Genomic DNA, 55,961 nt, shown 5'->3' on the forward strand with positions numbered 1-55,961 from the left:
TGGTCGTCTGCTCATCGTCTCTCCTGTTCACGGCGATTATCGCCGCCTTCAGGCAGAAACTCCACTTAGCGACCTGTTCAAATTTGCGAAGCCGGCTCTACGTGAGGTCGTGGGTTGGAAGTGGGGCTGCTATCTCGCGAAACCAACTATTATCCGGCGGCGGCGGCGGCGGCGGCGGCGGCCAGGGCGAGGGCGCTCCGCAGCCCGGAAGGTGGGTGCCGCGCTGCGGAGAACAGCGCGCTGCTACGTTCGTTTCCACCGGCCGGCGGGGGGCGCTCAGCGACTCATGGGGCTGGGCTTCGCCCAGATATCGACGAGAGTCTGCAGAGCGGCCGCGGCGCAATACAGATTGCACTTTTCATCGGCGGTCAGGGTCTCCTTCTCATGGGCCGTGAGCGCTTCCCGAATGTAGACGAGGTACAAATCGCCAATCAGAGAAGCATTCGTGGTGAAGCGGAACTGGAGCTCTTCGGCCGCGTCGTTCTTGTCGAATGTGGAAGGATCGAACTCCGAAATGTTCGCGCGTGCTCGCTCCTCCTGCTCCCAAAGCTGCCGCATCAAGCGCATGATGCGACGCGGGTACGAATGAAGGGGCACTTCGTCGTGAAGGGTATAGGCCGTCACGAATGCATCCCATTCGAGCTTTGGTGAGAGCCGGATTCCCTCGCGGCGAAGACGCTCGATCTTGTCCTGAAAGTTGGTGATATCTCGACCCCGAAGCTCGTGGAGCCGACTGTAGGGGATCCCCCTTGCCTGCCCGAAATAGCCTTCCGTGTCGGCGTACATCGTTCTACCTCCGTGTTCTGCCCGGCGCAGTTTGGCTGGGCTCGCGGACGCGCCAATCGGGGTTCTCGCGCGAAAATCCCAAAGGTGGGTCTTCCGGTGGCATCGACAGCCGGGTACCGACACGTGGGGGCTTCAGAGCCGGCTGACCATGGCGTTCGGCAAATGGAGCTACGTTGTCGCCCCTGATTGTCCACGCTGGTTTGATATATTGTAATTATCAGGGCGTGCTTACTGATAACAATAGTTATCGAGTCGCGGCCATGATTTGGTATTCTTATCGAAGCAATCCTATTGAGTAGGATTATATATCATGTCGTATCCGAGCGAAGAGCTTGTCCGGACCGTTCAGGCGAAACGCACGCAAGAGCGCATAAGCCAGCGTGCGTTGGCGGTCCGATCGGGTTTAACCCAGGCGCACATCTCCCAGATAGAGACCGGCCGCGTCGAACCCGGCCTGTCCAGCTTCATCCAGATGGTCCGGGCACTCGACCTCGAGGTCGTACTCGTGCCCAAGAAGCTGCTTCCCGCGGTGGAGGGCGTCCTCCGCTCAAACTTCAACGAATTCTCCCTCGAGGAAGGCCCCTCAAACCTCTTCGTCAAGGCCGAACGCATCGTTTCCGGACAAAGGAAGCGCCACGGTAGCTCCGCTGCGCTCGACCGCATCGCCGAATACTTGCGCTTTCTGAAGCAGGTCCATCTTTCGAAAACTGACCTGAACCTTGTCCAAGACGTCGTCGATACACTGCGAGGCTATCGCGCCGAACCTATCCCCAACCCCGTGCTGGAAAGTTCCGCAGGCGTATTGCAAAGTCTACGCAACCGGATCGCGCATCCGGTAGAAGCCCCCCGCCCGGCCTACGCTCTCGACGAGGATGACGATGCCTAACGTATCGGTCCTGGACGTACGCCTGCACGACAACCCGATCGCAACCATCACGCTCGTGCAGGGCGACCGGTCGCTGCTCGCCTTCAACCAGAACTACATCGACGGCGCCGCACGCCCAACATTGAGCCTGTCCTTCAAGGACACGTTCGGAAATCTGCTCACCTCGTTCAAACCGTATCAGCAGGTCGTTCCGCCCTTCTTCTCCAATCTTCTGCCGGAGGGCGCGCTGCGTCGCTACCTCGCGGAACGCGCAGGCGTGAAGGAAAAGCGCGAATTCTTTCTTCTCTGGATGCTGGGCCGGGACCTCCCGGGCGCCCTGTCAGTCCATCCGGCCGAAGGAGAAGTGTTGCCTTCCCAAGTCGAGGAGGATCTCACACCGGACGAGCGGCAGAACCTGCTGCGCTTCTCGCTCGCGGGCGTGCAGCTGAAGTTCTCGGCGCTCAAGCACGATCCCAAAAACGCCGGTCTGACCATTCCCGTCCAGGGCGTCGGCGGTTCGTGGATAGTCAAGCTTCCGTCCCATCAGTACCCGGGCGTGCCCGAAAACGAATTCTCCATGATGACCCTGGCGAAGGAGATGGGCATGGAAGTGCCCGAGCTCCAACTGATCGACGTCGAGTCGATCAAGGGGCTTCCGGAAGGACTCGGTGAGCTGAAGGGGCGTGCACTCGCCGTCAAGCGGTTCGACCGCTCCGCCGACGGACCGGTCCACATGGAGGACTTCGCGCAGGTATTCGGCGTGTTTCCGGACGAGAAGTACGACAGGGCCAACTACCGGAGCATCGCGCGCGTTCTCGGCATCGAGACCGGCGAAGCCGGCGTCGCTGAGTTTGTCCGACGCCTCGTGTTCAGCACGCTGATCGGCAACGCCGACATGCATCTGAAGAATTGGTCGTTGATCTACCCCGACCGCCGCACGCCCGTCCTGTCCCCGCCTACGATTTGCTATCTACGATACCCTACATCGCGGACGACAAGATGGCGCTGAACTACTCGCGCACGAAGAAGATGACCGAATTCTCCAAGGACGAGCTCACGCATCTGGCGGCGAAGGCGAAGATCTCGGAAAAGCTGGCCGTCGACACGGCCGCGGAAATCGTCCAGCGCTTCAAGAAATTATGGTCGGAACGCAAGGGCGATCTCCCGCTGGAAAAGAAAGTCGTCGAAGTCGTCGACGCACATGCCGCTTCGATCCCGATCTACAGCGAGCTCTGAGCCGTGGCTTACTTAGCCGGATCGAAGGGCGGCAGCGCTGACATACAACCCCACGCTGGTCATCACTGTCTCTCCCGTTCAATCGGACGGGCCCACGCCACGCCTTCAGGATCGTTTTCGGCAAGCCATGCGCTTGCGGCCTCCTAGGTGGCAAAGACCTTTATCCAATCCACATCGCCCGCGCGCTTATGACCATGCTCGTAAAGCCGTGATCAACTTTGCCCGCGTAGATCAGGTCCTCGCCCTTGCGGCGACCAAGGTAGAGGCCATCCCATTCTTGTGGTTAATCAGATAGCCCTCCCGCTTGAGCAGAGCATGCAGCCGCCGATAACCGAAGCGGCGATGCTCCTGGGCGATCGCCCGCATGCGCTGGCGAAGGCTGGTATCGTCAGCCCGGGTGGTTTGGTATCTCACGGTGATGCGGCAACAGCCGATGGCTTTACACGCCTGCCGTTGGCTCATCCCGAATGCCTCTCGCAAATGGACGACAGGTTCCGCTTCCCCGCGGGCGTTGCGCGCCGTTTACGGAGTCGAGATCAATCCACTAGCTGTCGCTACAATCCACCGGCTGCCCCAACGCACGATCGAATCGATTCGCCCGATGCCGGGAACTGTATCGCCGCGCATTGCCATCCGAACCCCATCGGGCCCTCCGAGAACCGCCGTTCCGCCGCGAACGTCAAGAACGGTCCAACCCTCAATGGTTGCTGGTCTTGTCTCCGGGGCAGGCATGAGAGGCCCGCTGGGCGCTATCGAGCCGGTCGCCGTCATATCTGCTTCGATGCCCTGAGGAACGGTGCTCGAAACGTCCACGGATTGATGAGCCCTGTCGGACCATGTGGCTGTCGGTTCGGCGGAAATGCTCGCTCCATCCGCGGAGAATTGACTTACGCCTGGCGGTGTTCGCAAAGCCAAAGTCGATACCGTCTTTCGCGGGCCTCCGGTCCTGCGGCCTGACTTCGTTTCGGCGCTTCGAGGCGAAGGCGTTTCTGTCTGAGTGGTTGAATTGAGCGACGCGAAAGTTATAGGACCGTACCGACCAAAACCGGCAGCCCATCCCAACGCAAAACCAGCGATCACCGCGCCTGCGACCAGCCAATTGGTGCGCTTTCGATCGCCGTCTGCTTTCAATAATGCAAGAACCTCTTCTCGGCTGGCACTCGAGAAATCCCGCGCGCTCAGCGTCACACGCGCCATTGGGTCTTCGCTGGCTTCAGCGACCCTCGCCTCGATCTCTTCCAAGGTATTCGCCTGGCGCAATCGCATGATCGCATCCCTTGTCACTCCCCAATGATCATGCTGCAAACTGAATCAATCATTAACGGCGAATGAGCCGCCAGATCAATATTGATTAGAACCATTGCGCAGCGGGCGACTAGAGGTGGGATCATGAATCGCACGGCGGCGATAAGTTCAGCTTTCTTAACAGGGGATCCAGCCCGTCCGAACGGCACCGCTTAGCCTCAGCCTGCTTTAGAGGCTGATCAGCCGCGCCCTTTCTTGGTCCTTTCGCGGTGTCGGCTCTTTTGTTTGCGGCCCTGGCGTTCAGGTCATGGGGATCGTGCCAATGACGAGGCGTAAAGTCGCGACGCGGTGGAAGAGCGACTTGCTTTGGTGCGGATGGCGGTAAATCAGCTTGCTCTTCTTCCAGGCTGGAGGTACGCAACATCCGCGCGCTCACCGGCAGCTGGCATATCCAGTTTGATTGTGAATGGCAGGCGATCAGCCTTGTTACCGGCTACTATCGGCATGACCACATCGGCCGCTGGCGGCGGCCCGGATTTCTTCGTGGCTGCAGCAATAGCGCCCAGTCCAACTAGGCAAGCCACTCCAAGCACGACGATTCTAATCACGTGGCGGCTCCCGGTGCAGAGCGGCCCAATGGTCATGATCAGTTGGTCCAGAATGAGGCTGCTCGCTTGGTGTGGTTAACCCACGCAGCGTTAAGCTGAAACATGGGCTCGTGGGTTGGAGCAGTAGCTGAGTAAGCTTCGACGAGAAAATGCAACGGGCCGAGTTCTTCGATGTTTCGTCCGAGCGTTGGCAAGCCAAGGTCAGCGGAGCTGTCACTCTTGGTGAGATCATAAATCTGCTAAGGCCTCCAATCGTTAGAATGCGGCAGCGGCAGGCTAACTTTCAGTTGACTTGCTTCACCGCTGGCACACGATGCTCGCTCACCAAATGGAGGAGATCATGCTCAGTCGCTTGCTCGCTTCGGCTTTCGTCCTGGCAGGTGTGAACACAGCCATTGCCGATGATATGAAAATGCCGATTAACTCTGGTGAGCTTAAATGGGAGGCAGCACCACCCACCTTGCCGAAGGGGGCCGACATCGCGGTACTCTCGGGCGACCCGTCCAAAGAAGGGCTGTTCGTTCTCCGCCTAAGAATGCCAAGCGGTTATAAAATTCCCGCCCATAATCATCCAACAGATGAAGGCGCTACCGTCATATCGGGCAACTTTCACATCGGAATGGGCGACAAACTCGATGAGAAGAAAGCGATCGAGCTAACAGCGGGCGGATACGCCGAAGCGCCTGCCAAAATGAACCACTATGGTTGGACAAGTAGTCCTCCCGTTGTTCAAATTCATGGCCAAGGGCCACTCGGGATAACTTACGTCAATCCCGCAGACGATCCGAGTAAGAAGTAGCGAAGCAAACGAACGTCTCTGTGTCGCAAGGCAAAAGAAAAGCCCGGACGGTGGTCCGGGCACATTTGTTAGTCGTTGTCGTGATGAATGACGGTTTTCTCTCGGCTGCCGTCCTCATTCTCTTTCTTAATGACCGTCGTCCTGTCACTTTCCGTGTGCTCAGGCTCCCTGACGACCGTTGTGCGGTCCCGATCAACGGGGCGGTGCTCGTGAGACTCTCCGACTGTGACGCCTCCGCCGACCGGACCGGCCTGAACGCCGACACCGACTTCATCCGCGATTGCGGGTGTCGCGATTGCACTCACGATCGCCGCAGCAAACAAGTACTTGCGCATCCTATTCTCCTTCACTTCGTGAGTTGGAGAATGTCTGCGTGCGACAGTTTGTTCCAGAACAAGGGGTGTCAAGCTGCTCATTGTTCACGCAAGTTCCCGTTGCGGGTGAGGCCTTGGATTGGGCGGAACGATTGAGGTTTATCAAACCGCAGGTCTCTTCCGAGCATTGGTTGCGCCGTCTCTCGGAGTGGCTGAGTGGCATCGGATCTGAAGTTCTGGATGGGCGGGGCAGCATCGCGATGATGGTCGCCGACGCCGACTTTCGCAACGCATGGACGGATGCCAAACGGAAGCAGGCTCACGGGGCACGCGTTTCGTCGCTAAGCGGATCGCCCAAAGGGCCTCCGGGTCGGGCCGAAGCTGCTGGCCGAGGTCGAGTACCGCGCGAAGTCGGCGGAGAGGAAGGTCCGGCCACCCGATCTTCAAGGCTTGCGGAAAGATTTGTGACGGGGGCCTATGATCGCGGCAGGAAGCAAGCCCGACGTTAGCGCTCGTTGCGCATGTAGGACTACGCTCGCAGATCTCCCGGTGGGCGGGATCATCATATAGATCGAGGCCTGCGGGTGCCCTTGCTTGGCAAACGTATCGAAGCCGGCGCGCTGCTCCCGAATGGCCAGCATGGAGAAGAACACAAACGCCGCCCCAGCGACGGCGATCAACATCCACCAGCTGCGCTTCATGTGCGCCTCCGTCGGAGCTCGCAACACCGATACCGCACTGGCGATCAGCTTGCGATGCTCGTTACGCTCAGGCCTTTCGTCGGATCAGGTTCCTCCCAGAACTGGTTGCGACACCGCAAACGCAGGCCCCTCGGCTGCCCGTGGGCGGCGGTCCTGCGGTTCATGTTTCAATTTTACCTTTTGAAACAAGCGACCAGCGCGGCCGTTTACGGTGCGTAAGAAGAAGGTGGAGGACGGCTTCTTATGCAGCCAGCACCGCTGCCGGTCTGCTGGCCCTCTCCGCGGCGCGTGCCTCGGCCGCCATCGCATGCCAGGGGGCTTTTGCTGGGCGCGTTCATTCCCGCTAATCCTACTCCCCGTCCCGGACCATCGTCATCAATCCTGATTATTGCAGGCCGCCGACAGCAACCATAGTCATTCACGAGCGCTGGCGTCCGGTCGAGCGCTTCACCCGGGAGTACGTCGTTCGAGACTATGGCGGCTTCGACGATCCAGAATGGTAGCCAAGTCGCACATGGAAATGCGATGGCCCCAGCACGCAAACACTGAGGCCGGTTTAATGATGGGCGACGGAACAGCTTCCGCATTCGCGGCCGATCCGAGTTCCCGACTTGTGCCGCTCCCTCGGGCGGGAGCAAAACCTCCCCAACGGTTGGCGAACTCGGCTGCAGCACTGGTTTTCAATTCGGACCCAGATCTCGTTTCAGACCCACAATGAATCCATGGCGCCGCCAGAGTTGAGCCGCATGGCAGCCTAAGTGGCCGCGAAGGGTGGTCCCGGTGAGGGGCGCAACACCGGGAGTTTTCGATGTCCGGTTATTTGCGAGTTTGCTTCGCCGGTTTGGTTCTTGTTGGAGGTCTTGCGGCGACACCTGCGGTCTCCGACCCTTTTGCCGACTTGTTCAATGGCGCTCCGCGCGAGCCCGCGGCAACCTCTTTGGCGCAAGCGCAATGCTTGCCGCGACCCGGCAACACGACCGCGGACGGGGCGCATTGGGTCTATCGGTTCGACGGTCACCGTAAATGCTGGTTCCTGACCGAGGGTATGGCGAAGGTGAAGAAGACAGTTCGTCATCGCGGTGCCGAAGATCGCACCGCCAGTTTGGACGAGAACGGGAGTGCGCGGCCCAGGAAGAGCGCGGTGGTTGATGCGCGCGCGGAGTTGCTACGCTCCGCACCGGCCGAGCCCTCCCAGCCGCCTGCAGCCGAAATCAAGGTGGCTGATGCCGCTTCCGTGCTCGATATGGGCACCACCATGACCTCAGCGGTACCCACCGATCTTCACAGCCGGCCGCCTACGCCTGAGCACTCCGTGCCCGGCCAAGTTAACGTTGAGCAGCTCCTCGCGCCCGCCGGCTCACCTCCAGCTATGCCAATGGGCGCGCGCGTTGCAGAGGCGCACGACGAGGCACGCAGCTGGACGGCAACTTGGTCAGGTGTGCTGCTGATGATGCTTGGTGGCTTCTCAATCCTAAGCTCGAACCGCACGCTTCGGCACGCAGTGAGATTACGCCAGTGAGCTAGCGCAATAGCCTAGGCACGTACGCGCGCCGCTGCGCGATCGATGAATTTCAAGTATAGCCGAATTGCCACACGTACAAAGGTTCCGCCCGCCCACACTTAGTTTGCCCGCCGCCTTAGACGGACATTCGATTACGATGACGGTCCCGTTGGGATCGGATTGCGGAATGCGGTACAAAGCATTCGTGGTGGACAGCAGCCGGCAAGTGATCTGCGTGGCGAAGCTCGACTGCATTGACGAGCAGGCGGCGCGGCGTCGAGCCGAGCAAATGCATGCCGAGCACGACGTTGAGCTTTGGCAAGGCGATCGATTTGTTGCTGTGTTCCGAGGTGCAACGACGAACGACAATGAGCGCGCGATCCTGAATAGACGGCCGGTCTCGCCGCCGAGTTGACATTCGAATATTGTGAGTTGCCGGCCTGGCAGGCTGCCGACATGTCGCAGGGCCAAAGTCGCCGAGCATGCCCATAAACACCCCGCGTCTTCGGAACCGGGGTGCAGCTCAGGAATGGGTTTCGCGCTGAAAAACATTGAAGCGGTTGAACTTCGCGCAGCTGGGTTGGTCGAGAAGTGGCTCCAGACTCAGATATTGAACGATACCAGCATACTTGGTCTGGGCGAGCTTGAAGTCTCGCGCGAGAGCGCCGTCAGCCGCATGGCGGCAAGAGCGACTTCCTGATGTACTCGGAGGAAGCGGACACCTTCTACGAAGAAGAGGTAATGCTGGGAGCGTTGGACGAGAGTCACATTATCCGCACCATCGAATATTGGGGTGTTGAGCGGCAGCGTCGTCCCGGGTCAGAACACAGAGCCGTAATTGTCGCAGAGTGAATCACGAGCCGTTTTTCAACGTGCTACGGGTCCTCAATCGTTCAGTGCCGATGATCGCAGTGCAGCTCGGAGCTTTTAAGCTGGACGAAAGCAACGTGGTTCTTCATGGCGTCACTGTGTTGGATGTTACCGAATAGACGCCTGAAGTACATACTTCGGAGGAGGCTGAACGAACGGATACGGAAGTATTGGGAGAAGAAGCGCGACTTTGCTTCATTGGCCGTCCTGGACAAGATTGCAACCGCCCTGAAGGCGGCTGGGCTCGAGGAACGCCTGTCATACAACAAGCATCACGTAGCACTTGGATCAACGGGTAATAACTTCTGTTGGTTTCACCCTCGCAGACGCGCGTGCCGTCCGCCATGAATATGCGACTACGCGTGTTTTCGAGGAGTAGCAGCCCCATGAAGCAACATACCTTCGAAGCATTTTCCACCACCGCGATCTACTGGACACCGCTTGTGCTTATGGGCACCGCAATGCCGCCAAGAGATCCCGATGAAGACGAGGTGGACGAAGACGACGAAGAGGAAGACGACGAAGAGGAAGATGACGCTGACGAACCGCCGGTCGTGCGCGAGCCGGACGACGACTAGACTAGCGTGTTCGGCAGCCAGGGGTATAATATTTGTCATGGGCTGGCATGCGAATGACATAGCGCTCCTCAATAGGCTCTGGTCCGCAGGACAGAGCGCGGCGCAGATAGCGCGTCGTCTCGGGTGCAGTCGTAACGCGGTCTGCGGCATGCTGACCCGTCTGGGCCTGAAGCGCGGCCACAAGCCGCCCACAGCAACGCCCAAGATAAGGCCGTCCCCGAAGCTGAGGCCGACGTCGTCGGCAGCCTGCGCTCGTCCAGTGGCACGGAAGGTGTCGCGGAACACAGCGGAGAGGCAACAGCCCAAGGAATTCAGCAAGCAGCAGCTCTACTCCATGCTGGCTGAGGCCGTCAGAAACACTGACTAGGAGCTCACCACCAACGTCGTTGCGCTCCTCGCTTCAGCTATCGTACACGAACCGACGCACGCAAGTCCGTCCGACGAACTGCGTCCATAAAGACCATAGCCTTGTTGCAGCTGCACAGATCGGCAGCTAGTTGGCTTCTTGTTTCGCCATTCCGCTCAACGCCAGGTTTCTATTGTTCTGGAAGCTCAGGGTGCCAGTTATTCGGACCTTGTGCTGAAGCAGTGCCTTCGCCGCCGCGATCTGCTCCCGAGAACGGCGGAGCATCTCTCGTGTCATTTGGCTTGCCTCGTTAACATGGCCTGTGCACTTCTACTGCGACTGTACCGAAAGACTGCCTCGATTTAGGAGCCGAGTTTAGTGGGTTGGATCGCGAATTTGCTCCGTCGGCCGGATGTCGGCCTGCGGCCTGGGAACGGCGCACAAGTAGACCTAGAACCGCTATCCGAGCGCGGCGGCCGATGGCTGAAGTACAACCTGTTTCGCTTCCCGGGCGCGGTGTGGTCTGGCAAGCGCGGTTGCGTGGAGCTGGCCGAGGGCGACGTGATCGCACTGCATCTCGTGGTCGAGCGGTTGAAAGAGGCCGGGGTTCGAGTGAGGTTCTACGGGCGGCTTCGGCGCTGGGACGGCACGTCACCGGTCTGGACGTTGCTGGCACGCGGGAAGCAATGATCCGGCGACTGTCGCAGCGACACCGGCACCGCGCACGCTGCGGCCGGCCCCGCTCTTGGGCATTTTCTGCGTAATAAACAAGGCAGGTTTTAACTCGTCCTGCACTGCCCAATGCTGCTACCCTCAAACGTTTCCCAGTGTCACTTCATCTAGCTTGTTGTCGTCTACATGGGGCGCGAGGGCCCAGTCGCCTGCGGCCGCGCGCTACACCATCGGTTTCGGCGGCGAGCTTCATCGCCGGCACTGCCTCGCGCTCACGTCGTACTCGATGTCCATCGCACGCAATTATGGTCTCGGGTCGTAAACGATCACGCGTCGATGCAGAAATATAGAGCCCGGCCACGCACAGGTTTGACGCTGGTCTAAGGGTCGGGAAATCGCTCCTCTCTCATCGAGATAAGGTTACGCACTGAAGTCTTTTGGATATGTCTTGGGCAACTTGAAAACAAAGGTCTTGGCCTTGGGAGGAATATTGGTCGGTGTTGTCGAGGTCCGCAAAAGGGACAATCTCGACCAGGAATTGACAACGATCTCGTGGCGATCGCAGATCAGCGTGATTGTCCTGCCTGTCGCTGGAACGCGTAGATGGGATTCAGACCGCAATATGCGAGGGTGCCGGATGCGGTGGCCATGCATTGATCGTAGGTTGAGAACTGGCAATTGCCAGGATATCCCCAGGTACGTCCCTGCAGGCAATAAACGTCCTGCCGAGCTGGGGGGATGTACGAACGAGCCCGCGGAGCGGCGGTCGAAGGTGATCCAAAGCAGACGAGCATGGGAAGTGCAAGCACAGCAATATAAAGAAGGTTGCGCATGATCTAGCCTCCGTGAAGTCTTGAGAGGATAGAGAGTGTAGAATTGACGCTTTGATCTTAATCAATGGCAAAACGCTTAGTAGACGGTTTGACCGATCGGTTTCAAAGTAAGTCTAAGCGGCAGGCACTCGGGTTTTGGAGCAGCTTTCCTGCAAGTTTTGCGGATGGAAGGCATTTTTCAAGCGCGGTGGGGGTTCGTGCGTTTGGAGAATAGGCAATCCGAGCTTGAGAACTCCGCGCACGGCAATATGCCGATTTGGGACAGCCGCAAACCCGCGCGCTTATCAAGCACAAATCGCCGCACTACTGGACTGCACCCCTGGAATGAGACACGGTAATTGCGGTGACAGGCTCATTTCGAGGATGACCTGTGGCAGCAAGAGGAAAGAACCGTCGGTTTCCGACGGCGTACAAATTGAAGGCGATCAAGCGTGCCGAGGGAGGCGAAGGCGTTCTGCCTGTGGCCCGCAAGCTCGGGATACCTCGCAAGATCCTGCATGACTGGATCAAGGCGTGGAAGGCCCACGGGCCTGAAGGGTTGAACCGCAAGCCCGGGCCGAAGCCTGGCCCCCGCAAGCTCAAGCCGCTGCAGGCGGAGGAGACGAAGCGCTCTGCACTTGCCCAGGCGAACGTGCGCATCGCCGAGCTTGAACGGCTGGTGGGTCGCCAGCAGATGGACATCGATTTTTTTCGAAAAGCCTTGCGCGCCTTGGAGCGGCCGGCAGCGCAAGGCAAAACCGTATCCGCATCATCGAAGTCATCGAAGCCATGACGCTGGAAGCAGCCGGTTCGCATGCCGATGTGCAGCGCCTGTGCAGGCTCGCGGGGCTGCCGCGCGCGACCTATTACCGACACTTGGCCGGACGCGCCGATGAGGCAGGTGAGTGCGAGTTGCGGGACTTGATCCAGCGCATTTGCCTCAAGCACCGCTTCTATGGCTACAGGCGGGTGACCGCGACCCTCCGGCGGCAGGGCATGGTGGTGAATGCCAAGAAGGTTCAGCGGCTTATGCGCGAGGACAATCTGCTGGCCCAGCGCAAGGCGCCGTTCCTGAAGCCACCTGCCGATCGGCCCTCGGCCTTTCTCATCGTGCCCAATCTGGTGCGTGGCCTGGTGCCGTCAGCGCCGGATCAAATCTGGGTCGCCGATATCACCTATGTGCATCTCGCCAGAGCCTTCGTCTATCTTGCCGTCATTCTCGACGCCTTCTCGCGCAAGGCCGTCGGCTGGGCTTTGGAGAACACGCTCGACGCCTCGCTCGCCATCGCCGCGCTGGATACAGCCCTTGGTGCTCGAAAGCCGCAACCCGGCAGCTTGATTCATCACTCCGATCGCGGCGTGCAAGGCGGATTCAAACGGTCGTCGCAACACCCTGAAGTTGGAGGTTGCGATGAAAGTTGTAAGTCGACGTTCGGGGCGGTCAGGACGAGCGCCATTGCCATCGCCAGGCCGGCCTTCTGCTGCAGGACGCGATGAACAGAATAGATTTTGGAAGGCGATTGCCACAGGGCAGAGCAGCGAAGATGCTGCGTTTGAGGCCGGATTATCGCAACCTGTCGGAAGCAGATTGTTCCGAAAGGCAGGCGGCATGCCACCATCGATGTTCAGATCTTCGGCCAAGCCTCTCTCCGGGCGCTACCTTTCATTGGCTGAACGCGAGGAAATCGCCCTTCTAAAGGTGCAGGGCCATTCCATACGGGAGATTGGGCGCCGCTTGGGGCGGGCTGCTTCGACGGTCTCCCGTGAACTGCGGCGGAACGCGGCCACCCGCGGCGGCGGGTTGGATTATCGGGCAACAACTGCCCAATGGCATGCAGACCGATCTGCCCGCCGGCCCAAGCCGACCAAGCTTGCGCCCAACGCAGCCTTGCGGACTTATGTGGAGGAGAGACTCGCCGGCAGGGTCGTAGCCCCGAGCGGAGCTTGTATTGCTGGCCCCACCGTTCGGTGGAACGGTCGCCGGCACGGCCGGCGAAAGGATCGACGATGGGCCAAAGCATGGAGCCCTGAGCAGATTGCCCGACGCTTGCCGATCGACTTCCCGGACGACAAGACGATGCGCATCAGCCACGAAGCCATCTATCAGGCTCTCTTCGTTCAGGGCCGCGGTATACTACGCAGCGAACTGACCGCCTGCTTGCGAACCGGCCGCGTGTTGCGCGTGCCCAGGGGGCGCGTACGCAGGCGGGGCAAGGGCTTTGTCTCGCCGGAGATCATGATCAGTGAGCGCCCCGCTGAAGCGGCCGATCGAGCCGTGCCGGGACATTGGGAGGGAGACCTCATCCTCGGTCTTGGCAGCTCGGCGATCGGCACGTTGGTCGAACGCACGACGCGTTTCACAATGCTATTGCACCTTCCCCGGTTGGCGGGTCATGGCGAAGCTCCGCGCAAGAAGAACGGACCTGCGCTTGCGGGACACGGGGCGGAAGCCGTGCGTGACGCGATCTCGCGCACCATCATCACTTTGCCCGAAGAACTACGTCGCACGCTGACTTGGGATCAAGGAGCCGAAATGGCTCAGCACGACCGCCTCAAGATCGATGCGGGTATCCAGGTCTACTTCTGCGACCCGCAAAGCCCTTGGCCGCGCGGCACTAACGAGAACACCAACGGGTTGCTGCGGCAGTACTTTCCGAAAGGCACAGACCTGAGCATCCACAGCGCCGACGAGATATCCGCTGTAGCAGCGGCCCTCAATGCCCGACCGAGAAAGACACTGGGCTGGAAAACGCCGGCAGAAGCGCTTGACGAATTACTGTCATGAGTGAAAACAATTGGTGTTGCGACGACCGTTTGAATCCGCCCAATACGCCTCCATCGCCTATCGCCAACGACTGGCCGATCGCGACATCACCATCAGCATGAGCAGGCCGGGCAATCCCTTCGACAACGCCAAGGCCGAGAGCTTCATGAAGACGCTGAAGACCGAAGAGATCAACGGCAAGGCCTTCGCCGACATCAGCGACGCCCGCCGCCGCATCGATGGCTTTATTGCAGAGGTCTACAACAAGGACCGGCTGCACTCGGCGCTCGGATACCAATCGCCGCTTGAGTTCGAAACCGCCTTCGCGCAAAACAAGGCACGATAACGCATCATGGCAACCGCGCTGTCACCGCAATTACCGTGTCTCATTCCAGGGGTGCAGTCCACTACTGTCACCTCAATTTGTGCCGCTGAGCGTGCAGGGAAGCTTCGGCGGGCTCAAGCTCGTCTAGGCTCTCGTGATCGGCCTGATCCGGCGCAGCTGGGAATTGGCATATTCCTCGCGCTCACGCGTGAAGTGCTCTTGGTGCGCTTTGAAGCTCTCGACCCGCTTCTTGATCTCTTCGCGTTCGCTGCTGTCATACTCTGACGCGCTGAGGTCACCCCGCTCGACGGCTTCCTTCGGCAGAGACCGGGGCAGCTGGATCTCTAGCTTCAGCGATTTGGTGAATGCCATCGTTTCAGCGACCAGTGCGTCAAGTTCGTTCTTCCAATCGTGCATTAACGCCCCCATGCGGCACTGCTGTGCTGGCCAGCTAATTCATAATAATCTGAGCTGCGGCGATAAGCACCGAAGCCGTCGCATGTAGGCCAGTCCCAAATCGTGTTATTGCTGAAAAAGGCCGCCGACAATATTGCCGGCGGCCTTCCCGGGTTCAAAATGCCTATCGTGAAAAAATGCGGTCCAGCCCCGGTGCGAGCGATCCTACACACAAAACGTCTCTCTTCATAGTTTTGCCGTTCAGAAACCTTAACGCGGGGCGATCCGGGTTTGCTCGAAAGGGGGGAGGCGTCCGGAAGAGATCACTGCCGCCTTGTTTCCAATTATGTGCAATCGGTCCGGACCTGTTTCGGCGTGGCTTGCATCAAAGCGCGTAATGGTGTTGCCTCGACGAGGTCAGCTATATCACGAGGACTGCAAGAGCCATGGTCTGGATGAATGGCGCTGTGAGCCCGGCCGTACATCGTGAACTGGACATTCGGGTTAGCGAGGGTTCTAAATGCCAGATTGTGTGATCGTTCGGGCCCATGGGAGGCAATTGGATGTCTTGCGCGAAGAGGCATCGCGCATTGCACGGGCTGCCAAAATCGACTGGTCGATTGAGCGCGCCGATGAGGGGGCACATTTTTGCTTTGAGAATGCCGAGGCGAAAAAGGCGTTCGTCACCAGCTGCAAGCGCTTTGATATGCCGCACCGAGACGCTTAGAAACCAAGTTCGCGTGCGATGAGTCAAGCCAGTCCAGAACTCTGCGCCCCACGCGTAGAGCTCGGGCCGCATACCGAATCTATCTTGATCGGGACTTCCAGAAAAGCGGCATGAGCCCAGGATCGACCATCGTATGGGCCGGGATGGCAAATCTGCTCATTGACTTTGACATGAGCCAGTTAGGTTCGCCCTTACTTGCTGCTGCAACGTCTCACGAAGCGGATGTGACCGTGTTGTCGCAAAAAACTGTTGGACCCGAGCACCTGATAGATCGGCGCTCGTCGAACGCTGAGGCGGAATTGCAATGCGATGAGCCGATGGGCGCTTGATGATGACGGTGCCTGGACGTGCGTGATACCCTCGCATTCCAGGCAACCATCAGCGATCCAACGAGCTTCCCTTCGTCGACTGAAGTCGTCCCCTGCCTCGGGTTGTCACCGCGCCAATATCCATGGCGGCTTTTAAACGAGCACCGTCCAGCCGTCGCCTGAGCGCTGCAAATCGGCTGGACAGTTTGGTCAATTCCTCAACGCCAAGCTCACCGAACACAAATTGATCGAGTTCCTTCTGTTGTGCAGCGACGTTCGCGAGGCGCTTACAAGCCTTGTCGGTCAGTGACATGTGGACGACCCGACCATCCCTGATACAGGGCTTGCGCCGCAGAAATCCGGCCTTCTCCAGCGCCTTGGAATTTATTGTAATGAAGGACGGGTCAACTTTCAGCAATTTTGCCATCGTGCTGACTGCAACATCCCCCTCGCTCGTTAGGTCTGTCACTGCCATCAAGATTGTCAATTGTGGTCCAGTGATGCCGAGTGCTTTGGCCCGGACTTGAAGAAAATCCTCCAGACAGATGTTGAGGGATCGGACCTCCAACGTTAATCGCCGCACCAGCAGCTGAGTGTCAGCAGAGTCGTTCCCGACTTGCGTTGCTGGCTTGGTCAAATGCGGCGCCACCGGATGTTAGGCCCGATCCTCAGAGCTCGTTCGCACTGACAAGGTTTCAACAGAGGATCTCTGCTCGTTGCCCCGATCCTGTGCAAGCATCACGCGCTCAACTGCGCCCACGATTTAAGAACGATTACGAGTGATTCGGATTATTGGCTTTTCGACGAGAATCTCGGCCAGCGGTTGGCGGCCGCGCCTAGCTGAGTTGCCAATGCTAGTAATCTCACCGAAATGCACGTTCAAAGGAAGATCTCGATCCGTAATCTCGCGCAGCGGCGCGGCGTTTCGCCCGCTTCGATAGCGCCAATTCGAAGGTCTGTTGCCGGATCCCGGGCAACGGCTTCGAAACGGCTTCCATACTGAGCAGCTTTGGGGCGCAACCTCGCACAGGCGCTGCGGTGAAATTCATCGAAATTGATGGCCTGAACGCGGGATTCAAGCGCATTGCGCTGTCGCGTCTCGGTCGCAGTTGCCGTCCACGAGCGCGTGTTACTCGACGGGTTATGCGACTTCACACTTTGCAGCCTGGTCGCCCCTTACATGTTCAGTCGAGATCCAAAAATTCAAACGTGGAGCTCTTGGAGTAGTGTTAGTTGTCCTGGTCTAATTTACTCATTGAGCATATTTGAGCGCTGCTGAAATCGAACCCGGCCTCTGGCCGGGTTTCTCAGGCTCCATATGTACTCAAATTGAGCTTATTTAATATGTGCTGGAGGCTTCATGCCGATCTCTGGACTTTACGGCCCCGACGACTTTGCCAACCGGCCGCAGGGCCAAACCACCGCTGCGCCGCGTTCCGTCCCAGCGGGCTCGAGGCCCGCATTGCCGATGCCGTCGCTGCAATGGACGCCGGAGGTCGAGCGCGCCACCGCGCCGCTTTACGAGCGCGTGAAACATGTGATCCCGCCGATCGAATGGCCGCTGCTGGCGCCGACGATCAAGGCGATCAACGAGCTGAAACGGGCGCGGGGCGCAGTGATCCTCGCCCACAATTACCAGGCGCCGGAGATCTTCCACTGCGTCGCCGACATCGGCGGCGATTCGCTTCAGCTCGCGGTCGAAGCCACCAGGGTGAAGGCCGGCATCATCGTCCAGTGCGGCGTGCACTTCATGGCGGAGACGTCAAAACTGCTCAATCCGGACAAGACGGTGCTGATCCCCGATACCCGCGCCGGCTGCTCGCTCGCGGCCAGCATCACCGGCGCCGACGTTCGCCTGCTTCGCGAAAAATTTCCCGGCGTGCCTGTCGTTGCCTATGTCAACACCTCCGCGGAGGTGAAGGCCGAGGTCGATATCTGCTGCACCTCGTCGAACGCGGTGCAGGTGGTCGAGAGCCTCGGCGTGCCGAGCGTGATCTTCCTGCCCGACCGCTATCTCGCCACTTACGTGGCCTCGAAGACCGACGTGAAGATCATCGCCTGGAAGGGCGCCTGCGAGGTGCACGAGCGCTTCACCGGGGCCGAGCTGCGCAGCTACCGCGAGGCCGACCCCTCCGTGCAGATCATCGCTCATCCCGAATGCCCACCTGACGTGCTGGCCGAGGCCGACTTTACGGGTTCGACCGCGCACATGATCAACTGGGTGCGCGAGCGGCGGCCACGGCGGCTGGTGATGATCACGGAATGCTCGATGGCCGACAATGTGCGGGCCGAGCTGCCTGACGTCGAAATGCTGCGCCCCTGCAACATCTGCCCGCACATGAAGCGCATCACGCTAGCCAACATTCTGGAGAGCCTGTTGACGCTCGGCGAGGAAGTGACGATCGATCCCGCCCTTGCAAACCGCGCGCGGCGATCTGTCGAGCGGATGATCAATCTGGGGAATTGAGAGCAGACCATGCAAGACAACATCCACGATCTCACCGGCGCCGCCGACGATGTGGTCATCGTCGGCGGCGGCCTTGCCGGATTGTTCTGCGCGCTCAAGCTCGCGCCGCGGCCCGTGACATTGATCTCGGCTGCGCCGCTCGGCCAGGGCGCATCGTCCGCATGGGCGCAAGGCGGCATCGCGGCGGCAATGGCCGAAGGCGATACGCCGGAAGCGCACGCCGCGGACACGATCTCCGTTGGCGCCGGCATCGTCGATGAAGCGGTAGCGCTCGGAATCGCGCGCGAGGCCGCGCCACGAATCCACGATCTGCTTGCCTATGGAGTGCCATTCGACCGCGATCTCGAAGGCAGGCTCGCCGTCGGGCGCGAAGCCGCACATTCGGCCCGGCGCATCGTGCATGTGCGCGGCGATGGCGCAGGCGCCGCGATCATCGCGGCCTTGAGCGAGGCGGTGCGTCGCACGCCGTCGATCCGCTTGATCGAAGGGTTTATCGCCGAAGCGCTGTTGACCGAGGACGGCGCCGTCACCGGCCTTCAATTGCGCGCAGCCGGCAATTTTGCCGCAGAGCCGATCCTGCTCCCCGTGCGTACGGTGGTGCTCGCCACTGGCGGTATCGGCCATCTCTATGCCGTCACCACCAATCCGTGCGAGGCGAGCGGATCTGGCCTTGCGATCGCGGCGCGCGCCGGCGCTGACATCGCCGATCCTGAATTCGTGCAGTTCCATCCCACCGCAATCATGGCCGGCCGTGATCCGGCGCCGCTCGCCACGGAAGCGCTGCGCGGCGAAGGCGCGACGCTGATCAACGGCCGTGGCGAGCGTTTCATGACGGCGCGCCATCCGCTCGCCGAGCTCGCGCCGCGCGACATCGTGGCCCGCGGCGTATTCGCCGAGATCGCCGCCGGGCGCGGCGCCTACCTGGATGCGCGGAAGGCGCTGGGTGCACGCTTTGCAGAAACGTTTCCGACCGTGCATGCCAGCTGCATTGCCGCCGGCATCGATCCCGCCACGCAGGCCGTCCCGATCGCGCCGGCCGCGCATTACCACATGGGCGGCATCGCGGTGGATGCGCGCGGCCGCAGCTCGATCGACGGGCTCTGGGCCTGCGGCGAGGTGTCGTGCACCGGTGCACATGGCGCCAACCGCCTCGCCTCGAATTCGCTGTTGGAGGCCGTGGTCTATGCCGCGCGCGTTGCCGAGGACATCGCCGGCCGCGCGATTCCCTCGCCCGCCCGTCTTTCGGACGTGGTGACGCCGGGCGGCGGTCCACCGGATGCGGCGGCCGTGACGCGGCTGCGGACGCTGATGAGCGCGCATGTCGGCGTGATCCGCGATGGTGACGGGCTCGCGGAAGCGGTCCGCAGCTTCGCCGCGCTCGAACGCGAGGCCGCGAGCATCGCGGTCCGCAACATGGCAACGGCCGCCCTGCTCGTGGCGGCGTCGGCCTGGAACCGGCGCGAGAGCCGCGGCGCGCATTTCCGCTCCGACCATTCCGCGGACGTGCCCGCACTCGCGCAACGCACGATGACGACGCTCGCAGCGGTGCGCGAGGTCGCGAACAGCCTGAGCGAATGCCCGACACCGCGCACCGCGGAACCCATGATCGCCTGACGGAGTCTGCCATGATCACGCCGACCTCTCTGCTCTATCCCGACGCCTTCCTCTCCCCGCTCGCGCTCGACGAGGCCGTGCACCGCGCGCTCGATGAGGATCTCGGCCGCGCCGGCGACATCACCTCACATGCGACGATCCCCGAAGCAACAAAGGCGCAAGCAATCCTGGTCGCGCGGCAGTCCGGCGTGATCGCCAGCTTGCCACTGGCGCTCGCCACCTTGCAAAAGCTTTCGCCCGACATCGAGATACGCGCACATGTTCGCGACGCCGCGCGCGTCGCCCGCGGGCAGCAGGTGCTGACGATCTCAGGCCCGGCGCGTGCCATTCTCACGGCGGAGCGGACCGCGCTCAACTTCGTCGGCCCCTGTCGGGCGTCGCGACGCTCACGGCGGACTATGTCGCGCGCACCGAGGGCACCCGGATGAGAATCTGCTGCACGCGAAAGACCACGCCGGGGCTGCGCGCCTTGGAGAAATACGCGGCACGCTGCGGCGGCGGCTTCAATCACCGTTTCGGGCTCGACGACGCGATCCTGATCAAGGACAACCACATCGCGGTCGCCGGCGGCATCCGCCCTGTGCTGGCGCGCGCCCGCGCCCATGCCGGCCATCTCGTCAAGATCGAGATCGAGGTCGACACGCTCACGCAATTGCGCGAGGTGCTCGACACCGGCCTTGCCGACGCCGTGCTGCTCGACAACATGGACATTGCGACGCTGCGCGAAGCCGTGAGGCTCAACGAGGGACGCCTCAAACTGGAGGCATCCGGCGGTGTCACCCTGGACTCGATCGCAGCCATCGCGGCGACCGGCGTGGACTACGCCTCAGCCGGCGCACTGACGCATTCGGCGCCGAATTTCGACTGCGCGCTGGATATCGAGGCGTGAGGAGGTCTTCTCCCTCTCCCCGTTCCTACGGGGCCGCAACGAGATTTGCTCGCGCCGAGAGGACTGGGGTGAGGGGCATCTCTCCACGTATTCGACTGTCGAAAGACCTGCACCCCCTCGCCCGCATCGCAAGAGCGATCTTACGTCTCCCCGCAAGCGGGGAGACGTAAGAAAGGTTACCCGGTTCGCTCACGCCATCTCGGCCGAGCTCTTCGCTTCCTCGGCGAGTTCGGGGGGAGTGCGGCGGTCTGCGCGGGATGCCCCAGTTTGGTTCCTCGCTGCCGTCGCCCCAGGCGCAAGGCCGGTAGAAGGTGTGGACGGCGCTCGTGTCATCTTCTTCATCTCGGCCACCCAGGACGGACGCACCCACTACGCGTGGTAGTGCGTCGACTTGCCGATCTCGGGCGCCGGATCTGGCCACCAGCATCGCCTTCCAGAGTTTCTGGCGCGCTTCCGCCTGCTTCCTGCTTCAGCGGTTCGAGCGGCTGAATCGTCAGCGAGCGCGCAGCGTCGCGGGCCTGGAACCGATTGGGATTGCGAGCGGCGGCGCGCGAACGGCTGAGGCGCCAGCGAAGAGGCGGTGTGCTACTGCCGGTCTCGACCAGTGCCGAAGGACGCGAACCGCGCGCCCTTCGGACGGGTACGCAAACACACAAGTCGCTACGCGCACGCTACGCTTACGCCAGAAAAATCGAACCGCAGTACATCCGTGCGATTCGAGTCTTCTCGTGAGTATCTAATTTAGGTTGCTGGGGCGTTAATCGACGTTGCGCGTGCAGCGCACGCAAGCGAACACAGGTGGTTCCACGCAGCGACCGCGTGCACTGGTAAACGCCGCTCATGGTAACGATAAACATCCGGTCAACGTGAGTGGTGAGAAGCCCTGCACGCCCGTATCATAAGGGACTCGCTGTGTTTCCCACTGTCTCACCATTGTCGTGCGGCCACTCCCTCGACCTCGCATCGGTGTTCGCCAGGAATTTATGAAGGGTACCCGGAAGCCCGATCGTGACCGGCAGGCCCTTCATGATCTCGAAGAAGCACCACGAAGTCGGCATGTGCCGCCGCGGGTCCGAAGCATCTATAGCTTGCCTGCTCAACCGTAAACTCGGTGTCCTGCATGTCGCGCTAGTGCTTCTCGAGCAGCGTGTGGATCCGCGTCAACTCTTTCAATACCTGCGGCAGCGGCGATCCATCGACGCGTTGTGGGATCCCGTTCTCCGTGCTGCCTCACTGATGTTCTGCGGCGCACGAATGCTCGCCCATTACGCTCTTTGCACGGAATTCACGTTGCTTGCGGCTCGCGCTCTACAGGATGCCCCACGCGCGATAGCGTCCCCGGCCCGTGGTCTCGCGAAGGTCGAGTTCGGCGACAAGGTTTTGGGCCGCACGGGGCGTGATCCCAAGCTCCGCCGCGATCATGCCGGCCGAGACGATCGGCCGGGTCAGCACGTAGTCGAGGAGCGCCGGCAGTTTTGAAGTGGCGCGCCGGCCGGCGAGTTTTCGGGCGAGGAGGTTTCTGGTCATCAGCCAGCGGTCGTGGTCCTTTAGGCCGGCCTCGGCGGCGGCCGTCATCGCCTCGAGCTGCACAACCAGCCGCGCTGCGACGTCGCGTGCCCGCCGACGCTCACGCGAGATGCTTTTCAGCCCGCCATGCAGGCATAACAGATAGCAGCGTGTCTTGCCGCGGTCGCGCAACACGCTAGCTGCGAGCAGGCACCCTAGCCAAGGCGTGTGCTCGAGTGGTTCAATCGCGTCCCAAGCATCCGCGGCGATTGCAGCCGCCAGAGTCGGCGGCAAATTGCGGGTCGCATCGACGACGGCGCGCCAGTCATCGATGCGGCCGTCCTCGTCCCAGTCCGGATCGTAGACAAGCGAGTCCCGCTCTGGCCACGACCGAAGCTCGTCGGCAAGTCTGCGCTCCGCCTTGGCGTTGGCGGCGTCGACCGCGGCGAAGGCGGCGGCTAGATGGAGATCGGTGTTCATGACGCCAAGCGGTCCGTCGACACCCACCGCGTCCCGCTCTGCGTCCTCGTTGAGCCCGAGGCGTTCCTCAACCTCTTCTCGCTCACCCCGGCCCCGAAGGTCAGCCAGTCCGGAAACCGACAGCGCCCAATTGGGCTTTGCGTCGGCAATGCGCCGACGGGCGCGCAGCACGGCGTGAGCCCGGGTCAGCTCGTGTGTAGGGGCGCGGATGTCCATGCCGGCGTCGTGAAGCACGAGGTCATCGAGGTGGACAAGTTCGCCATCAAGCCACAGAGTGGCGCAAGCGTCGGCGAAGTGCATTCGGCTGATCGCGCCGTCACGGATTGCGCTTTTGGCCAGTCGCTCGTCGAGGCGGGCGACAGCATCCTCGGCCGCGGCAAGCGGCCCCGCGAGCTGAGCCCAAGGCAGTGGATCGGCGATTTTGTAGCCGGAAGACAAGGCCTTGATAACCTTAAGAGGAAACGGCGAAACGGAACCTAATACACCTTTATGTTCCGTCACAGCGAGGCCTGTTCCCGCTCTCCTCTCGCTATCGATAAGCACGCCTTATCGGTAGGGTGGCGCCGCAGTGCGATCAGCACGCGCAGCGCTGTAAATCACCAGCGCCAAGCGTCAGATCAACCACAAATCGCCCCTCGTGCCAACCCCCTGCCCTATTCCGGACCAGCCGCACCTTCCTGGTGACTGTGCCCTGCCCGGCAAAGCATTTGTTGCGCCGCCCTCCAAAATCGGGCTACGCGGAACGCAAGGTGAAGCGTAGGTAAAAACACGCCCCGGAAATTGGCGCTCGCCGGACCGCCCTTGCCCAAGGCACAAGGGCATCGAGCGAGCCGTGCCGTCTCAGGCTGCACCGGGACTGCGGCAAGAGCATCAGCTAGCTGATCTTCGAGCACCTCCGCGGTGGCGCTGCCCGAAGATTAGTACCGGCGCCACGGCAACCGCTCCCCACGGCCTGCGGCGACGTCAGACGCGTTCCGATTTCCTGCAGGCGAGCCCAAAGCTCGCGTGCCTCGTCTCAGTCGCTGATGAGCGCGATGAAGGGCGATGCGCCGATGAATAGCTCCTCATACAGACCGTCGCGAAATCGTTTGGTGGGCTGTCCGCCGAGGAGTTGCCCCCTTTGGCGCAGATCCGGGCAGAACTGGTCGCCGCGGTCGAGGAAAAACGACGTCGGCTCGATCTCGAGCACATGAGCGCGTGCCGGTGCACTGTTCGGGTGAGCGGACCTTTTTCCACCACCGTCAATTCCCGCGCCATCGCCTCGGTCTGTGAATTCTCGATATGCAAGGCTATGGCATGCTCCTCTAGACGCAACCATCCCTAGGTCCGAAGCGGGTCCGATACAGGGAATACGGGAGCGGGCCCCCGTTAGTAGGACCGCCAAGGCCGCTGGCATTCCAGCGAAGGGGGCGCTCAGGTCGACGTGCGGCTCTTTGTGGTGCTGACTGGAACTTTATGGTTAACGGCTGATAAACGCCTCCCCTATTCCTCCATCCTTTCCGCTCCCCTACCCTGCCCTTTCTGTCTCCGGACACGCGGCGCGCCGGCGCTTTGCTTCTATCGATGCCGTCCTAGCTGACTTCGATCCGTCCCGGGCGACAACAGCCTCGTTGGCCCGCGCCCGCGCCTGCGTGGTTTCAAGACAACCGGTGCGAGACCCGCGCGGGCAAACCCTCGGCGCGGTGCGACCTCGGTGGTGGCGGAAGGCGCCAAGGAACAGCGTAAACTGGAAGCCTCCGCCGACACATCCGCATTCGCCCTCGGCTGCGAGCGGGAATGGGCTGCACCGTCGTTGATCCGCGGTGTGGCCCGTTCCGCGAAAGAGAAGAGATGCCGTTCCTTCCGAACTGGATTGGCCGAGACCGGCTTCGGCGACACTGATCGCCCGACCGGCTCCGGTCTACCTCTTGCCCGTCGCGCCGCGGTGCCCTCCTCCATCCCTGCTGCTGTCTTAGTCCCGCCAGTCGCGTGGGACCAAGCAACCCGGGATGGCACGGCGGATGATCCGCATAGGACACCCGCGAGGGATAACAGGTCCTCAACCCCGTGCCCAAGCTCGAACGCCTGCCGCGCGAGGTGCACTGCTTCCGGGGTGTTGAGCCGCTTGGGAGCCGACTGTCCGCCAAAGCCCTTGATCGTCACGGTATGCGGGCTGACGTCGCGGTCGTGCTGTGCGAGCGCGACATGTTCGCAGCCGATGATCATGCTTCGAGGGTGGAACGGCGGCTGGGAGCGCGCCGGCGGTGAAAGAGGGCACTTTCCCTCGCTGCAGCGCTCGCCGGGTCGGCTCGCCATTCCAAGGCAGCACGCCACGAGTCGGTGCAAACGCAAGCGCCCGCATCTGGTGATGCGCTGGACGACTTGCTCGTAACGGGTCGCGGGACTCTCGACCTGCCATCCTTCCGACCTGCCATCCTTCGCGTCTGCACGGTCTAGCGCCCCGCAGCGGATGTTCGGTTGCGGCTGAGCGGAGCGCGCCAGGGCCCAACGCTGAATTTTGATCCGAATGGGGCGGTGCTAGAGTTCGAGCGCGAGTCGATTGTGGGAACTGCGTCGGGACGACTGGAGTAAGTTGACCGCGGTCAACTTCTGTTTAAGAGGCGGCGCCTTCGGAACGCAGCAGCCGCGCAGGCTACGTGCTGAGAGTTGACCGCGGTCAACTTTAGACCACCCGTGGGCCGAGTCGGACCGTTAAGGATTGGTTTACCCTTTAACTGTTGCGAGACCGGCCAGAATCGGGCCTAATAGCCACGCTTTGCGCATGCCGTGTACCCGAAATTCGTAACTACGCGAGAAAGCCGTGGCCCTGAACGACCAACAAGCGATGGCGTCAATCACGCCTGGCGCGCCGCAGGCGATCCACGACACGATCGCGGCAGACGCGCGGGAACTGTCGGCGAAGCTGCACGCCCACCGAACGAAGCTGTTCCCGCCAAAAGCACGCAAGCATCTGCGCCGCTTTACATCTGGCGAAGTCGCTAAGCTCGTCGGCATTAATGACGGCTACCTCCGCCAATTGTCGCTGGAGGGCAGGGGTCCTCAGCCGGACACCAGCCCATCGGGTCGAAGGTCGTACACATTCGACGATATTCAAAGTCTTCGTGCTTATCTCGATGAATCCGGCAAGGGTGCGCGCCGATACCGACCGTATCGCGTCGCGGGCGAACAGTTGCAAGTCATTGGCGTCGTTAATTTCAAGGGAGGGTCCGGTAAGACCACCACCGCCGCGCATCTCGCCCAACATCTCACGCTACAGGGCTATCGAGTGCTCGCGATCGATCTGGATCCGCAGGCCTCGCTCTCCGCGCTGCACGGCTATCAGCCCGAGTTTGATGTCGAGGAAAACGGAACTCTGTACGGCGCCATCCGCTACGACGATGCGCGTCGCGAACTGAATGAGATCATTCGGCAGACTTACTTTTCGGGGCTCGACATCGTTCCCGGCAACATCGAACTGATGGAATTCGAACATGAAACCCCGAAAGCGCTAGCTGCGCGCCAGTCGGGTGACCCGCTGTTCTTCGCCCGCGTTGCCCGTGCCCTCGCCACGGTTCAGGAGCGCTACGATATTGTCGTGATCGATTGTCCGCCTCAACTCGGATTTCTCACGCTTTCTGCGCTCTGCGCAGCAACGGCAATTCTGATCCCTGTGCATCCGCAAATGCTCGATGTCATGTCGATGTGCCAATTTCTAATCATGACATCCGACCTCCTTGCCGTCGTGGCCAAAGCAGGCGGCAACATGAATTACGATTGGATGCGCTATCTCGTCACGCGTTATGAGCCCGGCGATGGACCGCAGGCCCAAATGGTCGGCTTTATGCGCTCGCTGTTTGGCGACCGCATGGTCACGAACATGATGCTGAAAAGTACGGCGATCTCGGACGCGGGCATCACGAAGCAGACGCTCTATGAGGTCAGCCGCGATCAGTTCACACGGGCTACCTACGACCGCGCGATGGAATCGCTGGACAGCGTCAATGGTGAAATCCAAAGCCTCATCCAGGCTGCGTGGGGGAGGGCCTAATGGGTCGAAAAAACCTGCTTGCGGACCTCATTGATGACAAGTTGACCGCGGTCAACGAACCCTCGTCAGGTGAGCCCAGCGACAATCGCAGACCAACCCAGCCAACACTTGGGTCGCGCGGAGCGGTCGGCGCCATGAGCCGTTCACTCGAGATGCTGTCCGCGGAGCGCGATGCCGCCAAGGCCTTGACCGAGCAACTCACCACCGGTCAAACCGTCGTCGAGATCGCCCCAGATTTGATCGACGCCTCGATCGTTCCCGATCGTATGACGAGCGTGGACGAGAAGCACTCTGCCCTCGTTGAATCGATCCGCGCCAATGGGCAGTTGGTTCCCATCCTCCTTCGCCCGCATCCGTCCAGCCCGGGCCGGTTTCAGATTGCCTATGGCCATCGTCGCGTTCGTGCGCTCGCCGAACTTGGCCGCCCTGCGCGGGCCGTGGTCCGCGACCTTAGCGACGAAGACCTGGTGGTGGCACAAGGCAAGGAGAATGGTGAGCGGGAGGATCTGTCCTTTATTGAGCGGGCAACTTACGCCGCCGCGCTCGAGGATCGTGGATTCAAGCGCGAGATCATCATGGCGGCGCTCAGCGTCGACAAGACGGAGCTCTCCCGCCTCATCACGGTCGCGCGGGCCCTTCCCCGGAGCCTACTCGATGCAATCGGACCAGCGCCAAAAACCGGCCGCCGGCGCTGGATGGAGTTGGCGGAGCGGCTTGTAGGCCGCCACGACCAAAAGGTATTGGCCGACAGCGTTGCCAGCGATCGGTTTGTGCGCGCTACTTCCGATGAACGGTTCGCGATAACTATCGCCGCGCTGGCGCCCCGCAAGCCCAAAGTTGCACGGCCGACAACCTGGGCGGACGACGGAGGCAAAAAGATCGTGAAGATTGAACGTCGCGCAGATCGCATCACGCTAGCTGTAGATGAAAAGGCCGCGCCTGCGTTTGGAGACTTTGTTATTTCGCGGCTGCCGGAACTCTACCGGGCATTTCTCGATGGAGGCACCGATGAGTGACATCGGGCGTCTTGCCGCTTTGAATATGGCGCTGCCTGGACCCCACACGGTCGGGCGGCGCGATGCGTACCCGCGTTTCCGTCCTCTCACCGTAGGAGCATAGCGGAAAAGAAAAAAGGCCCCCGGAACGTCTCCGTCCGAAAGCCTTCTCTCGTCACGTTTGGCGACTGACAGAGAATCACTTTCACGAATCGCAGTCAAGCGTCTTTAGCGACGGCACCGTTTTGGTGAGCGGATTTTCTTTGCCCGCATGAGGCAAAGACATGCAGTCACACTCCCCAACGACGCCCTTTGGGCGGCGATCGCTGACGCTTGCCCATGTGGCAAGCCAGATGGTCGCAACCGAACGTCCGCCCGAAAAGATCGTCCATAAGTGGAAGATCTTCCACGCCATCTGCACGGCACGGCCGCGCCTTGGCGTGTCGGAACGCTCGCTCTCGGTCTTGAACGCGCTCTTAACGTTCCATCCCGAGACCGCACTGACGGGGGCAGGCGATCTGATTGTTTTCCCGTCCAATCATCAACTCAGTCGGCGGGCGCACGGCATGCCAGCGTCAACGCTGCGACGTCACCTCTCCGTGCTGGTCGACGCGGGCCTGATCGTTCGGCGCGACAGTCCCAATGGCAAGCGGTATGCGCGGAAGGACAATGCCGGCGACATCGAGCTCGCCTTCGGCTTCGATCTGTCGCCGCTGGTCGTGCGCTCGGAGGAGTTCGAGAGCCTGGCAGCCGATATCGAAGCCGAGGCCCGCGCACTCAAGCTCGTACGAGAGCGCATCACGCTGTGCCGGCGCGACATTGCGAAGATGATTGCAACTGGCATCGAGGAAGCCGTTCCGACGCGAAGGGGAGGGCAGGGGCCTGCCGATTGGCAGGTTGTGCACGCCGCCTTCCGCGCGATCGTCGACCAGATTCCGCGCACGGCAACGCGCCAGGAGCTCGAGCCGATCGCCGACGAGTTGTCTCAGCTTGCCGACGACGTGCTCAATCTTCTGGAAGAACACATCAAATCCAAGAATCCGAGCGCCAATGAGTCCCACCCTGAGCGCCACATACAGACTTCAAATCCAGATACCCCAATTGATCTTGAACCTGTCTTCCGAGAAGGCAGGGCGGCGGGAGCTGAGCCTAAACCTCAACCGTCGCGAGTCGGGGAGGGGGCCTATCCGTTGGGAATGGTCCTGAGTGCGTGTCCCGACATCGTCGATTATGCGAAGGGTGGGGTTTCGAACTGGCGCGATTTCCTCGCTAACGCGGCCGTTGTGCGATCGATGCTGGGCATCAGCCCGAGCGCCTGGGAGGAGGCGCAAAAAGTCATGGGCGAGGTGCCCGCAGCCATTGTCGTCGCGTGCATCCTGCAGCGCGGGACGGCGATCAATTCCGCCGGCGGTTATTTGCGCGGTCTGACGCGAAAAGCCGAGGTCGGCGAATTTTCGCTTGGTCCGATCCTGATGGCGCAGATCAATTCTCGCCGGCGAGACAAGCAGCGGGCGTGAGGCGATGAGGCGATGAGGCGCCGCCCAAACCTTACGTTTCTCGTGGATCGAAGAGGCCAGTCCAACCGGCTGCTGCGGTGTCGACGCAAAGCTGTTCGCAGAGATCGTCATGGCAGAAACTCCCCCCAAATCCTCACTCTGTTTTTCCAGCCTCGTCATGGAGGCGCCGCTGAGCGGCTGATGGAGGTGGCGCGGTTCGCGGACGGGGGCCGAGCCCTGGGACACTACTCCCGTTGGATGGGAGATGGTCGAGCACGCCGTTCTGGGACAACAGACATTTCCGTCTGGTGCAACTCAGACAGTCGCATCCAGCCGCAGCCGAGCAGCGACAGTCTTTTTGAGGAGCTTCTGGAGAGAGGCCAATGACGAGATGAGATCGGTGCCGCGATCGACGGACCGTTCCGCTCGATGCGAGTGGGTGCGGTTTTCCTTCGACGGCCGGCAGCCAGGCCGGCAACGTTCTCAACAGCACCAGTAGTATCGATCTACGTACAGCCTCGCAGAAGATCAAGATCTCCAAGGCGAGGCGAGTACCTGTCTATCTTAAGCGGGACGATGCGACGCCTCAAGGAACGCACTTCCTCTCCATCGGATAGGGCGGGATTGACCAGCAGCATCGTGCTTGGAATGACAGCCCTTTTTCAAATGGACATGTTCGAGGGAGGAGTGATCGATGCTGCGCCGCTGCACCAGGGCGCTGACCTCTTCCTGCCGCTGCTCGAGAAGTGGACAGCCATGGAAGACTATGAACCGGTCGACGGGCTAAACTTGGCCGAGGGATTGGCGCGATTTGGATCCCAGGACGCGTTGTCGGCGATCGAGCGGAGATTGAAGCAAGTGCTTGGTTTGAACGATATCGATCTCTAGATTCTGACACGGCAGCACACGTTGGGCATGCACTGACGACGTTGCGTGAAAGACAGCATCTTCTGCCGCTTTCATTTCTCGAGAGAGTGGTCGCCCGATGGTCCTACAACGAGGCATCCGGAGCCGTCTCTATGATCGCCGCGCACGGCACGCAAACCGCGCTAGATGTATTGCTGGAAATCCACACGGGCGCCACCATCTCGCTCAAGGGAGCGGTTATGGATTCGCTAGAAACGCTGGCGGGCCGGTTGGGCGTACGAATTCGGCTGACAAGCAAGGGCAGACTTGAATCAGCAACAATTGAAGTAGCGAGAATCGAAGATACTACTAGGAAGTGGGACGAACCTCCGCGTTAGTAGGCGCCACAAAGCAATACGTTCTAATCTTGATCCGAAGGCCCCTTGTGGTCTACTGTCCTTAGTCCTAGGACAACGGACGAGAGCGAATCCGTATGAAAAGTCAAGACGTTGTTATATTGCTGAAGCTCGTGAGCCTTGAGCAGGCCAAAAATGAGGGCGACCCGCATCTTGGGGAGGCTGCGCATAACGATGACCCGTACTCAGTACGCAGTCTGGAATCAGCCCTTGGTATCAGCAAGACAGAGGTCAATGCGTCGATTAACCGGAGCGTTTCGTCGGGCCTTGCGGTCAAAGATCGGGAAACCGGCCAGGCAAAGCCCAACCGCCGCGATCTCTATAATTTCGTGGTGCACGGATTGAAGTTCGTTTTCCCGGCTAAACCGGGTGCGATGACCCGGGGCATCCCCACCGCCTTTGCGGCCGCCCCGCTTAAAAATCTTCTGATCAGCGCAGGAGAGTACATTTACGTCTGGCCGTACGCCAAAGGCAAGGACATGGGGCAGGCGGTAGACCCGCTGTTTAAAAGCGTACCCCAGGCCATTCAAAAAGACGATCGCCTGTACGAGTATCTGGCCCTTATCGATGGTGTCAGGCTTGGACATCAAAGGGAGGCTGGGCTCGCGGCCGAGCGTTTATCGGAAAGGCTTCTCAGAAAATGACCACCGTTAAAGGCCAGTTGCTTCATATGTTGCAAACGGTCGCGCAGTCTTTGGGAGATGAACTGCGCGAGCGGCTGGTGTTTGTTGGGGGTTGCACAACAGCCCTTTTCATTACGGACGAGATCGTGCTCGAAGGCGTTCGGGCAACCGATGACGTGGATCTGATCGTTGATCTCGTCGGACATGCGCAATGGGCTCAACTGCAAGACGAGTTGCGTCAGAAGGGGTTCGTGGAATCTCCGGAAGACGAGGTCATTTGCCGCATGCGGCTCGGCGACCTCAAAGTCGATTTCATGCCGGATGATGAAAGCATTCTCGGCTTTAGCAATCGCTGGTACGCCAAAGGCATCGAGACGCCGGTCACGTGTCACCTGAACGAGACATTGAACATCAAGCGCCTCACGCCGGAACTGTTCGTGGCGACAAAGTTGGAAGCATATCTCGGCCGCGGCAACGACGATCTCCTAGGCAGCCGTGACATCGAGGACATCCTTCTCGTCGTTGATGGGCGAGAGGAACTCGTGGCTGAAATCCAAAACGCAGACGATGATGTTCGCTGCTACATTGCAGAGAAGTTCAAAGCGCTCTTAGGTCATGAGGATTTTGATCATTTTCTCGACGGCAATATCAAGGGACCTGAAGGCCGGGTCGATATTGTACGAGAGCGCTTTGTCGCCATAAGCCGGAGCGATGCTGGCGAGCGAGAGGAGAATGGAGATCAATTGGCGCAGTGAGCAAGGAAAGAGGACGTGCGATATCCAGGATTGCGGGGGAGTCGGAGCGCGCGCCGATGCCGTGTTATGTCTCCTTCTCGACGGTTCAACCTCTGCCCAACAAGCGGTGACCTTGCCCGCCAGATTTTCCGCGATGTCGTAGACTGGTACGTCGCCACAGACGAAGCCGCAGTGGCAGAAAGCCTCAGCCGGCAATTGCGCCGCACTCATCGCAGTTTATCTCGGCGATTTCCGCGGGACAGCGTGAGCTACGTGCTCGCCCAACGTGGTGAACCAACGCCTGCGACTCGCCTCGGTTTCGCCCGCGCTGCTCGAGGTCTATGCCGACGAGGGCATGTCGCTCGAGCAGTTGATGGCCTTCGCCGTCACGGATCACGGCCGCCAGGAGCAGGTCTGGCAGACCATCTCCGGCTCTTGGCAGAAAGAGCCTTATCAGATCCGCCGCATGCTGACGGAGAAGTCGGCGCGCGCCTCCGACCGTCGCGCCATGTTTGTTGGCCTAGATGCCTACGAGGCGGCCCGTGGCGTGGTGCTGCGCAACCCGTTCCAGTCCGACGACGCGACGACGGCGGCTGGCTCGAGGACGTCGCTCTGCTCGACGGTCTGGTCGCTGAGAAGCGAAAGGCAGAGGCGGAAACGATCGCCGCCGAAGGCTGGAAGTGGATCGAGCTCCCAGGGTGCGAAGCTCATAGGCCAGTACGACAGCTCAGCGCTTTGTCGCTGGGTGGCATCCGACCGCTCGCCTGGGCCTGCGCAGCAACACGCGCTTAGCACTACGTATCTTGCGGCCGAGAAGTCGATGGGATGACTCCAGTTCTCATGTGATCCATCGTGAAATCCGAACCTGCCATCGGATTACTTGATCTCCGTCACCAAACGATTGCGTCCCAACGATACTGCGTCGGCCGCACAAATGCTGACCTCCAGTGGATAGGGACAATGACACTCTCAGAAACGAACTTTCGCTTACTTCGAACAATCAAGAATGTTGTTTTGACTCTTGCGGCGGCGTCTCTCGCGTCGAGTGGGGCACAAGCTGCTGACCTGCCAGTCAAAGTCAGAGCAGTGGAGTACGTGAAGGTTTGCTCACTGTACGGCGCTGGCTTCTACTACATCCCTGGCTCGGACACTTGCATCAAGCTTGGCGGATATCTGCGCACTGACTTTGTCGCGAATAGCAACAGCGATTTTGACCCGGCCGCCAATGGCGTAGCGGGAGCACGCAACCGTCTAGGCAACAGCTACACTTGGCGCGCTCGTGAAGGACTGAGCATCGACACGCGCACCGCGACTGAGTACGGCCTCGTTCGCACCTATTTCTCGGGCGTGTTCACCTGGACGTCAGGCGGCTATACTGGCGCCGGCACGAGTGCCGTCAATGGGGCGACCGCTTACACAACGTCGACAGCTTCACAGGTCGCTGGTGGTTCGCTCGGCGTCTACTCCGCCTTTATCCAGTTCGCAGGCTTTACGATGGGTAAGGCCGTCTCACAGTTCTCGGCGCCCTGGACCAACTATCCAGGCAACGAGTTCGATGATCTTCCGGGCGGCGGCGGATGGGTCACCGGCGTGAACCAGTTCACCTATACCGCTGACTTCGGACAAGGCATCACGGCCGCTTTCTCAGCCCAGGATCAGGTCGCCTACGGCACGACCAATATCTGGAATGTAAGCGGAGCAACGGCGGCCGCTCTCGCCACCGGTGCGTACGGTACTAACAACATCGGCGGTTCATCGTCTCCAGACCTCATCGCGATGGTTCGTATTGACCAGGCGTGGGGTCTCTTCCAGGCGTCGTTCGCGGCGCATGACAACCATGCTGGGTACTACGGTGGCGACGAAGCGACCTGGCATCCGGACGACAAGTGGGGCTGGGCTGCTGCTTTGGCCTTGTCAATCAAGAACATCCCGACCGGAGCCGGTGACACGATCAACGTGTCAGGCGCTTATACCAACGGCGCGACCCGCTACAACTTCAACGATTTGATGCCAACCACCTACGCGATGTACGGCGGCACGGGGCTGGCAGGTGCTTATCAGAGCGTCGGCTTGGCGGGCTTGTCTGACTCCGTGTTCGTTGCCGGTGCGGGCCAGGAGCTAACCAAGACGTACGGCTTCCATGCTGGTTACACCCACAACTGGGATCCTCATTGGAATAGTGCCATCTACGGCGGCTGGGGCGCCGTTCGGTATAACAGCGCAGCGAAGGGCTACATCTGCGGTGCATTCGTAGCCAACCTTGCGCTGTCGAGCGGCAATGCTGGCTGTAATCCTGATTTCAACTATGGGGTTGTCGGCGTCGTCACGCGCTGGACACCGGTCAAGAACCTGACCTTCACGGCAGATCTCGCCTACACCATGCTCGACCAAAAGTACGCGAGCGGAAGTACAGTGACACTGCCTGTGCAGTCTGCGGTCGCCAAGCCGGCGGCTCTTTACGAATTGAAAGATCAGAGCACGCTGACCCTGCTCTTGCGGGCTCAGCGGAACTGGTGAGGCTCTGTCTAAACCAGCGAAAGGAGAAAAGAGGGCTCAAAGAACGAAGTTAACCTCCAAGGAGGCCTCCGGCATGCCCGCCGGGGGCCTTCTGCAATTCGTATCTAAATCAGACATACGGCGGCTTTCAAACGGCGTTGAAGGACCGTTTTGGGCCGAGCTTCCTCGTTGTGGGCTTTGCTCTCACGTTCAAGAAAAGCGGGTGCTAGGTGAGATCTTCAGCAAGCTGGAATGCTGCTACGACAATCTTATGCCGTCTCCGCAAGGGCGGTCTTCTTACAAAGACGAACGAGCCACCGGCAAAAAGCGCGAGACATTTCGGGATTATCGCCTCGGTCTACAGCATAGGCGCGATACTGCATGCCGCTGGGAGTGCGCGATCGTGGAATCACATTGAGAGCTCCACCACGTACCAGGTCACTTACAATGATTTCGGGCGCGACGAGAAGACATTTGCCCGTCATCACCGCCGGCAAGGCCAGGTAATTGTGATCATATCGCGCTCCCGATTTTATATCCTTTGGGGTCAGGTTCATGGCCCGCAGCCATGTCGGCATTATGTCAGGCCGGGATGTGATGTTCAGGATGGGTACCGTGCGAACAACCGGGAGGCTCTTGCCATCGACGTGATTTGGTGAGCCCACACATACGAGTTGCTCGTTGTAGATTTCCCAATCATCCGCTGGCTCGATGACGGAAAGATCCCGTGTGATCAAAATGTCGTAATCGTCGGACGACGTCGGTTGCGAAAGTGAGCTAATCACATCCACAACTACGCCGCCCATTTCATTAGAAAAAGCTTGGAGATTTGGAATCAGAAAGGCGTAAGCGAAAGTCGAGAGTGACGTGCGGACTACAATCCGATTGGTGTCTCGACGATTCCGTCGGCGCATTCTCTTAGCGGTGAAGCAAACGGTATCTAGCGGTTCTGCAACCGTGTTCGCAAAAAGCCGTCCGAATTCCGTCAATTCGCTACGCCGGCCGCGACGCTGCATGAGGTCACTGCCCAGATACTCCTGCAGCACGGCGAGGTAGCGGCTGACCGAACTCTGGGTCATTCTCAAGGCGCTAGCCGCGCGGGTTACGCTTCCCTCGCGCGCAATTGTGACGAATACCCGGATCGCATTGAGTGGCACTTCATCCGTTTCGGTAGCCATTTTGTGCTCCGGAATTTCGGGCATGCCCGTCAGTTCTCGCAGGAGGGCATTGCCAGAAACCAATAGTCCATCACATTATTCGATGATCGTAGCCGGGTTACTAGATACCAACTGCAGGTCGCGCGCGAAAGCGATTTCGCTCAGACGCCGTGCAATCCGTGCGAACGAGCTCACTTCTAGGTGCGCACATTGGTTTCCAAAGGCGCGACGAAATCGTGCCGTTAAATCGGCTGGCGTGATCGCTCTTTGCGCGGTAGGAGAGGGGCGTTTACAGCAATTGTCGAACAGCAAAAACTGCGCCCGAGCAGAGTTCAGACGCAATGACGCCGTCTTGGACAAGAGATCTAGCGAAGGAAGCGAGCTTCGGCCGCCTTGACGCTATCCACGTTCTGGAGGTCGAAAATCTCTTCGACCGGCAGAATATCCTTGTGGACGTTCTGGACGCCGCCATCGGCAATGATTCGGCGGAAGGTCTCTCTCATCGCAGTTGCAGCAGCGCGGATACCGTAATTGCCGTAGATCATTACGCGGATATTCCCGAGTGCTTTGACCCGCTCGGCGTCGAGATCCGGGTACGCGTTCGGAACGATCGCTAGCGGCACCGATCCGCCCCAGGCGCGCGAAAAGCTTTCGATCTCTGATGCATCCTTCTTTTTCGAATGGATCAGCACCATTTCGGCGCCGGCCTCTTCGTAAGCTTTTGCTCGGTGCAGAGCTTCCGTTTCGCCGAGACCCGCAATCAGGGCTTCGGTGCGGGCGATCACCAGAAAATTGGGGTCTCGTCTTGTCGCAACAGCGGCCTCGATCTTGCCCTGGAACTCCTCGATGCGGAGCAGTTCCTGGCGTCCGCCAGCCATAAGGCTTGTCACTTTCGGAAAGGTTTTGTCTTCGATTACCACAGCGCTGGCGCCAGCTCGCTCGTATTCGTGAACGGCGTGGATCACGTTGATTGCATTGCCATAACCGGTGTCAATGTCAGCGATGATCGGCAGCGTCGTGCGTCCAGCGATCGAGCGCAGCATGTCGAGATGCTGGGTCATCGAGATCAGGCTCATATCGGGCAGACCGTAAAGCGCGGAGAGTTCGAAGCCCGATGCCCATAAAGCATCGAACCCGGCCTCTTCGGCCAGCAGAGCCGAAAGAGGGCTATGGGCGGCCATGACATGGATGAGACCGGTTTCGTCCAGGCGAGTACGAAGGCGTTTGACGGAGGACATCGGAAAATCCTTCTTTCGCGGACTCGGCTCGCCGTCACTGAGCGGGGTCACCTCGGCACCCCGATCGCGCAATTGGGCCGCGCCCGCGGTCATGATCTTGGCTTTTTGAGGGACGGACGACATCTGAGTCGGTCTAAAACGAGAGACAAGAGTCGGCACCTGAGTGAAAAGCGGAAATCTTGCCGGTTTCTAATTGCTCTTAAGCGGGCCGACCAATGGTGTGATCGCATTCTTGCGATCTAATGATCAACCATCTCGATGATGGCGTCGTGTCTCGTTGCACCTCAGAGCTGGTCAAGAAGCTAGGGGGGACATCGTTTCCGCGCGACACTTGATCACTCGAGACCATGTTGGTTGCGCTAACAGTCAGAGCGCTGATGACGTTTTAGTTGGGCAGCGTCCTCAGCCCAACCGGGAGCGACCCAGTTCCGAGGAGGCACCGTTCTCTGCCCGGAAGCCTCATGTCATCTCATCTGCGCACGTGAACATCGACTTAGTCGATGAATGTCATCGCAGCGTAGCATTTCGCGGCTCTAACGTCGGACACGTTTGGCAAGCACGAGATCAGCGATCTTAGTTTTCGGCCTCTGCGAGGATCTGCTGATCGCCGCAAGGTCAAGGCTATGCGTTCCGTACTGATTGAAGCGAATTCCGGGAGACGGTGATGACCCGCAGCCATCTGACACGGCGAGAGGCTTTGACTGGTGCGCTCGCAGCAGGTTTGTTGCCGACCGCGAGCGCCGTCTGGGCTGAGAGCGACGGCAAGAAACCAGCCCGGCGGCGATTAAGAGTTGGCATGTCCGGCTTTCCCCGCACGTTTGACCCAGTCATCGCAACCGACACCGCCATTCGGCGGATCATGCCACAGCTGTTTGATAGCCTCATTGGCTTTGACCACGCCAATGGGATGGCGCTGCGGCCGGCATTGGCCGAACGTTGGGAGCGAGTTGATGCGCAGTCGCTGCGGCTGTTCCTGCGCAAAGGCGTGGCGTTCCACGACGGAAGCCCGCTGACTGCCGAAGATGTCGCCTTTAGCCTCGGGCCCGACCACCTCTTAGGACCGGGCCGCAGCGGAATGTCCGATGCGCTGCAGTCGCTGGACCGGATCGACAAAGTGGATGTCGTCGATCCCTATACGGTCATTGTCCACGCCAAAGGGAACGACGCACTGCTTGAGCAGCGTCTGGCTTCCTGGGGAGCGGAGATCGTCTGTAAGCGCGCGTTCACCGCCGCGGGCTCGTGGGAGCGCTGGACGGCAGCTCCTGTAGGGAGCGGCCCGTACAAGCTCGTCAATCACAAGCTCGACATCCATGTCACGTTGACTGCGCACGATGCATATTGGGGCGGGCGGCCACCATTTGAGGGCGTCGAATACCGCATTATTCCCGAGCTTTCCGCGCGCGTGAACGGCCTTCTTGCCAACGAGCTCGATCTCATCACTGACATCCCACCCGATCAATTCGAGCGTATCGAGAAGCGGGCCGATCTCCAGGTCTCGGGCGGGCCAGTACAGAATATCCGCTCGCTCGTGCTCGACCAGAACGATCCAGTGCTGAAAGACGTGCGGATCCGCCGTGCGATGAGCCTTGCGCTCGATCGCAAGCTCTTGATCGAGAGCCTGTGGGCGAACCGTCTGCCGATTCCGAATGGCTATCAACTCGCGAGTTATGGCCAGGGCTACATCGAGGATTTCCCCGCGCTGCTTTATGATCCTGATAAGGCGAAGGAGCTGGTCGCTGCGGCGGGCTACAAAGGAGAGCCGATCATTTATCGGCTCCTCAACAACTACTACCCCAATCAGATCTCTGGCGCGCAAACCATGATCGAGATGTGGCGTGCAGTCGGCCTGAACGTCAAAATCGAGATGATGGAAAACTTTGCCCAAGTTCAGCGCCAGCCGGTGCGGGCGATCTTCGACACCTCCAACACGGCGTTGTTTCTGGATCATCTCGGCCATCCCTGGCGTGAATACGGCCCCAGCGGCGCCCTGCCGAAGTCGGTTGGGGTCTGGAAGAACGAGGAGTATTTCGCCTTGGGCGCGCAGCTCCAGGAGACCGCTGAGCCCGAGCAGCGCCGTCCAATCGTCCGCCGCATGCTCGAGATTATCAATGACGTCGATCCACCCTGTGTGATTTTGCATGTGTCCGGCCAGTTCTATGGCAAGCGGCGCGACGTACCCTGGTTGCCGGGGCTGACGCTCGATCTCAATTTCGGCCCATTCAACAGCGCCTTGATCCGGACCTGAATCAGGATGAATGACGCGTTCCTCCGCTTGCGCGCAGCTCCACCACGTGGGCTGCCCGGCTCCCGCAATCCCTACGACGCCGCCCGCGAGGAGCAGCCGCGTCGACGCTGGCAGGACAGGGAGCTCAGATGACACCACTTCTTGAGATCACAGGGCTGCAGGTCGCTTTCGACCAGGTGCCGGTGCTGCGTGGAATAAATCTTGGTCTCCGCCGTGGCGAAGCGCTGGGCATGGTCGGCGAAAGTGGTTGCGGAAAGTCGGTGACTTGGCTTGCGGCGCTTGGCCTCTTGGGGGCACGCGCCCGGACGGCAGGCAGCGTACGCTTTGCTGGCGAAGAGCTTCTCCATGCTCCCGCCCGTCATCTGGAACAGGTGCGTGGTGGCCGAATTGCAATGATCTTTCAGGATCCGACCAGCGCGCTCAATCCCGTGCGTACCGTGGGCGATCAGATCGGCGAAGCTCTGCAGCTCCATCGTGGGATGGACAGGCGCAGCGCGCTCAACGAAGCGCGTCGTTTGCTGGATCAGGTCGGCATTCCCGATGCGGCGCGACGGCTTGGCGGCTATCCGCACGAGTTTTCCGGTGGGCAGAATCAGCGGGTCATGATTGCCATGGCGCTTGCGGGACAGCCCGACATCCTCATCGCCGATGAACCCACCACGGCTTTGGACGTCACTATTCAGGCGCAGATCCTTGAGCTTCTGCAAGAGATTCAACGCGAAAGAGGCATGGCGCTGGTCCTGATCTCACATGATCTGGGCGTTGTCGCCGAGATCTGCGAGCGCGTGCTGGTGCTTTACGCCGGGCACATCATTGAAGAAGCACCCGCCGTGCGTCTGTTCGACCATCCCACTCATCCATATACACGCGGGCTTGTTGGGGCCCTCCCGAATCTGGACGGGCCTCGGCAGCGCCTCGCCGCCATTCCCGGTGTCGTTCCGAGCCCGGCGGACCTTCCGCCAGGATGTCCCTTCGCGCCACGCTGCGACCTGCGCACGGACCGGTGTGGCGAATGCACTGTCGAATTGACGTCTGTGGAGGATAATGCCGACCACAGAATTGCCTGCTTGCATGTCACCGGCCAGCGGTGCCAGGACGAGACCGTCGCCGCATGACGATGACGGTCGCACCGCTTCTCCAAGCCGATGGGCTTGTCCGACGATATTCCTTGCGCCAGGGCCTGTTTCGGGGCCACTCGACGGTCCACGCCGTCAATGGACTGTCGCTGTCTCTGGCCAGCGGCGAGACGCTCGGACTTGTTGGCGAATCGGGCTGCGGAAAATCCACCGCGGGCCGGCTTCTCATTGGCCTGGAACGACCGGATGCGGGCACCGTCAGCTTCGGCGGACAAGAGTTCTCGCCGATGGGCGATATCCGTTGGCGGCATCTCAGGATGCGAATCCAAATGGTATTTCAGGACCCGCTGGGGGCGCTCGATCGCCGGTTGACGATCGGGGCGCAAATCGCAGAACCGCTCGAAATTCATCGGATCGGCAGCAAGTCCGAAAGAGCGGACCTGATCAATAGGCTCCTCGCCGACGTTGGCCTCAGAACCGATCACGGGGCGCGCTATCCTCATGAACTCTCAGGTGGCCAACGCCAGCGTGCGGTGTTGGCACGAGCACTCGCGACCGATCCGGACCTCATCGTGTGCGACGAGCCGGTGTCCGCGCTCGACGTCTCGATCCAGGCTCAAGTCGTCAATCTTCTGCGTGACCTGCAGGAGCGGCGGCACATGGCGATGATCTTCATCAGCCATGACCTGCGCGTCGTTCGGCAGATCAGTGATCGCATCGCCGTGATGTATCTCGGCTCGATCGTCGAAGAAGGCTCGCCCGATGCAGTTCTGCGCGCCCCCTTGCATCCGTATTCAAAAGCGCTGGTTTCCGCCGTACCCAGGCCTGGACGGCGTAGCGAGCGGACGATCCTGCAAGGTGATCCGCCCAATCCATCGGCGCGGCCCGCCGGCTGCGCCTTCCATCCACGTTGTCCGGCGGCTCTTCCGGCCTGCGCATGGATTGTGCCCGAGCTCACATCCGTAGGCGCAGGACGCAGGGTCGCTTGCCATTTGATCAACAGGGATGGTCTCCAAGTTGGGAGCGTCGCTTGATGACCCGCTTCATCATGACTCGGGTGGCTCGCGCCGTGCTCACCATAGCGATGGTAGTCACATTCGCCTTCGTGGTTCTGCGAGCCTCTGGCGATCCCGCTCGCGCGATGCTGTCGCCTGAAACGTCGGCCGATGCGGTCGAGGCCTTTCGCAAGGCTTGGGGGCTCGATGCACCACTCTGGGTCCAATACGTAAAATATCTTCTTGCGGTCATCCACGGAGATCTCGGCCAATCCATGCGGGACGGGCGTACTGCCGCCACGGTTGTTGCCGAACGCATCCCGGTCACGCTGATGCTCACTGCTCCGGCACTCGCCCTCAATCTTCTCCTAGGCATTCCGGCCGGCATCTATGCAGCCCTCAAGCGCGACAGTTTCACTGACCGTCTGGTGATGATGGTGACGGTAGCGGGCTTCACCGTGCCTTCATTCGTGCTCGGGCTCGTACTCGTGCTCGCCTTTGCGGTCGAGCTTCCCTGGTTTCCTTCAGGGGGCGCCGGCAGCGTGCGCCATATGGTCCTGCCGGTGGTCACGCTTGGCCTTGGCGGCGCGGCCGTTCTGGCTCGTTTCACCCGCAGCGCCATGCTCGAGGTGCTCGGGCAAGCCTATATCCGCACGGCGAGTGCCAAGGGTGTGCCATGGCGCAGAGTCGTGACGGGTCATGCCCTGCCCAATGCCGCCATACCAGTGTTGACCATCGTGGGTTTGATGGTAGGCAACTTAATCGCGGGGACGGTGCTCGTCGAAAGCGTCTTTTCCTGGCCGGGAATCGGCAGTCTGCTCGTCGTCTCCGTCGTAAGTCGCGATCTGGCTGTGGTCCAATGCATCTTGCTGCTGGTGGCAGCCGCCATGATCGCGACAAACCTCGCAGTCGATCTCCTTTACGGTATGCTCGATCCGCGTCTGCGCGATACGCGCTCTGCTGGAGGAGCGTAGATGGCGGAAATGTCTGCCGGACAGATGTCGTTTGCTCACGTTAAGAAGAAGAGAGTACTTCGTTGGCGCAATTTTGCTGTGCAAGGCGCCATCGCTTGGCTCGCGCTCATGCTCGTCATCGCGATCCTGGCAGATCGTCTCGCTCCCTATGATTATGCCGCACTTGATCTTCGGCATCGTCTCGCCGCGCCTATTGGGTTCGGGGGGCACGTATCGCATCTGTTCGGCACCGACGAGCTTGGCAGGGACCTGCTGGCGCGCTTACTTATATCGATCCGGATGAGCCTTTTCATTGCTTTTGGAGCCACGTTGATAGGCGCATGCCTGGGTACCACGCTCGGCTTTCTCGCCGCCCATTTCCGCGGCTGGGTCGAACAGCTCATCCTCGCATGTGTCGATTTCCAGGCCAGCATGCCGTTTCTCGTTCTGGCGCTCGCCGTACTTGCATTCGTGGGTAACTCTCTGCCGCTCTTCGTGGCCCTCCTTGGCCTTCATGGCTGGGAGCGCTACGCGCGCGTCACGCGCGCGCTCGCGATGAGCGCGAACACGCAAGGCTATGTGGTCGCCGTACGTCAGCTGGGCGCAGGACCTTGCCGCCTTTACCTGCGCCACATCCTACCGAACATCGCCTCAACCTTGATCGTCACCATGACGCTTGCCTTTCCGGATATTATTCTGCTCGAGAGTGGTCTGAGCTTCCTTGGTCTGGGCGTGCAGCCCCCGCTCACCTCCCTCGGCAATATGGTCGGCTATGGTCGTGACTATCTGACCCGCGCGCCCTGGATACTCGTCCCCTCTTCGCTGATCATCTCGCTCACCACACTGTCCATCTCGCTGGTGGGGGACTGGCTGCGCGACCGCATGGACAAGACATTATCGTGAAGGGCTCTGTGACTCACCCTGCTACCCGCCGCATCATCCTTGTAAGTTTCGATGGGCTCCGTCCCGATCTTATTAATGCTACAACGACTCCTCATCTTCATAGGCTGCAGCGGCAGGGCGTGACCCTCGCCTGTAATGTCACCGTCTATCCGAGCGAAACGCGGGCGGCGATGCCTAGCCTTGTTACCGGCGCATCACCCGGGCGCCATGGCATGGTCGGGAACCAATACCTCGACCGGGCAGCGGAGCCGTCACGCTACGTCGACACGGCGGATGATCAACTGGTCGAAACCCTGGATGCGTTGAGCGGCGGGCGCCTCATGGGCGCGCCATCGCTCGGCGAGGTTCTTGCCGCCCACGGCAAGACGCTCGCGGTGCTCGCGTCGAATTCTGCCGGGACAACCCGCTTGTTCAACCACAAGGCGCGCACGCTCGGTCATCCCACAATCTCGGGGCACTTCGCGCGGCTCGCGACTTCCCGATCTCTTCTCGAGGCGCTGAATGCTCGAATCGGTCCGCCCCCGGGGCCCCCGCCTGCAGGAACGCCCGACCTCGCAGCGCAGAGCTATTTGACGGCGGCTTTGCTTGACATCGTCTGGCCACAGCTTCGGCCGGACGTCACCATTCTCTCCTTTGGCGAACCGGACAGCTCGTCTCATTACTGCGGCACGGCAGGGGTAGGGACCTTGGAAGCACTCGCCTGGGCCGATCAGCAATTCGGTCGCGTTCTGGACTGGTGGGAGGCTGAAGGGCGGCGGCAGGACGTTCACATCATTGCCGTCTCCGATCATGGGCACGTGAGCGTCCATGCGCAGGCTGACGTTCACCAAGTGCTGAGAGATGCCGGATTCCGTTGCGGCTCGGCGCCCGGACAAGACGTAGATGCGATACTCGTTCCCGGGCAGGTCGGAGCCATTTATCTGGCAGACCCCTCGGAGCTGAAGATCCGGCGGGCCGTCGCAGCAATGACCAACGCGCCGTGGTGCGGACCGATCTTCACCGCTGGACGAAATGACGTCGACGGCATCGCGCCGGGCAGTTTTGCGCGACAGCTTGTGATGGCAGATCATGCCCGTTCCAGCGACATCCTGTTCTCCTATCGCGCCGATAGTGAATTCGATCCATTCGGCCTCATCGGCCGAACCTGGAGCAACGACGCGGCGATCGGACTGGGAGTACACGGCGGCTTGCATCCTAAAGAGATGGAGGCTGTCGGCATTCTCGCCGGACCTGCCTTCCGCTCGGGCAGCCTTTCAGAAGTTCCGTCGGGAATCTGCGACATCGCGCCGACCATTCTGCATCTCTTGGGAATTGTCGCCCCTAGCCAGATGGATGGGCGCGTCCTCAACGAGACGTTTGCGACATTGCCCCAGGCTGCAGCCGCTTCGGTCGTAGAGACCGTCTATGAAGCAAGCTCCTCCACTTATCACCAGGTCTTGCGCCGCATACAGGTAGGAGCCGCAGCCTATATCGAAAGCGGCTTTGCAGAGAACGCCGCGTGAGCCTGGTGGCTTTCGCATGCGGGAGCGGGATCGGTAGCGAGCGCCGGGATGCCGTCCCGCAGCTCGTCCGGAAGCCGCGCCATCTCCAAGCAAGCGCGTCTGGCCAGAGCGCGAGGTAAGCGGGCCGAGGAGTCTCAGGAACTCCTCCGTAGCCGTTTTGCCGGGAGCCGTGTACGGCAGTGCTCTCCGGGTCGATCTTGCCAACTACTAACGATGGCTGCCGAAGCATCCGAGAGAAGCTTTGAAGCACTACGAAGAAGGCGTCAGCCTGGGGGTGATTGAAAACAAGCAAGTCGACCTGGTGCCTTCGTAGCACGATCGACAGTTGGCAGATCTCATCTATCGAACACCTGACTGCCGTTCAAATCGAAGGACTCGATTGGCTGCAGAAATCGCCGGCTTTCGAGGCAACCGCGATCGATGAGAAGGGCGAACCGGTGCGCATCGTCGCTCCAGACCCGCGGGTTTGGGCCACCTACCATTCGACGCAGAGCAGCTGAAGATGCTTCCGAAAGAAGTGGTAGACAGCGCGGAGCCGCTTTTCGCTAAGAAAGACACCGCGGCCCGCCTAACAGTCAGGTTCGAAAGACCGAGGCCGGCGTATCCGGCGCCGATCATCGGCGGCACCATGATGGTGATCAGCATGATGCTGCTGCTCATCGGCATGCCGACGGTGATCGTGAGCGGCATCATCACCGGCATCATCATCACAGCACCAGCACCAGCATGGGCGCCCCCGCGGACTGTGGGGCCACTTTGAAAACGACTCGGCTAGTCGGTCCGCGCTTGCGCCAAGTGGGAGTTTGCTTGCGTCATCGGGCCATTCGATCCGCACGAAGGATTCGACGTCAAGCGCCTGGACCCGCGTTTTCTGTTGAAGCGCTCGCTTTTCGCGGCTTCGCCGTGATGGAGGACATCAAGCGCGACATCCCCATCTTGGCGACCAGCGGCCGGGACCGGGCCGACCGCACCAGGCGGCTGGCCGCGCGCGTGCCGGAACTCGACGTCTTGGTCGATCGCGAAAACGGCGGGTGGAAGATCACCGACAAGGGGCGGACCGTGCTCGAATTCATGGAGGGGCGCACGGTCGTCGATGTGCCGGTCGAGGTGGCTGCGGCTCAGACGGTCGTTGCGCCCGTGCCTCCGCTGCCGCCGCTCGCGAAGGACGCGAGCGAGTCCGAGCGAACGCGTCTTGACCCGCAGCCGTTCAATCATGCAGCGATGGCAGCCGCCGTCCACACCTTAGGCTTCGCCGGGTCCGGAGAAGATGGATGCCGGTGGCGTCGTCCGCGGCACCGGCAGCGGACGCTCGGCCGCTGCCGGGCGGGGTGGCTGACCACTCTTCGCATCGTATCGCTTGGCGAGATCCAGCAGGCGTCGCCTGGTGAACGGATCGGCCTTCTCGGCGAGGGTCCGGACCCGATGGGCGACGCCCTGGTAGAATTCCTGCTCCATGACACAACCCCACGACATTGATCGGCGGAGTTGAGTATGCCGATGGCCTGGGAGTCAAGAACGGCGGGGGGCCTGGTGCCACTCGGTGTGGTCCGTGGCAATCGCTCAGAAGAGGGCGAACCAGAGGTCCGGGAAGACCATGGCTGCTGAGAGGGATAGCAACAGCCCGGCGCCGCAGAAGATCGCGACCGCCTTGAGTTCTTCGACGTCCTTGTCCGTGCCGGTCGCGCCTGCCGGCGCCTTCGCCGCCCATTCCATGTGAATGCTGATCGAATAGTGACCCCCATCGGCACTGTCGGGACCCCTTCAATCCATTGATTTCGCTAAATGGGATGATGTGACCCCCACGCCGACCATGGTCGAGACCCGGCGCCGAAACACATTCAGCCAGTATTTCGACACGGCGAAGTGGGTGGGCGAGGCGTTGACGCAGCGGATCCCGGGTGAGCCGATCGCGGTGTACGCCGGCGCCGGCAAGTCCGGCATGTACATCAGCGGGGAATGGAAGAGCGTCGAGCGCGAGCAGATCAAGCGCGCCGTGAGAGAGCGGACGATCCGACTGGTCGTTGCGACCGACGCGGCTTGCGAAGGCCTGAACCTCCAGACGCTGGGCACTCTGATCAACATCGACCTGCCCTGGAATCCCTCCCGGCTCGCGCAGCGGATCGGACGGATCAAGCGCTTCGGTCAGCGCCGCGACCGCGTCGACATGCTGAACCTGCTCTACCACGGGGTCGCGCAGCAGACGGTCGACGAAAAGGTCTACACCAAGCTTTCGGAGCGCATGCGGAACCGCTTCGATATTTTCGGCACGCTGCCGGACGTCATCGACGACCACTGGATCGAGGACGAGGAGCAGCTCGAGGCTCGCCTACGGGAGTACACGGAGCGCCGGACCCGGGCGAATGCGTTCGACCTGCGCTACGCCGGCGACGTCGTCCCCAAGGGCGAACGATGGGAGCTCTGCGAGAAAGTGCTGGCGCGCCACGACGTGAAGCAACGGCTATCCCGAGGTTGGGGCGAGCGAGAACGTGCCGACGTCTAGTTTCACTTGTCGCGCATAAAGCGTTCATAGGTATCCTCGAGAGGCCTTCCTTCGTCCCATGTCTTTGGTTCGGCGGCTCCCAGGTGCAGCAAGGTGTAGGCCGTGTCGTACTTCTCGCTTCTGAATGTGAGTTCTCGGGCGCGCTCGTTGAACCAAACTCCCGTGGGCTGATCGATGCCGCTGCGGGCTTCCGGCGTGAACTGTTCCTGCGCGACGGCGGATCCGGCCGGAAGCTCTACTGGACCCCGGCTTGTGCGGATGAAGACGCCGCTCTTGAAAGCCGCATCGCTAGACCACGCCCAATTGACGTATCCGTCAACGGAGTTGACGAAAACCGCTCGCGTGTCGGTGTACCTGAGCCATCTCAGGACCGCAGCGACCAATGAGACTTCGTAGCGGTCCGCGCAGCTGCCGATCTCATCGAAGTCGGGCTTGTCTCTCGGCGCGATCTGCTTCCGGAAATCGTCCAACGGCATCAACAGCCACGCTGCGAATTCGTTCGCTTCGCGCTCGACTTCAAGCTTCGTCCGGCCATCGACGTCGGCTTCGCTCGAATGGATGCCGTTCGGATATTTCTTCCGGTGGAGCAGGAAGTGACCGAATTCGTGGGCAATCGTGAACCTGCGCCTCCCGGGCGACTGTCCCTTGCCGAAGGCTATGCCCCACCTGGCTCTGGATTCAGACGGGACGAGAGCGCCGGCGAATCCGTCGAGGTCCTCTTCTTCGACCTTCGTGATCGGATCGCCTGGAAACATCTGCGCGCTCGTCTCCATGGCCAGGCGACCTACGTCGAAACGGTATCGATCGGGCGGGTTCGCCAGGTTCAGCATCTGGTTGAAGTGATTGGCCCACCTCTGAAGTCCCCACCCCTCGAAATCCATGTCAGTCGTCCAAGGCTTTCGCGAGCCGCCTTAGCCGCGCCTTGGCCTCCGACGTCATGGATTGGTATTCGCGGAAGAAAGCCTTGTCCTCCGCAGATCCCAAGTTTTCGACCGATTCGCCGCCGAGCAAATAGTCCACCGTCACGTTGAAGGAGCGTGCCAGCCCGGCAAGCTTTTCCGCAGACGGACGCGGAAGATCGCGATTTTCAAGTTCCCAGAGATAGGATTTGCTCAATCCCGCTTGTTCCGCCGCTTGATCTAGCGTCAATTTAGCGTTCTTTCTCAGTGTCTTAATGCGATCCCGGATGGTCTCTGCCATGCGCTGCATCCTCTTCACGCTTTGTTCGGAGTGGCAGCATAGTCCGTCCTTGACTGGCGGCAAAGACCTTTGTATGTTCGGAATAGACATACTTAATGTACCGCAAAAGAAAATGGTTGCTTATTAGCTGCGTTTACACGCGCAAGTGGAATACCAAATATGCCCTTTCCTGCCGATGTCGAGGAAAAGCTCGACGTTTTTCTCCAGCAGTTCTGTCCGGACCCGGCCACGATCCGAAGCGCCCTGGAACGCACGCGCCTCGGCACCGTGCACGACGTTCTCCATGGCGAATCGATTTGTAGGCGCGGCGAGCGCGTTCGGGGATGCTGGCTGATCATCAGCGGCCAGGTCGAGGTACTCGCCGACGAGCAGATCGTCGTTTTCCGCACTCCCGGCGAACTCTTCGGCGAGCAAGGCCTCGTCCATGTTCTGTCCGGCAAAGACGGCACACGGACGGCCGACGTCAGGGCGGTCGGACCGGTCAAGCTGCTGTGCATCGACGCCTCCTTCCAGGAGCGGCTGCAGGATCGGGAGAAGGTCGTCTGGACCTTGACGTTGGCGAGCGTCATCAACCAGAAGCTCGAGCAGGCTACCGACATGCGCTCCGAGTTGCGCAGCTTGGCCGGGCAGCATGAACTGCTTCTCCGCCGGTTTTCGGACGGGGACGCTCTCGGAATCGTCAAGATGGCGACCCGCGGCGAGCGGCCTGCCATCCAGAACCGACGCGCAATTATCTTCTTCAGCGATATCGCCGGCTTCAGCGTCTGGTCGGCCTCCAGGCCTTCTACCGAGGTCGCAGCCCATCTCAGCGAACTCGCCGCCATCCAGATCAACGCGGTACGCGACGGCGGGGGCCAAGTCGACAAGCTGATGGGCGACGGCGCGATGGCCTACTGGTTCGTCGATTCCGGCGATCGCGAGAAATGCGAGCCGGCCGCCGTGCTCGCTTGCGTGCTGAAGGTGGTCTCGGAATGCCGGGCCTACTTCGAGCAGCACGGCCTGCCGCTGGGGCTGCGTATAGGTCTGCACGCCGGCGACGTCGCCTTCGGCGACTTCGGCGCCGAGAACAGGGTCGCGGTCACGCTGCTCGGAGCCGCCGTCAACACCGCCGCCAGGTACGAACAGGCCAAATCGTCCGAACTCGGAGAGATCAGAATCAGCCCGACCTTGCGCGACCTGATGGTCGGGTCGGGCGCAGACCCCGACACCTTCCGGGGCCCGACGAAGGTGGAAGTGAAGCACGGCGTCGAACTCGACGTCTATTCCATCTGAGGAGAAGGTAATGACCTGGAACCAAGATCGCGCGAAATCGAGAATCCGCGAACACCTGAAGACGGTGCCCGACGTCGATCGGCATGTCGCGCTCGACAGCGCGATTGTGGCCAAACGCGGACTGCTCAGCCGCATGCCGCTCAGGGAAGCCTTCGTGGTCGAAGGCGCCCATCTCTACGGCCAGCTTCTCGACTTCGAGGACCTGGTGACGGAGCACGGCCAGGAGACCGAGGCGGCGCATCGGCGCCTGCTGCGCTTCCTCAACATGCATTACCGGGTGTGGGACTCCCTCGTCGACGGCGACGACGGCGACCGGATCGACTATCACGGCGCCCGCCTTCACGCCGTCATCGCCTCCCCGGTCGGCGACCCGGCCGCGCAGATCGAGCGAGCCGTGGCGCTTGCCCGCAAGCTCACGGAAGCCGCACGGAAAGTCGGCGAGGCACACGGCTTCCCTTCCCGCATCCGCTTCGGCATCGATCACGGCAAGACCCTCGCGATGACTACGGGACGCGGCGCGCACGAAAAGGACACTCTCTTCCTGGGGCGGCCCGCGAACCACGCTGCAAAGCTCGTCGCGTCGGGAGCCGAGCAGGGCATCTTCCTCACCGAAACGGCTCAGAAGCGCGTCGCCGCCGGCGCGATCCGCAAGCAGGCAGGCACCTTGACGCTCGACGAAGCCTACATCGCGACCGCAGCGAGGAAGTACGCGTTCGACAGCATCGACCGCACCGCCGCGGCCATCGCGTTGGACTCCTCGGAGACGATGTTCCGCTTCAAGCGGCCCGCGCTGCCACTGTCCTCGGTTAAGTTCAGCGAACTTTCCCCCGCGAACTCGATCCGTATGGGAATGGCCTCGATCTTCGCCGACATCGACGGGTTCACCAATTTCGTCGATGAGTCGATTCAAGGCGGTTCGCAAACAATCCGAGAAGCGGTCAAGATTGTCCACGTCATCCGCGAAGAGCTCAACTCCGTCCTCAAGGATGATTTCGGGGGCAAACGGGTGCGCTTCATCGGAGACTGCATCCACGGCTGCGTCGGCGAGCGCGAGCGTGCCGATGATGCCGCCGGCAGCGTGCGGCAGGCCGCGCTATGCGCCTCGGCGATGAGGTCATCCTTCGATCTCTGTATGGAAGTCGTCCAATCGGACGCCGCCATCGATCTCGCCGTCGGCATCGAGTACGGCCCGACACCGATGACCCGCTTGGGCCATCGCGGCGAAGACAGCGTCCGCTGCGCGGCGAGCCGCGCTACCATCCAGGCGGAACGCACCCAGCAGGCCATAGAACATGGTGGCATCCGCCTCGGTGCGGTCGCAGCCGGTATCGCGGACCCCACCGTTCGCAAGCACTTCTCGTCCGGGCGACTGATGTCCTTTGATTCGGCATCTGATCTGCTGATGATGCCACAAGCCCCCGCAGTCCAGATACTGCGCAGCGAACCGGCGGCACGGTCTCACGCGGCATCACCGAAGCCAGCGCGGGGATGACCAGCCATCATGTCGCTTGATGCGCTCGCACGATGCTGTCCGACCTGGGCCGAGTTACGGTCGGTCCACGCCCGTGAGGCGGAGATCGACATCGTCGCGGTCCGGAATAGCAAGGCCTTCACCAGGGTGTTCCAGCTCAAGGCCGTCTATGTCGGCGATGAGATCAGTATATCCGAGCGATCGGTCGGAAGCACGCTGCCGGCGTGCTGTCCCGAGCGGCACATCAATCCCGGCGGATCCTTCTGCATCGGGCTACGTGCTGGCGAAGGCATCACGGACGAGACAGCGGCGGCGTGGTGGATGAAGCTGCACGCTTTCGCTCTTTGGCAGGAGACCGCGGAGGAGACGGGATTTTGGCCGAGCGAAGCGCAACTTTCGCACGGCGAGGCAGGTGAAATGGAGCTCGCGGCCGAGAACGCGGCCGATCAGCTTGAGCTTCGAGCCGCCTATCGCGAAGCGGTCGCGTTCGACACCGGCGTCGTCGCCGTAGCCGTGAGCAGGATTCACTCGAAGACCGGCATGCTCCGCAACGGACGAAGCGCATGCATCTGCGGGCGCACCGATCGGCGGGGACGGGCACTCCTCAGGAGAGATTGCCACCGCATCGGGCTCGGGTGTCCGATAATTTTCGAGCATCGCCGGCGCCTCCTGGTGGACGATTTCTGGCAGACTCTGCGCGGACGCGTCGCTTGCTGCGGCACCATGCGCGAATGCCCCCTGCGGACCGGAGACGCGACAAGGGACGACGGAAGAACATCGCATGCCGCGGAAACGCACGAAGACACAATTCGGAGGTGACGCATGAAAGTTTGGCACTGGGTCTGGCGGATCGCGCATTCGATCATTCTTCTGGTGGTGGTCGCGGCCATGATCGCTATTGGCGTCTTCATCGGCCGTCCGGGGGAGAAGGGCGGCAGCCAGTCGAACCTCGCCGGAGCGGATCAGCAGCAGAAGCGCCTGGCGGTCTTCCTCGACGGTACGTGGAACAGCGTCGACACCAACACGAACGTGTGGCGTATGCGCTCCCTGTGTGCTCCGACGAGCAAGGACGGCAAGGCTCAACTGATCTACTATTCCGTCGGCGTGAACGGTTTTCTCGGTGGTGCCTTCGGACAAGGGCTCGATGACAATATCGGCCTGGCCTACGAATGGCTGATCGAAAACTACCGGGACGGAGACGAGATCTTCATCTTCGGCTTCAGCCGCGGCGCGTACACGGCCAGAGCGCTGGCGGGTCTGATAGCAATCGACGGACTACTGCAGCAGGGTTCGCCGATCGGCGTGAGCGAGCTTTTCGATCGCTATAAAAGGGGCGACGAGGAGACGATCTGGAAGCTGAAGGAGAAGGAGGCGACCGGTGACGTTGCCAAGCTATCTCCCCAGGAGAAGTGGCTGCTCAAATACGCGCGGCCCGTGAATATCAAAGTGGTCGGCGTGTGGGATACCGTCGGCTCGATAGGCATCGCGGCGGGCGACTTCACTGGCATCAGCAGTTCGCAGTTCGACTATCTGCAGACGGGACTGCGCCTTCCGATCCAGAACGGCTATCACGCGCTCGCCATCGATGAGCATCGCGCCAAGTTCGCCCCTACGATCTGGGACGTCCATCGCAGCACCGCCAAGCCGCGACCGCTTTCGAGCGTCGAACAACGTTGGTTCGTGGGCGCGCACGCCAACGTCGGCGGCGGCTACGAAACCGACCTGCTCGCGCAGCCGCCGCTGCGCTGGCTGATGAAGAAGGCGGAATCGCAGGGGCTGGCGTTCCGGTCGGAAGTCGATCTGGACGGCGACGACGTCACCGCGAAGATCAAGAACTCCTACGGGGAGTTCATCTATGGCGCCTACCAGATCATTTCCCCACGGCCATTTTATCGAACTGTTGGCGCTGCGCCGGATGCGCGCGACGACGGAATCCACACCAACGTCAACGAGACCATCGACGCTAATGTTTTCAAACGATGGCGGGCCGATCCAACCTATCGGCCGCAGAACCTCGTGGAATGGGCCCAGCGCAAACACGTGGATCCAAGCCAATTGCAGACTTCGGTCCGCGCCGACGATCCCGGCGTAGGCGTGCCTGATCCATAGCCGTTCGGATGCTCGGCGAACCTCCGCATTGGAGGCGAGCGGACAGTAGCGGCCGTGGTCAGAGTTCCGACTCGACTCATTGTTCTTGGTATGTTCTCCTTGCGGTATGACCGACCGCAACGCGAGCTGGCGCATGCCAACACCCAAGCAGATGGACAAGATGGCCGCCGCGGTCGGCAGGAAGGCCCCTGCTGCGCGCGGACTGGCTCAGGACGCGGATCTGCCACCCGAATACTGGCAGGCGCTCTTGGACGACCTTGGCGCCGCCCGTGGTTCCGCGCGCTCAGCCGCATCCGGACGCCTGCTGCGGCTTAGCCAAATTCCTCAACATTTACTGAGGGTGGACTGCCGGCGCTGCGGCCGGACCGTCGAGATCCAGAAGGCGGATGCCGCGCGTTTGTACGGTTCGGACGCAATCTGGAAGGAGGTCGGCCAGCGCCTTCTAGACAACACGTGCACACAGCGGACGGGACGCCATGAGGAAGACGGCTGCTGGCCGCGATTCGAGTAGGCCGCGGGCGATGGCGCCGAAGCACCACCCGACGCCCCTCTCCGGAGGCGACCGCAAGGCCCTCGCCAAGGAACTAGGCAAGTCTAGGGCGATGACCTCGATCTTGGCCGCTCAGTCGGCCGATGCCCGGGCCAAAGGGGAGGCGCTAATCCGACAAGCCGACAGGCTGTTGTCCGAGTCGTGGAACGAGCGCATGTGGGCCAACGGCGACCCTCCGTGAACACCAGTCCGGTAGAACAAGTTTAGCATCCACAAGGTCGAGGATGCGACGCACCGGCTATTCAGTCTTCGTCAAACAATCTGATTGTACTCATCCTTTGCTGAGCGAATTGCGCCTCGACGGCTTCGCGCGTCAACCACACGTCTGGGTCAAACCAGCCGGCGGTCCCAAAGATGCGGAGAAACGGAAGTGCCGCCCGTCGCAGTGCTTCAAAATAATTGTCCCGCAAGGTCGCCCACCCAACCGTGACATTCTTCGCAAAACGGTCGTCAACCAGTGCCCCGCCGCCGGCCGCATGCCGAAAGTGATCCCATGCCAGCATGCGGCCTTTCAGGCCGCGCCATTCCATTCGGACCACAACCTGGGTGACGCCCGGAACTTCTTGCCCGACGAGGCGAGCGTGAGCGAGCAGCGAGTGAATTGTGATCAGGATCCAAGAGGGCGTGAGGTGCGGCGGAGCCGTCTCACCCTCGCGCCGCCAATCGTCGCGGAACGATTCGACGCTTGCACCGATTCCGCATTCATAAATCCGCCAGTAGTCGAAAGCGCTGCTGATCAACCCGGTGTTCTCGACCCGCATTCCTTCAAGATACGTGACCTCTTGCCCGGCAAGCGTGGACATACGAACCTGGGGGGCTCGCTCAGGCACGTTCAGGGGCAAGAACGAGCCCCAACCATAGTGCGCGTATCGGTGCATTTCGACCGAGGCACGGTCGTTCACTGAGCGCGGGTTGGAAATCTCGACAAGGTCTCCCTCACTGTCGACGAGCGCATATCCGAGAGCCGAGTAATTCGTGCCGGCTCGGATAATTTCGTCGCGATACTTGGGTTCAGCTTTACCCGCCAACAGCTGTGTCTGTGTGGTGAAGTCCTGAGCCGTGTCATCAAGGGCGGCTTGCAGGAGAGCGATCACCTTCTGATCGGGTCTCGACTGATGAGCAAGCGACTGCCGGAGGACTTTACCCAGCAGATCGCTTCGATGAGAAAGGCAACGATCGAAAAGTGTATTCCAATCATCGGCGCTTCGGATCGGCGCGCTCTCTGGCCCGGCCATCCTGATGTAGATCGATCCCAGGGATACACCGACCGATCGACCGCGATCGTCCTGCGGACCATCGGCAATCGCAACAACGGGGCGCGCGCCGTGCGAGGGGACCACGACGACAGGATAGGTCACCCCTTCGTATTGTATGTGCTCGATGAGGACCTGGACCCGCGGTTCTAGATACTTTTTGACGATGCTTGAAATCGCGTCCTGGCCGAACAGGGCGAGATCGAGGTCAGTCGCACCGAGAGGCTTCCTTGTCTTATCGTCCACTCCAAAGATCAAATATCCGCCGCCATGGTTCGCGAGCGCGGCAATATGCCGGGCAAGCTTCGCCCGGGCGTCATGGCTCCTCGTGTCCATCCATGCCTTGAATTCGATGCCAAGGTTTTCATTTGCCCCCGCCAAGAGGTCGATCAGATCGAGAGAAGCCATCGTGTACCCGCGCCGTTTCTCATTCCGACGGGCGGCCGAAGAAATCGGCAGCCCAGGTCCCATGTCGATACGCCATATCGGCGTTAGTTGCCGGTATTTTGCAACTCGACCGCTGACCTGTCCCCGCACCCCTGTATGAGCTGAAAGCCGGGTCAGATCGCGTTTATGGGCCGCAACGGGCACCCGGTTTAGCTGCTACAGCAGGCCGATTTCGCAGCCGGGGCACCCGGGTCAGGCAGGGCGGTAATCAGTGCTTGAATGTCAGAAAAGGACACACTATTTTCTGACGTATGAAAGCGAAGGTCACATCAGTTCCTGATCGGATTATGAAGCGCGCCCGCGCTGGCGGGCGCGGCGGCGTCTTTACGCCCAGCGACTTCCTGGGCTTGGCCGGTCGTGCAGCCGTCGATCAGGCGCTGTCCCGCCTGACCAAGGGCGGCAAGCTGCGCCGCCTGGCGCGCGGCCTCTACGATTTCCCCAAGGTGCATCCGAAGCTCGGCCTGCTTTCACCCGCTCCCGATGACGTCGCGCAGGCACTCGCCCGGGAGACCGGGTCACAGGTGCAAATCGCTGGCGCCCGCGCGGCAAACGCGCTCGGCCTGTCCACCCAAATTCCGGCCCGGAGCACCTACCTGACAGATGGTCCCTCCCGCCGTGTCGTGCTCGGCAAGCGGGTCGTCGACCTGC

General features: G+C 60.9%; 52 protein-coding genes and 9 pseudogenes (1 of these 61 running past the window's edge). 43 read left to right on the forward strand and 18 right to left on the reverse strand.

Annotation, left to right across the window (positions count from 1 at the left end; translation table 11 throughout):
* Positions 1–276: 276 nt before the first annotated feature.
* On the reverse strand, positions 277–786 hold the full coding sequence (locus tag IVB48_RS23300) for a hypothetical protein (protein WP_247403335.1): 510 nt from the start codon (positions 784–786) through the stop codon (positions 277–279).
* A 310-nt stretch (positions 787–1,096) separates the two neighbouring features.
* Here IVB48_RS23300 and IVB48_RS23305 point away from each other — a divergent pair, with 310 nt between their 5' ends.
* Positions 1,097–1,672 (forward strand): helix-turn-helix transcriptional regulator, encoded by a 576-nt coding sequence (locus tag IVB48_RS23305; RefSeq protein ID WP_247403336.1) that lies wholly within the window; start codon positions 1,097–1,099, stop codon positions 1,670–1,672.
* Positions 1,665–2,887, forward strand: a pseudogene (locus IVB48_RS23310) (type II toxin-antitoxin system HipA family toxin). Before IVB48_RS23305 ends, IVB48_RS23310 begins: the two are co-directional and overlap by 8 nt.
* Positions 2,888–3,089: 202 nt before the next feature.
* On the opposite strand, the pseudogene IVB48_RS23315 reads toward IVB48_RS23310, so the two are convergent.
* Both IVB48_RS23315 and IVB48_RS23320 read right to left on the reverse strand, forming a co-directional pair.
* A pseudogene (locus IVB48_RS23315) lies at positions 3,090–3,164 on the reverse strand (DNA ligase); the annotation flags it as partial.
* Positions 3,164–3,376 (reverse strand): annotated as a pseudogene (locus IVB48_RS23320) (IS3 family transposase); the annotation flags it as partial. The pseudogenes IVB48_RS23320 and IVB48_RS23315, both read right to left, overlap by 1 nt.
* 1,704 nt (positions 3,377–5,080) lie before the next feature.
* Here IVB48_RS23320 and IVB48_RS23325 point away from each other — a divergent pair.
* Positions 5,081–5,539 (forward strand): cupin domain-containing protein, encoded by a 459-nt coding sequence (locus tag IVB48_RS23325; RefSeq protein ID WP_247403339.1) that lies wholly within the window; start codon positions 5,081–5,083, stop codon positions 5,537–5,539.
* 68 nt (positions 5,540–5,607) lie between these two features.
* Here IVB48_RS23325 and IVB48_RS23330 read toward each other — a convergent pair whose 3' ends face one another.
* Positions 5,608–5,874 carry a hypothetical protein gene (locus IVB48_RS23330; RefSeq protein WP_018457443.1) on the reverse strand — a complete coding sequence of 89 codons (267 nt, stop codon included), beginning with the start codon at positions 5,872–5,874 and terminating at the stop codon, positions 5,608–5,610.
* A 322-nt stretch (positions 5,875–6,196) separates the two neighbouring features.
* On the opposite strand from IVB48_RS23330, the pseudogene IVB48_RS23335 reads away from it, so the two are divergent.
* Positions 6,197–6,321: pseudogene (locus tag IVB48_RS23335) on the forward strand (DNA ligase); the annotation flags it as partial.
* Here IVB48_RS23335 and IVB48_RS23340 read toward each other — a convergent pair.
* Positions 6,297–6,554, reverse strand: coding sequence for a hypothetical protein (locus tag IVB48_RS23340; RefSeq protein ID WP_247403341.1), 258 nt, complete (start codon positions 6,552–6,554; stop codon positions 6,297–6,299). The pseudogene IVB48_RS23335 and the gene IVB48_RS23340 overlap by 25 nt on opposite strands.
* 808 nt (positions 6,555–7,362) lie before the next feature.
* On the opposite strand from IVB48_RS23340, the gene IVB48_RS23345 reads away from it, so the two are divergent.
* From IVB48_RS23345 to IVB48_RS23370, 6 genes are all read left to right on the forward strand, one after another.
* A complete protein-coding gene (locus IVB48_RS23345; RefSeq protein WP_247403346.1) occupies positions 7,363–8,073 on the forward strand; it encodes a hypothetical protein in 711 nt (236 codons plus the stop codon).
* 169 nt (positions 8,074–8,242) lie between these two features.
* Entirely contained in the window at positions 8,243–8,470 is a 228-nt protein-coding gene (locus IVB48_RS23350) for a hypothetical protein (RefSeq protein WP_247282199.1), read from the forward strand.
* A gap of 114 nt (positions 8,471–8,584) precedes the next feature.
* Positions 8,585–8,755 (forward strand): hypothetical protein, encoded by a 171-nt coding sequence (locus IVB48_RS23355; protein WP_018457447.1) that lies wholly within the window; start codon positions 8,585–8,587, stop codon positions 8,753–8,755.
* Between the two features lie 556 nt (positions 8,756–9,311).
* The gene (locus IVB48_RS23360) at positions 9,312–9,503 is read left to right on the forward strand and encodes a hypothetical protein (RefSeq protein ID WP_247403350.1); all 192 of its coding nucleotides are present in this window, start codon (positions 9,312–9,314) and stop codon (positions 9,501–9,503) included.
* Positions 9,504–9,540: 37 nt separating this feature from the next.
* Positions 9,541–9,870, forward strand: a complete 330-nt coding sequence (locus IVB48_RS23365) for a GcrA family cell cycle regulator (RefSeq protein ID WP_247282304.1) — start codon at positions 9,541–9,543, stop codon at positions 9,868–9,870.
* Positions 9,871–10,227: 357 nt separating this feature from the next.
* A complete protein-coding gene (locus tag IVB48_RS23370; protein ID WP_247394319.1) occupies positions 10,228–10,539 on the forward strand; it encodes a hypothetical protein in 312 nt (103 codons plus the stop codon).
* 548 nt (positions 10,540–11,087) lie between these two features.
* On the opposite strand, the gene IVB48_RS23375 is transcribed toward IVB48_RS23370, so the two are convergent.
* Complete coding sequence (locus IVB48_RS23375) at positions 11,088–11,354, reverse strand: DUF3551 domain-containing protein (protein ID WP_083926480.1); 267 nt, start codon at positions 11,352–11,354, stop codon at positions 11,088–11,090.
* Between the two features lie 370 nt (positions 11,355–11,724).
* Between IVB48_RS23375 and IVB48_RS23380 the strand changes: the two genes are divergently transcribed.
* From IVB48_RS23380 to IVB48_RS23395, 4 genes and pseudogenes are all read left to right on the forward strand, one after another.
* Positions 11,725–12,126: a transposase gene (locus IVB48_RS23380; protein ID WP_345946916.1), complete on the forward strand. Its 402-nt coding sequence runs from the start codon at positions 11,725–11,727 to the stop codon at positions 12,124–12,126.
* Positions 12,123–12,830 carry an IS3 family transposase gene (locus tag IVB48_RS23385; RefSeq protein ID WP_247403355.1) on the forward strand — a complete coding sequence of 236 codons (708 nt, stop codon included), beginning with the start codon at positions 12,123–12,125 and terminating at the stop codon, positions 12,828–12,830. The genes IVB48_RS23380 and IVB48_RS23385 overlap by 4 nt, the downstream gene beginning before the upstream one ends.
* Positions 12,745–14,118: an IS30 family transposase gene (locus IVB48_RS23390; RefSeq protein ID WP_247403358.1), complete on the forward strand. Its 1,374-nt coding sequence runs from the start codon at positions 12,745–12,747 to the stop codon at positions 14,116–14,118. The genes IVB48_RS23385 and IVB48_RS23390 overlap by 86 nt, the downstream gene beginning before the upstream one ends.
* A gap of 82 nt (positions 14,119–14,200) precedes the next feature.
* A pseudogene (locus tag IVB48_RS23395) lies at positions 14,201–14,443 on the forward strand (integrase core domain-containing protein); the annotation flags it as partial.
* A gap of 123 nt (positions 14,444–14,566) precedes the next feature.
* Here the strand turns inward: IVB48_RS23395 and IVB48_RS23400 are convergent.
* Entirely contained in the window at positions 14,567–14,839 is a 273-nt protein-coding gene (locus IVB48_RS23400) for a hypothetical protein (protein ID WP_247403360.1), read from the reverse strand.
* A 538-nt stretch (positions 14,840–15,377) separates the two neighbouring features.
* Between IVB48_RS23400 and IVB48_RS23405 the strand changes: the two genes are divergently transcribed.
* Both IVB48_RS23405 and IVB48_RS23410 read left to right on the forward strand, forming a co-directional pair.
* On the forward strand, positions 15,378–15,545 hold the full coding sequence (locus IVB48_RS23405; protein WP_018460477.1) for a hypothetical protein: 168 nt from the start codon (positions 15,378–15,380) through the stop codon (positions 15,543–15,545).
* 110 nt (positions 15,546–15,655) lie between these two features.
* Positions 15,656–15,874 (forward strand): hypothetical protein, encoded by a 219-nt coding sequence (locus IVB48_RS23410; protein WP_247367252.1) that lies wholly within the window; start codon positions 15,656–15,658, stop codon positions 15,872–15,874.
* Positions 15,875–15,923: 49 nt separating this feature from the next.
* On the opposite strand, the gene IVB48_RS23415 is transcribed toward IVB48_RS23410, so the two are convergent.
* On the reverse strand, positions 15,924–16,490 hold the full coding sequence (locus IVB48_RS23415) for a MarR family transcriptional regulator (RefSeq protein WP_247403363.1): 567 nt from the start codon (positions 16,488–16,490) through the stop codon (positions 15,924–15,926).
* 723 nt (positions 16,491–17,213) lie between these two features.
* Between IVB48_RS23415 and nadA the strand changes: the two genes are divergently transcribed.
* The 3 genes and pseudogenes from nadA to nadC all read left to right on the forward strand — a co-directional run bounded on the left by nadA (position 17,214) and on the right by nadC (position 20,823).
* Positions 17,214–18,320 (forward strand): quinolinate synthase NadA, encoded by a 1,107-nt coding sequence (gene nadA, locus IVB48_RS23420; RefSeq protein WP_247403367.1) that lies wholly within the window; start codon positions 17,214–17,216, stop codon positions 18,318–18,320.
* A gap of 9 nt (positions 18,321–18,329) precedes the next feature.
* Positions 18,330–19,934 carry an L-aspartate oxidase gene (locus tag IVB48_RS23425; protein ID WP_247403371.1) on the forward strand — a complete coding sequence of 535 codons (1,605 nt, stop codon included), beginning with the start codon at positions 18,330–18,332 and terminating at the stop codon, positions 19,932–19,934.
* An 11-nt stretch (positions 19,935–19,945) separates the two neighbouring features.
* A pseudogene (gene nadC / locus IVB48_RS23430) lies at positions 19,946–20,823 on the forward strand (carboxylating nicotinate-nucleotide diphosphorylase).
* Between the two features lie 189 nt (positions 20,824–21,012).
* Here the strand turns inward: nadC and IVB48_RS23435 are convergent.
* From IVB48_RS23435 to IVB48_RS23445, 3 genes and pseudogenes are all read right to left on the reverse strand, one after another.
* Positions 21,013–21,228, reverse strand: a pseudogene (locus IVB48_RS23435) (cell wall hydrolase); the annotation flags it as partial.
* A gap of 903 nt (positions 21,229–22,131) precedes the next feature.
* Positions 22,132–23,310, reverse strand: coding sequence for an RHE_PE00001 family protein (locus IVB48_RS23440; protein WP_247403451.1), 1,179 nt, complete (start codon positions 23,308–23,310; stop codon positions 22,132–22,134).
* Positions 23,311–23,824: 514 nt separating this feature from the next.
* On the reverse strand, positions 23,825–23,998 hold the full coding sequence (locus IVB48_RS23445) for a hypothetical protein (protein WP_247403374.1): 174 nt from the start codon (positions 23,996–23,998) through the stop codon (positions 23,825–23,827).
* A 1,635-nt stretch (positions 23,999–25,633) separates the two neighbouring features.
* Here IVB48_RS23445 and repA point away from each other — a divergent pair.
* From repA to IVB48_RS23485, 8 genes and pseudogenes are all read left to right on the forward strand, one after another.
* Positions 25,634–26,836: a plasmid partitioning protein RepA gene (repA, locus tag IVB48_RS23450; protein ID WP_247384282.1), complete on the forward strand. Its 1,203-nt coding sequence runs from the start codon at positions 25,634–25,636 to the stop codon at positions 26,834–26,836.
* Positions 26,836–27,852 (forward strand): plasmid partitioning protein RepB, encoded by a 1,017-nt coding sequence (gene repB / locus IVB48_RS23455; protein ID WP_039800569.1) that lies wholly within the window; start codon positions 26,836–26,838, stop codon positions 27,850–27,852. Before repA ends, repB begins: the two co-directional genes overlap by 1 nt.
* A gap of 263 nt (positions 27,853–28,115) precedes the next feature.
* The gene (gene repC / locus IVB48_RS23460; protein WP_247403377.1) at positions 28,116–29,348 is read left to right on the forward strand and encodes a plasmid replication protein RepC; all 1,233 of its coding nucleotides are present in this window, start codon (positions 28,116–28,118) and stop codon (positions 29,346–29,348) included.
* A gap of 603 nt (positions 29,349–29,951) precedes the next feature.
* A complete protein-coding gene (locus IVB48_RS23465) occupies positions 29,952–30,215 on the forward strand; it encodes a hypothetical protein (RefSeq protein WP_247403380.1) in 264 nt (87 codons plus the stop codon).
* A 451-nt stretch (positions 30,216–30,666) separates the two neighbouring features.
* Entirely contained in the window at positions 30,667–31,233 is a 567-nt protein-coding gene (locus tag IVB48_RS23470) for a hypothetical protein (protein WP_247403383.1), read from the forward strand.
* Positions 31,230–31,967, forward strand: a complete 738-nt coding sequence (locus IVB48_RS23475) for a hypothetical protein (RefSeq protein WP_247403386.1) — start codon at positions 31,230–31,232, stop codon at positions 31,965–31,967. Before IVB48_RS23470 ends, IVB48_RS23475 begins: the two co-directional genes overlap by 4 nt.
* Before the next feature lie 265 nt (positions 31,968–32,232).
* Positions 32,233–32,639 (forward strand): annotated as a pseudogene (locus IVB48_RS23480) (DNA-binding protein); the annotation flags it as partial.
* Positions 32,640–32,906: 267 nt separating this feature from the next.
* The gene (locus IVB48_RS23485; protein ID WP_247403390.1) at positions 32,907–34,463 is read left to right on the forward strand and encodes a porin; all 1,557 of its coding nucleotides are present in this window, start codon (positions 32,907–32,909) and stop codon (positions 34,461–34,463) included.
* Between the two features lie 248 nt (positions 34,464–34,711).
* On the opposite strand, the gene IVB48_RS23490 is transcribed toward IVB48_RS23485, so the two are convergent.
* Positions 34,712–35,620, reverse strand: coding sequence for a LysR family transcriptional regulator (locus tag IVB48_RS23490; protein ID WP_247282215.1), 909 nt, complete (start codon positions 35,618–35,620; stop codon positions 34,712–34,714).
* Between the two features lie 344 nt (positions 35,621–35,964).
* Positions 35,965–36,837 carry an isocitrate lyase/phosphoenolpyruvate mutase family protein gene (locus IVB48_RS23495; RefSeq protein ID WP_247774419.1) on the reverse strand — a complete coding sequence of 291 codons (873 nt, stop codon included), beginning with the start codon at positions 36,835–36,837 and terminating at the stop codon, positions 35,965–35,967.
* A gap of 664 nt (positions 36,838–37,501) precedes the next feature.
* Between IVB48_RS23495 and IVB48_RS23500 the strand changes: the two genes are divergently transcribed.
* From IVB48_RS23500 to IVB48_RS23535, 8 genes are all read left to right on the forward strand, one after another.
* Positions 37,502–39,082 (forward strand): ABC transporter substrate-binding protein, encoded by a 1,581-nt coding sequence (locus tag IVB48_RS23500; RefSeq protein ID WP_247403397.1) that lies wholly within the window; start codon positions 37,502–37,504, stop codon positions 39,080–39,082.
* Positions 39,083–39,210: 128 nt separating this feature from the next.
* Entirely contained in the window at positions 39,211–40,197 is a 987-nt protein-coding gene (locus tag IVB48_RS23505) for an ABC transporter ATP-binding protein (RefSeq protein ID WP_247403400.1), read from the forward strand.
* A complete protein-coding gene (locus tag IVB48_RS23510) occupies positions 40,194–41,192 on the forward strand; it encodes an oligopeptide/dipeptide ABC transporter ATP-binding protein (protein ID WP_276576834.1) in 999 nt (332 codons plus the stop codon). Before IVB48_RS23505 ends, IVB48_RS23510 begins: the two co-directional genes overlap by 4 nt.
* Positions 41,192–42,127 carry an ABC transporter permease gene (locus IVB48_RS23515; RefSeq protein WP_247403403.1) on the forward strand — a complete coding sequence of 312 codons (936 nt, stop codon included), beginning with the start codon at positions 41,192–41,194 and terminating at the stop codon, positions 42,125–42,127. Before IVB48_RS23510 ends, IVB48_RS23515 begins: the two co-directional genes overlap by 1 nt.
* Positions 42,128–42,151: 24 nt before the next feature.
* Positions 42,152–43,009, forward strand: coding sequence for an ABC transporter permease (locus tag IVB48_RS23520; protein ID WP_247403457.1), 858 nt, complete (start codon positions 42,152–42,154; stop codon positions 43,007–43,009).
* An 8-nt stretch (positions 43,010–43,017) separates the two neighbouring features.
* Positions 43,018–44,511, forward strand: coding sequence for an alkaline phosphatase family protein (locus tag IVB48_RS23525; protein WP_247403460.1), 1,494 nt, complete (start codon positions 43,018–43,020; stop codon positions 44,509–44,511).
* Positions 44,512–44,789: 278 nt separating this feature from the next.
* Positions 44,790–45,011, forward strand: coding sequence for a GSU2403 family nucleotidyltransferase fold protein (locus IVB48_RS23530; RefSeq protein WP_247403406.1), 222 nt, complete (start codon positions 44,790–44,792; stop codon positions 45,009–45,011).
* Positions 45,012–45,013: 2 nt separating this feature from the next.
* Positions 45,014–45,271 carry a hypothetical protein gene (locus IVB48_RS23535; protein WP_247403408.1) on the forward strand — a complete coding sequence of 86 codons (258 nt, stop codon included), beginning with the start codon at positions 45,014–45,016 and terminating at the stop codon, positions 45,269–45,271.
* Positions 45,272–45,753: 482 nt separating this feature from the next.
* Here the strand turns inward: IVB48_RS23535 and IVB48_RS23540 are convergent, their stop codons facing one another.
* Both IVB48_RS23540 and IVB48_RS23545 read right to left on the reverse strand, forming a co-directional pair.
* Positions 45,754–45,966: a hypothetical protein gene (locus IVB48_RS23540; RefSeq protein WP_247403462.1), complete on the reverse strand. Its 213-nt coding sequence runs from the start codon at positions 45,964–45,966 to the stop codon at positions 45,754–45,756.
* Between the two features lie 105 nt (positions 45,967–46,071).
* The gene (locus tag IVB48_RS23545; protein WP_247403411.1) at positions 46,072–46,224 is read right to left on the reverse strand and encodes a hypothetical protein; all 153 of its coding nucleotides are present in this window, start codon (positions 46,222–46,224) and stop codon (positions 46,072–46,074) included.
* A 79-nt stretch (positions 46,225–46,303) separates the two neighbouring features.
* Here IVB48_RS23545 and IVB48_RS23550 point away from each other — a divergent pair, with 79 nt between their 5' ends.
* Positions 46,304–47,011, forward strand: a complete 708-nt coding sequence (locus tag IVB48_RS23550; protein WP_247403414.1) for a helicase-related protein — start codon at positions 46,304–46,306, stop codon at positions 47,009–47,011.
* Between the two features lie 2 nt (positions 47,012–47,013).
* On the opposite strand, the gene IVB48_RS23555 is transcribed toward IVB48_RS23550, so the two are convergent.
* Together IVB48_RS23555 and IVB48_RS23560 are read right to left on the reverse strand one after the other, a co-directional pair.
* Positions 47,014–47,892, reverse strand: coding sequence for an ImmA/IrrE family metallo-endopeptidase (locus tag IVB48_RS23555; protein ID WP_247403418.1), 879 nt, complete (start codon positions 47,890–47,892; stop codon positions 47,014–47,016).
* 1 nt (position 47,893) lies between these two features.
* The gene (locus IVB48_RS23560; RefSeq protein ID WP_346659012.1) at positions 47,894–48,211 is read right to left on the reverse strand and encodes a helix-turn-helix transcriptional regulator; all 318 of its coding nucleotides are present in this window, start codon (positions 48,209–48,211) and stop codon (positions 47,894–47,896) included.
* A gap of 159 nt (positions 48,212–48,370) precedes the next feature.
* On the opposite strand from IVB48_RS23560, the gene IVB48_RS23565 reads away from it, so the two are divergent.
* The 6 genes and pseudogenes from IVB48_RS23565 to IVB48_RS23590 all read left to right on the forward strand — a co-directional run.
* Positions 48,371–49,483: a cyclic nucleotide-binding domain-containing protein gene (locus IVB48_RS23565; protein WP_247403424.1), complete on the forward strand. Its 1,113-nt coding sequence runs from the start codon at positions 48,371–48,373 to the stop codon at positions 49,481–49,483.
* 154 nt (positions 49,484–49,637) lie between these two features.
* Positions 49,638–50,975, forward strand: coding sequence for an adenylate/guanylate cyclase domain-containing protein (locus IVB48_RS23570; protein ID WP_247403427.1), 1,338 nt, complete (start codon positions 49,638–49,640; stop codon positions 50,973–50,975).
* A gap of 9 nt (positions 50,976–50,984) precedes the next feature.
* Positions 50,985–51,773, forward strand: a complete 789-nt coding sequence (locus IVB48_RS23575; protein WP_247403431.1) for an E2 domain-containing protein — start codon at positions 50,985–50,987, stop codon at positions 51,771–51,773.
* Between the two features lie 3 nt (positions 51,774–51,776).
* Entirely contained in the window at positions 51,777–53,063 is a 1,287-nt protein-coding gene (locus tag IVB48_RS23580) for a DUF2235 domain-containing protein (RefSeq protein ID WP_247403434.1), read from the forward strand.
* 133 nt (positions 53,064–53,196) lie between these two features.
* Complete coding sequence (locus IVB48_RS23585; protein WP_247403438.1) at positions 53,197–53,574, forward strand: hypothetical protein; 378 nt, start codon at positions 53,197–53,199, stop codon at positions 53,572–53,574.
* A gap of 10 nt (positions 53,575–53,584) precedes the next feature.
* Positions 53,585–53,788 (forward strand): annotated as a pseudogene (locus IVB48_RS23590) (hypothetical protein); the annotation flags it as partial.
* Between the two features lie 67 nt (positions 53,789–53,855).
* Here IVB48_RS23590 and IVB48_RS23595 read toward each other — a convergent pair.
* Positions 53,856–55,274, reverse strand: coding sequence for an ATP-binding protein (locus tag IVB48_RS23595; protein WP_247403441.1), 1,419 nt, complete (start codon positions 55,272–55,274; stop codon positions 53,856–53,858).
* A gap of 326 nt (positions 55,275–55,600) precedes the next feature.
* Here IVB48_RS23595 and IVB48_RS23600 point away from each other — a divergent pair, with 326 nt between their 5' ends.
* Positions 55,601–55,961, forward strand: partial view of a DUF6088 family protein gene (locus IVB48_RS23600; protein ID WP_247403444.1) — the 5' portion only. The gene runs 230 nt beyond the window's last position; 361 of the gene's 591 nt are visible here — the first part of the coding sequence; the start codon lies at positions 55,601–55,603; its stop codon lies beyond the right edge, outside the window.

Origin of the sequence: Bradyrhizobium sp. 76, from assembly GCF_023073025.1 — a bacterium.
GTDB lineage: Bacteria > Pseudomonadota > Alphaproteobacteria > Rhizobiales > Xanthobacteraceae > Bradyrhizobium.

Bases quoted from the DNA above. Each gene is read 5' to 3' on its own strand.
- IVB48_RS23300 (WP_247403335.1), bottom strand. From the start codon at position 786: ATGTACGCCGACACGGAAGGCTATTTCGGGCAGGCAAGGGGGATCCCC.
- IVB48_RS23305 (WP_247403336.1), top strand. From the start codon at position 1,097: ATGTCGTATCCGAGCGAAGAGCTTGTCCGGACCGTTCAGGCGAAACGC.
- IVB48_RS23325 (WP_247403339.1), top strand. From the start codon at position 5,081: ATGCTCAGTCGCTTGCTCGCTTCGGCTTTCGTCCTGGCAGGTGTGAAC.
- IVB48_RS23330 (WP_018457443.1), bottom strand. From the start codon at position 5,874: ATGCGCAAGTACTTGTTTGCTGCGGCGATCGTGAGTGCAATCGCGACA.
- IVB48_RS23340 (WP_247403341.1), bottom strand. From the start codon at position 6,554: ATGAAGCGCAGCTGGTGGATGTTGATCGCCGTCGCTGGGGCGGCGTTT.
- IVB48_RS23345 (WP_247403346.1), top strand. From the start codon at position 7,363: ATGTCCGGTTATTTGCGAGTTTGCTTCGCCGGTTTGGTTCTTGTTGGA.
- IVB48_RS23350 (WP_247282199.1), top strand. From the start codon at position 8,243: ATGCGGTACAAAGCATTCGTGGTGGACAGCAGCCGGCAAGTGATCTGC.
- IVB48_RS23355 (WP_018457447.1), top strand. From the start codon at position 8,585: ATGGGTTTCGCGCTGAAAAACATTGAAGCGGTTGAACTTCGCGCAGCT.
- IVB48_RS23360 (WP_247403350.1), top strand. From the start codon at position 9,312: ATGAAGCAACATACCTTCGAAGCATTTTCCACCACCGCGATCTACTGG.
- IVB48_RS23365 (WP_247282304.1), top strand. From the start codon at position 9,541: ATGGGCTGGCATGCGAATGACATAGCGCTCCTCAATAGGCTCTGGTCC.
- IVB48_RS23375 (WP_083926480.1), bottom strand. From the start codon at position 11,354: ATGCGCAACCTTCTTTATATTGCTGTGCTTGCACTTCCCATGCTCGTC.
- IVB48_RS23385 (WP_247403355.1), top strand. From the start codon at position 12,123: ATGACGCTGGAAGCAGCCGGTTCGCATGCCGATGTGCAGCGCCTGTGC.
- IVB48_RS23390 (WP_247403358.1), top strand. From the start codon at position 12,745: ATGAAAGTTGTAAGTCGACGTTCGGGGCGGTCAGGACGAGCGCCATTG.
- IVB48_RS23400 (WP_247403360.1), bottom strand. From the start codon at position 14,839: ATGCACGATTGGAAGAACGAACTTGACGCACTGGTCGCTGAAACGATG.
- IVB48_RS23410 (WP_247367252.1), top strand. From the start codon at position 15,656: ATGAGCCCAGGATCGACCATCGTATGGGCCGGGATGGCAAATCTGCTC.
- nadA (WP_247403367.1), top strand. From the start codon at position 17,214: ATGCCGATCTCTGGACTTTACGGCCCCGACGACTTTGCCAACCGGCCG.
- IVB48_RS23425 (WP_247403371.1), top strand. From the start codon at position 18,330: ATGCAAGACAACATCCACGATCTCACCGGCGCCGCCGACGATGTGGTC.
- repA (WP_247384282.1), top strand. From the start codon at position 25,634: ATGGCGTCAATCACGCCTGGCGCGCCGCAGGCGATCCACGACACGATC.
- repB (WP_039800569.1), top strand. From the start codon at position 26,836: ATGGGTCGAAAAAACCTGCTTGCGGACCTCATTGATGACAAGTTGACC.
- repC (WP_247403377.1), top strand. From the start codon at position 28,116: ATGCAGTCACACTCCCCAACGACGCCCTTTGGGCGGCGATCGCTGACG.
- IVB48_RS23470 (WP_247403383.1), top strand. From the start codon at position 30,667: ATGAAAAGTCAAGACGTTGTTATATTGCTGAAGCTCGTGAGCCTTGAG.
- IVB48_RS23475 (WP_247403386.1), top strand. From the start codon at position 31,230: ATGACCACCGTTAAAGGCCAGTTGCTTCATATGTTGCAAACGGTCGCG.
- IVB48_RS23485 (WP_247403390.1), top strand. From the start codon at position 32,907: ATGACACTCTCAGAAACGAACTTTCGCTTACTTCGAACAATCAAGAAT.
- IVB48_RS23490 (WP_247282215.1), bottom strand. From the start codon at position 35,620: ATGGCTACCGAAACGGATGAAGTGCCACTCAATGCGATCCGGGTATTC.
- IVB48_RS23495 (WP_247774419.1), bottom strand. From the start codon at position 36,837: ATGTCCTCCGTCAAACGCCTTCGTACTCGCCTGGACGAAACCGGTCTC.
- IVB48_RS23500 (WP_247403397.1), top strand. From the start codon at position 37,502: ATGACCCGCAGCCATCTGACACGGCGAGAGGCTTTGACTGGTGCGCTC.
- IVB48_RS23505 (WP_247403400.1), top strand. From the start codon at position 39,211: ATGACACCACTTCTTGAGATCACAGGGCTGCAGGTCGCTTTCGACCAG.
- IVB48_RS23510 (WP_276576834.1), top strand. From the start codon at position 40,194: ATGACGATGACGGTCGCACCGCTTCTCCAAGCCGATGGGCTTGTCCGA.
- IVB48_RS23515 (WP_247403403.1), top strand. From the start codon at position 41,192: ATGACCCGCTTCATCATGACTCGGGTGGCTCGCGCCGTGCTCACCATA.
- IVB48_RS23520 (WP_247403457.1), top strand. From the start codon at position 42,152: ATGTCGTTTGCTCACGTTAAGAAGAAGAGAGTACTTCGTTGGCGCAAT.
- IVB48_RS23535 (WP_247403408.1), top strand. From the start codon at position 45,014: ATGCTTCCGAAAGAAGTGGTAGACAGCGCGGAGCCGCTTTTCGCTAAG.
- IVB48_RS23540 (WP_247403462.1), bottom strand. From the start codon at position 45,966: ATGGAGCAGGAATTCTACCAGGGCGTCGCCCATCGGGTCCGGACCCTC.
- IVB48_RS23545 (WP_247403411.1), bottom strand. From the start codon at position 46,224: ATGGAATGGGCGGCGAAGGCGCCGGCAGGCGCGACCGGCACGGACAAG.
- IVB48_RS23555 (WP_247403418.1), bottom strand. From the start codon at position 47,892: ATGGATTTCGAGGGGTGGGGACTTCAGAGGTGGGCCAATCACTTCAAC.
- IVB48_RS23560 (WP_346659012.1), bottom strand. From the start codon at position 48,211: ATGGCAGAGACCATCCGGGATCGCATTAAGACACTGAGAAAGAACGCT.
- IVB48_RS23565 (WP_247403424.1), top strand. From the start codon at position 48,371: ATGCCCTTTCCTGCCGATGTCGAGGAAAAGCTCGACGTTTTTCTCCAG.
- IVB48_RS23575 (WP_247403431.1), top strand. From the start codon at position 50,985: ATGTCGCTTGATGCGCTCGCACGATGCTGTCCGACCTGGGCCGAGTTA.
- IVB48_RS23580 (WP_247403434.1), top strand. From the start codon at position 51,777: ATGAAAGTTTGGCACTGGGTCTGGCGGATCGCGCATTCGATCATTCTT.
- IVB48_RS23585 (WP_247403438.1), top strand. From the start codon at position 53,197: ATGCCAACACCCAAGCAGATGGACAAGATGGCCGCCGCGGTCGGCAGG.
- IVB48_RS23595 (WP_247403441.1), bottom strand. From the start codon at position 55,274: ATGGCTTCTCTCGATCTGATCGACCTCTTGGCGGGGGCAAATGAAAAC.